Origin of the sequence: Bacillus sp. es.036 (assembly GCF_002563635.1) — a bacterium.
Classification (GTDB): domain Bacteria; phylum Bacillota; class Bacilli; order Bacillales; family Guptibacillaceae; genus Guptibacillus.
Window position 1 is genome coordinate 746,759 of sequence record NZ_PDIZ01000001.1, and the last position, 55,596, is coordinate 802,354.

The 55,596-nt window shown below is 40.9% G+C and carries 60 protein-coding genes, 1 riboswitch and 1 other annotated feature (1 of these 62 running past the window's edge); of the genes, 35 read left to right on the plus strand and 25 right to left on the minus strand.

Annotated features, from left to right (window positions below; genetic code table 11):
* On the plus strand, positions 1–749 hold the 3' portion of the coding sequence (locus ATG70_RS03950; protein ID WP_098443069.1) for a fumarylacetoacetate hydrolase family protein. The gene continues 127 nt to the left of window position 1, outside the view; only the last 749 of its 876 coding nucleotides appear in the window; its start codon lies beyond the left edge, outside the window; its stop codon occupies positions 747–749.
* Between the two features lie 69 nt (positions 750–818).
* Positions 819–2,243: an NAD-dependent succinate-semialdehyde dehydrogenase gene (locus tag ATG70_RS03955; protein ID WP_098443070.1), complete on the plus strand. Its 1,425-nt coding sequence runs from the start codon at positions 819–821 to the stop codon at positions 2,241–2,243.
* Positions 2,244–2,288: 45 nt separating this feature from the next.
* Here the strand turns inward: ATG70_RS03955 and ATG70_RS03960 are convergent, their stop codons facing one another.
* On the minus strand, positions 2,289–3,485 hold the full coding sequence (locus ATG70_RS03960) for an ornithine--oxo-acid transaminase (RefSeq protein WP_098445708.1): 1,197 nt from the start codon (positions 3,483–3,485) through the stop codon (positions 2,289–2,291).
* Positions 3,486–3,654: 169 nt separating this feature from the next.
* On the opposite strand from ATG70_RS03960, the gene ATG70_RS03965 reads away from it, so the two are divergent.
* From ATG70_RS03965 to asnB, 5 genes are all read left to right on the plus strand, one after another.
* Positions 3,655–4,005 carry a DUF1516 family protein gene (locus ATG70_RS03965; RefSeq protein WP_098443071.1) on the plus strand — a complete coding sequence of 117 codons (351 nt, stop codon included), beginning with the start codon at positions 3,655–3,657 and terminating at the stop codon, positions 4,003–4,005.
* A gap of 187 nt (positions 4,006–4,192) precedes the next feature.
* Entirely contained in the window at positions 4,193–7,051 is a 2,859-nt protein-coding gene (locus ATG70_RS03970) for an EAL domain-containing protein (protein WP_098443072.1), read from the plus strand.
* A 185-nt stretch (positions 7,052–7,236) separates the two neighbouring features.
* On the plus strand, positions 7,237–8,568 hold the full coding sequence (locus tag ATG70_RS03975) for an FAD-dependent oxidoreductase (RefSeq protein ID WP_098443073.1): 1,332 nt from the start codon (positions 7,237–7,239) through the stop codon (positions 8,566–8,568).
* Positions 8,569–8,584: 16 nt separating this feature from the next.
* The gene (locus ATG70_RS03980) at positions 8,585–9,580 is read left to right on the plus strand and encodes a class I SAM-dependent methyltransferase (protein ID WP_098443074.1); all 996 of its coding nucleotides are present in this window, start codon (positions 8,585–8,587) and stop codon (positions 9,578–9,580) included.
* Between the two features lie 105 nt (positions 9,581–9,685).
* Entirely contained in the window at positions 9,686–11,527 is a 1,842-nt protein-coding gene (gene asnB / locus ATG70_RS03985; RefSeq protein ID WP_098443075.1) for an asparagine synthase (glutamine-hydrolyzing), read from the plus strand.
* 583 nt (positions 11,528–12,110) lie between these two features.
* On the opposite strand, the gene ATG70_RS03990 is transcribed toward asnB, so the two are convergent.
* From ATG70_RS03990 to ATG70_RS04000, 3 genes are all read right to left on the minus strand, one after another.
* The gene (locus ATG70_RS03990; RefSeq protein WP_098443076.1) at positions 12,111–13,514 is read right to left on the minus strand and encodes an ammonium transporter; all 1,404 of its coding nucleotides are present in this window, start codon (positions 13,512–13,514) and stop codon (positions 12,111–12,113) included.
* A 22-nt stretch (positions 13,515–13,536) separates the two neighbouring features.
* Positions 13,537–13,878 carry a P-II family nitrogen regulator gene (locus ATG70_RS03995; RefSeq protein ID WP_098443077.1) on the minus strand — a complete coding sequence of 114 codons (342 nt, stop codon included), beginning with the start codon at positions 13,876–13,878 and terminating at the stop codon, positions 13,537–13,539.
* Between the two features lie 243 nt (positions 13,879–14,121).
* Positions 14,122–15,858, minus strand: a complete 1,737-nt coding sequence (locus ATG70_RS04000; RefSeq protein WP_098443078.1) for a glycoside hydrolase family 13 protein — start codon at positions 15,856–15,858, stop codon at positions 14,122–14,124.
* Positions 15,859–16,176: 318 nt separating this feature from the next.
* Here ATG70_RS04000 and ATG70_RS04005 point away from each other — a divergent pair, with 318 nt between their 5' ends.
* The 4 genes from ATG70_RS04005 (at position 16,177) to ATG70_RS04020 (ending at position 20,978) form a co-directional block, all read left to right on the plus strand.
* Entirely contained in the window at positions 16,177–17,460 is a 1,284-nt protein-coding gene (locus ATG70_RS04005) for an extracellular solute-binding protein (protein WP_098443079.1), read from the plus strand.
* A 95-nt stretch (positions 17,461–17,555) separates the two neighbouring features.
* Positions 17,556–18,839: a carbohydrate ABC transporter permease gene (locus ATG70_RS04010; protein ID WP_098443080.1), complete on the plus strand. Its 1,284-nt coding sequence runs from the start codon at positions 17,556–17,558 to the stop codon at positions 18,837–18,839.
* Between the two features lies 1 nt (position 18,840).
* Positions 18,841–19,683 carry a sugar ABC transporter permease gene (locus tag ATG70_RS04015; protein ID WP_098443081.1) on the plus strand — a complete coding sequence of 281 codons (843 nt, stop codon included), beginning with the start codon at positions 18,841–18,843 and terminating at the stop codon, positions 19,681–19,683.
* Positions 19,684–19,937: 254 nt separating this feature from the next.
* A complete protein-coding gene (locus tag ATG70_RS04020) occupies positions 19,938–20,978 on the plus strand; it encodes a LacI family DNA-binding transcriptional regulator (protein ID WP_098443082.1) in 1,041 nt (346 codons plus the stop codon).
* Between the two features lie 5 nt (positions 20,979–20,983).
* Here ATG70_RS04020 and ligD (ATG70_RS04025) read toward each other — a convergent pair whose 3' ends face one another.
* The 4 genes from ligD (ATG70_RS04025) to ATG70_RS04040 form a co-directional block, all read right to left on the minus strand.
* Positions 20,984–21,883, minus strand: coding sequence for a non-homologous end-joining DNA ligase (gene ligD / locus ATG70_RS04025; protein ID WP_179886179.1), 900 nt, complete (start codon positions 21,881–21,883; stop codon positions 20,984–20,986).
* Positions 21,850–22,752: a non-homologous end-joining DNA ligase gene (ligD, locus tag ATG70_RS04030; RefSeq protein WP_098443084.1), complete on the minus strand. Its 903-nt coding sequence runs from the start codon at positions 22,750–22,752 to the stop codon at positions 21,850–21,852. Before ligD (ATG70_RS04030) ends, ligD (ATG70_RS04025) begins: the two co-directional genes overlap by 34 nt.
* The gene (gene ku / locus ATG70_RS04035) at positions 22,749–23,561 is read right to left on the minus strand and encodes a non-homologous end joining protein Ku (protein WP_257147761.1); all 813 of its coding nucleotides are present in this window, start codon (positions 23,559–23,561) and stop codon (positions 22,749–22,751) included. The genes ligD (ATG70_RS04030) and ku overlap by 4 nt, the downstream gene beginning before the upstream one ends.
* 129 nt (positions 23,562–23,690) lie before the next feature.
* Entirely contained in the window at positions 23,691–24,560 is an 870-nt protein-coding gene (locus tag ATG70_RS04040; protein ID WP_098443086.1) for an SDR family oxidoreductase, read from the minus strand.
* 143 nt (positions 24,561–24,703) lie between these two features.
* Between ATG70_RS04040 and ATG70_RS04045 the strand changes: the two genes are divergently transcribed.
* The 5 genes from ATG70_RS04045 (at position 24,704) to ATG70_RS04065 (ending at position 29,646) form a co-directional block, all read left to right on the plus strand.
* Positions 24,704–25,867 carry a histidine kinase N-terminal domain-containing protein gene (locus ATG70_RS04045; RefSeq protein ID WP_098443087.1) on the plus strand — a complete coding sequence of 388 codons (1,164 nt, stop codon included), beginning with the start codon at positions 24,704–24,706 and terminating at the stop codon, positions 25,865–25,867.
* 36 nt (positions 25,868–25,903) lie between these two features.
* A riboswitch (TPP riboswitch) is annotated at positions 25,904–26,006 on the plus strand.
* Positions 26,007–26,146: 140 nt separating this feature from the next.
* Positions 26,147–26,839 (plus strand): thiaminase II, encoded by a 693-nt coding sequence (tenA, locus tag ATG70_RS04050; protein ID WP_098443088.1) that lies wholly within the window; start codon positions 26,147–26,149, stop codon positions 26,837–26,839.
* Positions 26,836–27,414: an ECF transporter S component gene (locus tag ATG70_RS04055; RefSeq protein ID WP_098443089.1), complete on the plus strand. Its 579-nt coding sequence runs from the start codon at positions 26,836–26,838 to the stop codon at positions 27,412–27,414. The genes tenA and ATG70_RS04055 overlap by 4 nt, the downstream gene beginning before the upstream one ends.
* 11 nt (positions 27,415–27,425) lie before the next feature.
* Entirely contained in the window at positions 27,426–28,874 is a 1,449-nt protein-coding gene (locus ATG70_RS04060) for an ABC transporter ATP-binding protein (RefSeq protein ID WP_098443090.1), read from the plus strand.
* Entirely contained in the window at positions 28,852–29,646 is a 795-nt protein-coding gene (locus ATG70_RS04065) for an energy-coupling factor transporter transmembrane component T family protein (RefSeq protein WP_098443091.1), read from the plus strand. The genes ATG70_RS04060 and ATG70_RS04065 overlap by 23 nt, the downstream gene beginning before the upstream one ends.
* A 45-nt stretch (positions 29,647–29,691) precedes the next feature.
* Here the strand turns inward: ATG70_RS04065 and ATG70_RS04070 are convergent, their stop codons facing one another.
* Together ATG70_RS04070 and ATG70_RS04075 are read right to left on the minus strand one after the other, a co-directional pair.
* On the minus strand, positions 29,692–29,823 hold the full coding sequence (locus ATG70_RS04070; RefSeq protein WP_098443092.1) for a DUF3941 domain-containing protein: 132 nt from the start codon (positions 29,821–29,823) through the stop codon (positions 29,692–29,694).
* Between the two features lie 80 nt (positions 29,824–29,903).
* A complete protein-coding gene (locus ATG70_RS04075; RefSeq protein ID WP_098443093.1) occupies positions 29,904–30,758 on the minus strand; it encodes a DegV family protein in 855 nt (284 codons plus the stop codon).
* Positions 30,759–31,039: 281 nt separating this feature from the next.
* On the opposite strand from ATG70_RS04075, the gene ATG70_RS04080 reads away from it, so the two are divergent.
* Positions 31,040–31,888 carry a YitT family protein gene (locus ATG70_RS04080; protein WP_098443094.1) on the plus strand — a complete coding sequence of 283 codons (849 nt, stop codon included), beginning with the start codon at positions 31,040–31,042 and terminating at the stop codon, positions 31,886–31,888.
* Positions 31,889–32,266: 378 nt separating this feature from the next.
* On the opposite strand, the gene ATG70_RS04085 is transcribed toward ATG70_RS04080, so the two are convergent.
* Together ATG70_RS04085 and ATG70_RS04090 are read right to left on the minus strand one after the other, a co-directional pair.
* Positions 32,267–32,527 (minus strand): NifU N-terminal domain-containing protein, encoded by a 261-nt coding sequence (locus ATG70_RS04085; RefSeq protein WP_098443095.1) that lies wholly within the window; start codon positions 32,525–32,527, stop codon positions 32,267–32,269.
* A 71-nt stretch (positions 32,528–32,598) separates the two neighbouring features.
* Positions 32,599–33,093: a GNAT family N-acetyltransferase gene (locus tag ATG70_RS04090; RefSeq protein WP_257147611.1), complete on the minus strand. Its 495-nt coding sequence runs from the start codon at positions 33,091–33,093 to the stop codon at positions 32,599–32,601.
* Between the two features lie 111 nt (positions 33,094–33,204).
* Here ATG70_RS04090 and ATG70_RS04095 point away from each other — a divergent pair, with 111 nt between their 5' ends.
* Both ATG70_RS04095 and ATG70_RS04100 read left to right on the plus strand, forming a co-directional pair.
* Positions 33,205–33,873, plus strand: coding sequence for a diphthine--ammonia ligase (locus ATG70_RS04095; protein ID WP_098443097.1), 669 nt, complete (start codon positions 33,205–33,207; stop codon positions 33,871–33,873).
* Positions 33,874–33,895: 22 nt separating this feature from the next.
* Positions 33,896–34,477 (plus strand): SGNH/GDSL hydrolase family protein, encoded by a 582-nt coding sequence (locus tag ATG70_RS04100; RefSeq protein ID WP_098443098.1) that lies wholly within the window; start codon positions 33,896–33,898, stop codon positions 34,475–34,477.
* Between the two features lie 88 nt (positions 34,478–34,565).
* Here ATG70_RS04100 and ATG70_RS04105 read toward each other — a convergent pair whose 3' ends face one another.
* From ATG70_RS04105 to ATG70_RS04110, 3 genes are all read right to left on the minus strand, one after another.
* Positions 34,566–34,784 carry a DUF3813 domain-containing protein gene (locus tag ATG70_RS04105; protein WP_098443099.1) on the minus strand — a complete coding sequence of 73 codons (219 nt, stop codon included), beginning with the start codon at positions 34,782–34,784 and terminating at the stop codon, positions 34,566–34,568.
* Between the two features lie 2 nt (positions 34,785–34,786).
* Positions 34,787–34,930: a hypothetical protein gene (locus ATG70_RS22325; RefSeq protein ID WP_159782149.1), complete on the minus strand. Its 144-nt coding sequence runs from the start codon at positions 34,928–34,930 to the stop codon at positions 34,787–34,789.
* 93 nt (positions 34,931–35,023) lie between these two features.
* A complete protein-coding gene (locus ATG70_RS04110; protein WP_098443100.1) occupies positions 35,024–35,863 on the minus strand; it encodes a Cof-type HAD-IIB family hydrolase in 840 nt (279 codons plus the stop codon).
* A 188-nt stretch (positions 35,864–36,051) separates the two neighbouring features.
* On the opposite strand from ATG70_RS04110, the gene ATG70_RS04115 reads away from it, so the two are divergent.
* The 3 genes from ATG70_RS04115 (at position 36,052) to ATG70_RS04125 (ending at position 37,661) form a co-directional block, all read left to right on the plus strand.
* A complete protein-coding gene (locus ATG70_RS04115) occupies positions 36,052–36,369 on the plus strand; it encodes a hypothetical protein (protein ID WP_098443101.1) in 318 nt (105 codons plus the stop codon).
* Between the two features lie 121 nt (positions 36,370–36,490).
* The gene (locus ATG70_RS04120) at positions 36,491–37,258 is read left to right on the plus strand and encodes a prolyl oligopeptidase family serine peptidase (RefSeq protein ID WP_098443102.1); all 768 of its coding nucleotides are present in this window, start codon (positions 36,491–36,493) and stop codon (positions 37,256–37,258) included.
* Between the two features lie 82 nt (positions 37,259–37,340).
* On the plus strand, positions 37,341–37,661 hold the full coding sequence (locus ATG70_RS04125; RefSeq protein ID WP_098443103.1) for a metal-sulfur cluster assembly factor: 321 nt from the start codon (positions 37,341–37,343) through the stop codon (positions 37,659–37,661).
* 80 nt (positions 37,662–37,741) lie between these two features.
* On the opposite strand, the gene ATG70_RS04130 is transcribed toward ATG70_RS04125, so the two are convergent.
* Positions 37,742–39,421 (minus strand): LysM peptidoglycan-binding domain-containing protein, encoded by a 1,680-nt coding sequence (locus ATG70_RS04130; RefSeq protein ID WP_179886180.1) that lies wholly within the window; start codon positions 39,419–39,421, stop codon positions 37,742–37,744.
* Between the two features lie 142 nt (positions 39,422–39,563).
* On the opposite strand from ATG70_RS04130, the gene ATG70_RS04135 reads away from it, so the two are divergent.
* The 4 genes from ATG70_RS04135 to moaD are packed head-to-tail and all read left to right on the plus strand — an operon-like array spanning position 39,564 to position 42,014.
* Positions 39,564–40,823 (plus strand): molybdopterin molybdotransferase MoeA, encoded by a 1,260-nt coding sequence (locus ATG70_RS04135; protein WP_098443104.1) that lies wholly within the window; start codon positions 39,564–39,566, stop codon positions 40,821–40,823.
* Positions 40,817–41,320 (plus strand): molybdopterin-guanine dinucleotide biosynthesis protein B, encoded by a 504-nt coding sequence (gene mobB / locus ATG70_RS04140; protein ID WP_179886181.1) that lies wholly within the window; start codon positions 40,817–40,819, stop codon positions 41,318–41,320. Before ATG70_RS04135 ends, mobB begins: the two co-directional genes overlap by 7 nt.
* A 2-nt stretch (positions 41,321–41,322) precedes the next feature.
* Entirely contained in the window at positions 41,323–41,784 is a 462-nt protein-coding gene (locus ATG70_RS04145; protein WP_098443106.1) for a molybdenum cofactor biosynthesis protein MoaE, read from the plus strand.
* A complete protein-coding gene (moaD, locus tag ATG70_RS04150) occupies positions 41,781–42,014 on the plus strand; it encodes a molybdopterin converting factor subunit 1 (RefSeq protein ID WP_098443107.1) in 234 nt (77 codons plus the stop codon). Before ATG70_RS04145 ends, moaD begins: the two co-directional genes overlap by 4 nt.
* Before the next feature lie 663 nt (positions 42,015–42,677).
* On the opposite strand, the gene ATG70_RS04155 is transcribed toward moaD, so the two are convergent.
* Complete coding sequence (locus tag ATG70_RS04155) at positions 42,678–43,367, minus strand: Crp/Fnr family transcriptional regulator (protein WP_098443108.1); 690 nt, start codon at positions 43,365–43,367, stop codon at positions 42,678–42,680.
* Between the two features lie 125 nt (positions 43,368–43,492).
* A complete protein-coding gene (locus tag ATG70_RS04160) occupies positions 43,493–44,287 on the minus strand; it encodes an undecaprenyl-diphosphate phosphatase (protein ID WP_098443109.1) in 795 nt (264 codons plus the stop codon).
* Between the two features lie 171 nt (positions 44,288–44,458).
* On the opposite strand from ATG70_RS04160, the gene ATG70_RS04165 reads away from it, so the two are divergent.
* On the plus strand, positions 44,459–44,647 hold the full coding sequence (locus ATG70_RS04165) for a YjzC family protein (RefSeq protein ID WP_098443110.1): 189 nt from the start codon (positions 44,459–44,461) through the stop codon (positions 44,645–44,647).
* A 51-nt stretch (positions 44,648–44,698) separates the two neighbouring features.
* Here the strand turns inward: ATG70_RS04165 and ATG70_RS04170 are convergent, their stop codons facing one another.
* Positions 44,699–44,878, minus strand: coding sequence for a YjzD family protein (locus tag ATG70_RS04170; RefSeq protein ID WP_098443111.1), 180 nt, complete (start codon positions 44,876–44,878; stop codon positions 44,699–44,701).
* 72 nt (positions 44,879–44,950) lie between these two features.
* Positions 44,951–45,412 carry a TspO/MBR family protein gene (locus ATG70_RS04175; protein WP_098443112.1) on the minus strand — a complete coding sequence of 154 codons (462 nt, stop codon included), beginning with the start codon at positions 45,410–45,412 and terminating at the stop codon, positions 44,951–44,953.
* A gap of 213 nt (positions 45,413–45,625) precedes the next feature.
* Here ATG70_RS04175 and ATG70_RS04180 point away from each other — a divergent pair, with 213 nt between their 5' ends.
* Positions 45,626–46,348 carry an alpha/beta hydrolase gene (locus tag ATG70_RS04180; protein ID WP_098443113.1) on the plus strand — a complete coding sequence of 241 codons (723 nt, stop codon included), beginning with the start codon at positions 45,626–45,628 and terminating at the stop codon, positions 46,346–46,348.
* 4 nt (positions 46,349–46,352) lie between these two features.
* On the opposite strand, the gene ATG70_RS04185 is transcribed toward ATG70_RS04180, so the two are convergent.
* A complete protein-coding gene (locus tag ATG70_RS04185; RefSeq protein ID WP_098443114.1) occupies positions 46,353–47,540 on the minus strand; it encodes an NAD(P)/FAD-dependent oxidoreductase in 1,188 nt (395 codons plus the stop codon).
* A 96-nt stretch (positions 47,541–47,636) separates the two neighbouring features.
* On the opposite strand from ATG70_RS04185, the gene ATG70_RS04190 reads away from it, so the two are divergent.
* From ATG70_RS04190 to ATG70_RS22330, 4 genes are read left to right on the plus strand one after another with little or no spacing between them, the layout of a single operon-like run.
* Positions 47,637–48,548 (plus strand): NAD-dependent epimerase/dehydratase family protein, encoded by a 912-nt coding sequence (locus ATG70_RS04190; protein WP_098443115.1) that lies wholly within the window; start codon positions 47,637–47,639, stop codon positions 48,546–48,548.
* 29 nt (positions 48,549–48,577) lie between these two features.
* Entirely contained in the window at positions 48,578–49,132 is a 555-nt protein-coding gene (locus ATG70_RS04195) for a DinB family protein (RefSeq protein ID WP_098443116.1), read from the plus strand.
* A gap of 45 nt (positions 49,133–49,177) precedes the next feature.
* Complete coding sequence (locus ATG70_RS04200; protein WP_098443117.1) at positions 49,178–49,354, plus strand: ComZ family protein; 177 nt, start codon at positions 49,178–49,180, stop codon at positions 49,352–49,354.
* A gap of 12 nt (positions 49,355–49,366) precedes the next feature.
* Positions 49,367–49,510, plus strand: a complete 144-nt coding sequence (locus ATG70_RS22330) for a hypothetical protein (protein ID WP_159782169.1) — start codon at positions 49,367–49,369, stop codon at positions 49,508–49,510.
* Between the two features lie 31 nt (positions 49,511–49,541).
* Here ATG70_RS22330 and ATG70_RS04205 read toward each other — a convergent pair whose 3' ends face one another.
* Complete coding sequence (locus ATG70_RS04205; protein WP_098443118.1) at positions 49,542–49,868, minus strand: YppG family protein; 327 nt, start codon at positions 49,866–49,868, stop codon at positions 49,542–49,544.
* Positions 49,869–50,041: 173 nt separating this feature from the next.
* Here ATG70_RS04205 and ATG70_RS04210 point away from each other — a divergent pair, with 173 nt between their 5' ends.
* Positions 50,042–50,980, plus strand: coding sequence for a beta-ketoacyl-ACP synthase III (locus ATG70_RS04210; protein WP_098443119.1), 939 nt, complete (start codon positions 50,042–50,044; stop codon positions 50,978–50,980).
* Positions 50,981–51,014: 34 nt separating this feature from the next.
* Complete coding sequence (gene fabF / locus ATG70_RS04215) at positions 51,015–52,253, plus strand: beta-ketoacyl-ACP synthase II (RefSeq protein WP_098443120.1); 1,239 nt, start codon at positions 51,015–51,017, stop codon at positions 52,251–52,253.
* 360 nt (positions 52,254–52,613) lie between these two features.
* Here fabF and ATG70_RS22335 read toward each other — a convergent pair whose 3' ends face one another.
* Positions 52,614–52,772, minus strand: coding sequence for a hypothetical protein (locus ATG70_RS22335; protein WP_179886182.1), 159 nt, complete (start codon positions 52,770–52,772; stop codon positions 52,614–52,616).
* 152 nt (positions 52,773–52,924) lie between these two features.
* Here ATG70_RS22335 and ATG70_RS04220 point away from each other — a divergent pair, with 152 nt between their 5' ends.
* The gene (locus ATG70_RS04220; RefSeq protein ID WP_098443121.1) at positions 52,925–53,671 is read left to right on the plus strand and encodes a YjbA family protein; all 747 of its coding nucleotides are present in this window, start codon (positions 52,925–52,927) and stop codon (positions 53,669–53,671) included.
* A 49-nt stretch (positions 53,672–53,720) separates the two neighbouring features.
* On the opposite strand, the gene trpS is transcribed toward ATG70_RS04220, so the two are convergent.
* Positions 53,721–54,710, minus strand: a complete 990-nt coding sequence (gene trpS, locus ATG70_RS04225; protein ID WP_098443122.1) for a tryptophan--tRNA ligase — start codon at positions 54,708–54,710, stop codon at positions 53,721–53,723.
* A gap of 63 nt (positions 54,711–54,773) precedes the next feature.
* Positions 54,774–54,999 (minus strand) — a binding site (T-box leader).
* Positions 55,000–55,055: 56 nt separating this feature from the next.
* Positions 55,056–55,424 (minus strand): DUF3899 domain-containing protein, encoded by a 369-nt coding sequence (locus tag ATG70_RS04230; protein WP_098443123.1) that lies wholly within the window; start codon positions 55,422–55,424, stop codon positions 55,056–55,058.
* Positions 55,425–55,596: the final 172 nt, after the last annotated feature.

Here is a 55,596-nt window from a genome sequence, read left to right on the forward strand (position 1 = left end):
TGTTTATCCACTATGGGGAACTTCATTTGGATGACATTACCGAATTTTCAGCTCAGTATAACGTTTTAGTCGAAGATGTGGAGATCATAGCTCCTATCATGAAACCCGCCAAAAATATCGTTTGTGTCGGAAAAAATTATCGCGACCATGCTATTGAAATGGGGAGTGAGAAAGACATTCCAAAGCATCCAATGATTTTTACGAAAGCGCCGACAACCGTTAGCAACCCGGACCAAGTATTAACATTTGAACGTGAGCTAGCTGAAGCGCTTGACTATGAGGGAGAACTTGCGATTGTGATCGGTAAGGAGGGAAAAGGAATTAACATGAATGAAGCCATGGAATACGTTTTCGGCTATACGATTATCAATGATCTTACAGCGAGGGACCTACAAAAAAAGCATGGTCAATTTTTTGTAGGGAAAAGTCTTGATCAGTCCTGCCCAATGGGTCCTGCTATTGTACATAAATCTTCCTTAGTCGATCCTCATCAATTAACGATTGTCACGAAAGTAAATGGAGATGTGAGACAAAATGGCAGCACGTCTGATTTCATTTTCAATATTCCTGAGCTGATCCACGTTCTCTCGAAGGGCATGACGTTAGAGCCTGGTGATATCATCGCAACCGGAACACCGGCTGGGGTAGGCAAGGGATTCAATCCGCCTAAATATTTAGGAGATGGAGACGTCATCGAAATAGACATAGAAGGAATCGGCACTTTACGTAATGAAATAAGTATAAGATAACGTTCTCGTGTTTAATTTATTCTCAAAAAAGGAATTGTTATCCAGAGAACCGACTAGGAGGGCTAGCAAATGGAAAAGTTTCATTACATTAATGGTGAGTGGACAGGTCAGGATCTAGAAAAGCTTGAAGTGAACAACCCTGCAACTGGAGAACTCGTTGGTACTGTTCCGGTAGGTGGTAAATCGGAAACGAAGAAGGCAATTGACGCTGCACACCAGGCATTTCCAGCATGGTCAAGCCTCACTGCTTATGAGCGGTCATCCTACTTAAAGAAACTCCATAGTCTTATGATGGATCATGAAGCTGAACTAGCTGAGCTGATGACGCTTGAGATGGGGAAGCCGCTTCATGAATCAAAAGGGGAAGTAGCGTATTCCGCTTCTTTCGTTGAATGGTTTGCAGAAGAAGGGAAGCGTGTATATGGGCGAACAATTCCTCCACACAAAGAAGGGCGCATGATGGAAGTCCGCAAACAGCCGGTAGGTGTTGTCGGTGCGATAACACCATGGAACTTTCCGGCAGCAATGATTGCGCGGAAACTTGCGCCAGCTTTAGCTGCTGGGTGTACGTTTGTCGTTAAGCCACCTTCTGCAACGCCACTAACGGCCGTAAGACTTGTAGAACTTTGTGAAGAAGCAGGAATACCAAAAGGGGTTGTTAACCTCGTTACGGGAAAATCTTCTGAAGTTGCAGGCGAGCTCATGAGTAACCCCCACGTTCGTAAAATGACGTTTACAGGATCAACTGAGGTCGGTAAGAAATTGATGGAACAGGCTGCAGAAACGGTGAAAAATATTTCACTTGAACTTGGTGGCCATGCCCCAATTATTGTTCTGGATGATGCGGATATTGATAAAGCGGTAGAAGGCGTGATTGCGTCGAAATTTCGAAATGGCGGTCAAACGTGCATTTGCGGTAATCGCGTTTACGTACAAGAAAGAATTTACGATGAGTTTATTTCAAAGTTCGCTGATAAAACGAAAGATCTTAAGGTAGGAAACGGATTGGAAAAAGGTACAGACATTGGTCCAATGATTGATAAAGATGGTTACGAAAAAGTTGAAAAGCACGTCCAAAATGCGCTTAGTCAAGGTGCTGAATGCGTCGTTGGTGGAGAAGGATATGAAGAGAACGGCTCCTATTTCTACCGTCCAACAATATTGAAAGATGTAACGCCTGGCATGCTCATTATGAATGAAGAAACGTTTGGACCGGTTGCACCGATTCAAAAGGTGAACACGGATGATGAAGCGATTAAATATGCGAACCAAACACCATTTGGTTTAGCGGCATACGTCTTTAGTGAAAGCGTTCGAAGAGGAAATCATGTGGTTAATGCGCTTGATTATGGAATTGTTGGCTGGAATGACGGCGTGCCGTCAGCTGCACAGGCTCCGTTTGGTGGCATGAAGCAAAGTGGCATTGGTCGTGAAGGCGGTCATGAAGGGATAGAGGCGTATCTTGAAACAAAATACGTTTCGATCGGATTATAGAATAGTAGAAAGCCTCGCTAAATTTAGCGAGGCTTTTCTTTATTGCTATTGTACAGATAATACTTCAGTAATTTGTTCGATTGCCCAGTTTAGGTCATCTTCACTAATGATTAGCGGAGGAGCAAATCGAATGACGGTTTCGTGCGTTTCTTTACACAGTAAGCCTTTTTCTTTTAGCTTCTCGCAATATGGACGAGCTGCTTCATGAAGTTCAACACCTATGAAAAGACCGCGGCCGCGCACTTCTTTAATGAGAGGATTGTTGATGGCTTTCAATTTATCTTGAAAGTAGTTTCCTAGTTCAAGAGAGCGATCGGCAAGCTTTTCATCTTCGAGAACTTCTAATGACGCAACCGATACGGCACACGCCAGTGGATTTCCTCCAAATGTTGATCCGTGTGAGCCAGGAGTAAATACGCCGAGTACTTCTTCGTTTGCTGCTACACACGAGATTGGAAATACACCGCCTCCAAGTGCCTTACCTAGAATGTACATATCAGGTTCAACGTTATCCCAATCACATGCAAAGCGCTTACCAGATCGACACAGTCCGGCTTGAATTTCGTCCGCAACGAATAGAACGCGCTGCTCTTTACAATAGTCATACGCTTCTTTAAGGAAGCCTTCAGGAGGAATGTTAATACCAGCTTCGCCCTGAATCGGTTCAAATAAGAAGCCCGCTGTATTTGGCGTGATTGCTTTTTTCAATGCCTCAAGATCACCGTATGGAATCAATTTAATTCCTGGAAGCATCGGTCCAAATCCACGCTGGTATTCTTCTTCAGAAGAAAGGGAGACAGCTGTCATTGTACGACCGTGGAAGTTACCTTCACAGGCAATGATTTCTGCTTTATCTTTCTCGACGCCCTTCACTTCGTAAGCCCAACGGCGCATGGCTTTTACAGCCGTCTCCACTGCCTCTGCACCCGTATTCATTGGAAGGATCATCTCTTTGTTCGTAAATTCAGAAACTTTTTGATAAAAAGGAGCCAGTTGATCGTTATGGAAAGCACGAGAAGTTAATGTCACGCGATCAGCCTGATCTTTCAAGGCCTGAATAATCTTTGGATGTCTGTGTCCCTGGTTAACTGCAGAATAAGCACTAAGCATATCCATATAACGATTACCTTCAGGATCTTTAACCCAAACACCCTCTGCTTCTGCAATAACAATTGGCAGTGGATGATAATTGTGTGCACCGTATTGCTCTGTCATTTGGATAATGTCTTTTGTTTGTACCATATTACCTTTCACTCCCATTCGTTTAATTCTTGCTTCCTTTCTAGTATAACAATGAAATCGTTTTCTTCCTATCATTTGAGGAAAATTAGGAAGGATGTTCCATTCTCTGCTCAGAACGGTTTTTCGTGATATGATGAGTAAGATACTGTGGTAAAAGGAGAGATCATGAATGCTACATGCCCATTATACGGCCTGGGGGTTAACACTTATTCTTTTTCTTGTAAGCTACTTTTTAATGAGAGCTGGAAAAGGAAAAGCGCAAAATAAAATCCATCTGGTTCTTCGGATATTTTATATTCTTACAGTCATTACGGGAATGTTCCTTGTAGTAGGTTATCAATTTTGGGGTCCTTCAATTGTAAAAGGTGTGGTTGCGCTTTGGCTCATTTTTACAATGGAAATGATTCTTGTAAGAGGAAAAAAAGAAAAAATCATTTGGCCATTTTGGCTTCAATTTATGTTCGCTTTTCTCCTCGTTGTTTTTTATGGGTATTCTGTACTGCATCTTTATCAGCTATAAGTCCTAAAACCACCTCATTATAGGTGGTTTTTTTCTATTAAACGTTTCATTTATTTGTGCCGATATAGGAAGTAGGGTAGATTGGCATATTTCTGGAATAGATGTATTCGTACATTCTAGTTTTTGATATTATAGACATAATAAAAACTTTCGAATTAAAGGCATTGAAGGATGAGGTGTGAAAAGCTTGAGAACATTTTCAGTTAAGGTCACTCACAAAGAAAACCTGCGCGAATATATGGTGAATCACTCGGAATTGTTTCAGGCGCATGCCGTATTCGTTCAACTATATAGTTTTTCGCATAACAAAGAGCGTGCGGCTGGTGTTGCACAGACGATAACGACTTTTTTACCTCATGCCGTGCTAATTGGGACCACCGCGGAAGGCGCATTTTATGAGAGTAACTCGGTAACAGAAGGCATTCTGGTTTCTTTCACAACGTTTGACAATGCGGAAGTGAAACCATTTGTGATTGAAAGTTCCACTTTGCATAAACCGTTTGAAGGGGATTCAAATGAACTTGTCATTTTATTTAATAGTGGAATCGATGATCACACTGTTTTAACAATGATGGGAAAAACACCCTTCATTGGTGGTAAAGCTTCTGGAATGAACCAGACTTCCTTCATAGTAGCAGGTCAGCAAATTCTATCAAAAGGAATCGTAGGGGCCCGCATAAGTGGACAGAACTTGCATACAAAAGTTTATGAGGAAACCTTTTGGAAACCAGCAGGACGATCGTTCGAGGTTACAAAAGCGCTTGGATCCCGTCTTTTTGAAATAGAAGGTCTTTCTTCACTAGCGTTCTATGAGAAGTATGTAGGATACGATATGGCGAAACGGCTACCTGAATCGTCCGCTCATGTGCCTTTGCTTCACTTACTAAATGGAAAAGAAACGCCAATTTCCGTTTTAAAGAAACATCGAGATGGTTCTGTGACGATAAACGCGTTTCTTGCTAAAGGATCGAAACTACAGTTTTCTTATGGAGACGCCACGCAAATGGCCCACTCTTATGAGCGAATTCAAAAACACGCTGAAATGGATGGCTTAGAAAGTCTCTTTTCTTTCTCATCTGCTTCGCTTCCGAAGCTTTTTGCAAACGGATTTGTTCGTTATTTTGATAGTCTAGAGGAACTTTGCACACTTACATCTGTTTTGCTTGAATCTGAATATTACTCAGATGGCACTGATTTTCACTACGAAGAGAACAGGATGGTCTTTGCGCACTTCAACGAAAAAGATGTCAAACAAAAAGCTGTAAGGCATCTACCATTACACAATCAGGAGATGAATGACTTGGATGGTTTAATGGCACTATCACATTTAATTAAAGCTTCCACAGAAGAGTTAGAGACGTTAAACACCAATCTTCAGCAGTCAGAGCAGCGCTTTAAATCTCTGTTTGAACAAAACCCGAATCTTGTTTATTCTGTTGATGTATACGGTAAAATTACGAGTGTCAACCCGGCACTAAAATCGTTACTTGGATATACTTCTGAAGAAGTGATGAGTAAGCATTCCCTTCAGTTTGTCTCTTCTGAAGATGTCCAAATGACAAGAGAAAAATTTTATCAAACGTTCCAGGGGATGGCTCAAACGTATGATGCTCATCTTGTTCATAAATCCGGAGTCAGTGTGTTATTTACCATTACAAATATCCCGATCATTGTAAATGGAGAAATTACAGGTGCGTACGGAATTGCCAAAAATATTATGAATCAGCGAAAGGCTGAAGAGAAAATTGCTCATCTTGCGTATTACGATGTTCTTACAGAGCTACCTAATCGCCTATTGTTTGAGAAATTATTAAATGAATCATTAAAGAATGAAGAAGAAAAACTAGCTGTGATGTTCATCGATCTTGATCGGTTTAAGTTAATCAATGATAGCCTTGGTCATCAGCGCGGAGACCAAATTCTAAAACAAGTAACCTTACGTATAAAGGAAGCTATTAAAGATGACGCCGTTCTTGCTAGGTTTGGTGGGGACGAATTTACCGTTCTCCTTCCAGGACTTACGTGTGAAAAGGATGCGTTAATGCTCGCAAAACGTGTTGTTGATCATCTAAAACAGCCAATTCTCTTTGATGATGTGGAGTACTTCATGACAGTTGGCATCGGGATTAGTCTGTTTCCACTTGATGGACAGGATTTGGATACGCTCATGAAAAATGCTTATATCGCCTTGGATCGAGCCAAACAACAGGGTGCTAACTATATTGAGTTTTATACAGATGAAATGACAGATGAAGCTTTTGAGCGTTTAGAACTAGAAAGTTACTTACGAAGAGCGCTTGAGAAAGAAGAGCTAACATTATTCTACCAACCTCAAGTGAACCTTGATGAAAAGAAAATTTATGCTTGTGAAGCTTTGATTCGCTGGAATCATCCGAAGCTAGGTCTCGTTTCGCCAGCTCAATTTATACCGCTCGCAGAAGAAACTGGTTTGATTGAAGAAATTGGCATTTGGGTGTTAAATGAAGCGTGCATGCAAACGAGCCGGTGGCAGGCGCTTGGATACGACGATTTATCTATTAGTGTTAACGTGTCTGGTCGACAGTTCCAGAGTGAGCGATTCGTTGAATCCGTTAGAGAAGCTTTAAGAGCTTCAGGACTCTTGCCTCATTCGTTACATCTAGAAGTAACGGAGAGCACAACGCTTGTGAATACCGATTACAGTATTTCGATGTTGAACGAATTACGAGGAATGGGTATTAAAGTTTCGATTGATGATTTTGGTACTGGTTACTCTTCTCTTAGTTACTTAAAGGATTTTCCGCTTGATATCCTAAAAATAGATCAATCCTTTATTCGAAACCTTCAAGAAAATAATGCAGATGCTGCCATCGTAAAAGCTGTGATCACAATGTGCGAAGGGTTGAATTTGTCAATCGTGGCAGAAGGAATTGAAACGAAAGAGCAGGGAGACATTATTCGAAGTTTTGGCTGTAATTTTGCTCAAGGATTTTTCTATAGTAAACCTTTAAATAAGGACCGTTTTGAAAAGCTTCTTCTATCAAAACGCTTCCCGCTAGCAACGTAAGAAAGATCGACCCACTGTGGTCGGTCTTTTTTTTGAGTAATCGAACTGGAAATATCGGTGTAGGATGCTCAACATTCAAACAGTCGTTTTATTCGCCGGCAGAGGCTATTTTCGAATGTGCTTTGACTGTTTCAAGCATTAATTGGAAGGGAATAGAAAAAGTAGCGAAGAAGAGGTGATGGTACATGGATTATGATGTGATGATCATTGGCGGAGGCATATCAGGCCTTACACTCGCTGTTAAATTAGGGCAGTGTAATGTGAAAACGCTATTAATTGAAAAAGATAAAAAGAGCGGGTTGATTTATAAAGGAGAACTGCTTCAGCCAAAGAGCCTTGAAGTTCTTGATCGGATTAATGTGCTAGAAGTTGTGAAAGAGAACGGGTTTCTTTTACCTTCGATTGAATTTTACGAGTATAACCAAACAGATGACGGATCAATGGAACAGCTGAGTGCGAATGAGTTCCGTTACGATGTGATTCCGTCTCCATACAACACGTCACTTATGATTCCACATGAGCGGCTAAAAGAGCTTTTGTTTCAAGAGGCTTCGAAATATGATTCGGTTGATTATATACAGCCGGCGAAATTAACGGGTTTTACTGAAGAAGAGCCTGAGAACAGGAAAGCCATTATTCAAACGAAAGAAGGAGAGCGTGAAATTCACGCAAACTTTTATATTGGCGCCGAGGGAAGGGCATCTCCGACAAGAACGGCAATGGAAGTTGAGATGAAGAATACGAAATACAATCATCATTTCTTAACAGTTTCGTTTCCGAGACCAGAAACGCTCGATCAGTCAACGATCATTACGACTCAAAATAAATTTGTGGGTCTTTTTCCGCTCCCAAACAACGAAGTGAGAAGCGTTCTCTTAATTAAACCAGGTGAATTTAAGACGATGCGAGAAGAGGGACTAGAATCGTTCTACCGTGCTTATTGTGAACTGATGCCTGAACTTGAAGGTTACGTGCATCAGATTGATACGTGGAAAAAGATTCAGCTCATGATTCCGGTTAGACACAATGTTTCAAATTACGTGAAGAATAATTTCATTTTAACTGGAGATGCAGCTCATAGTGTTCACCCTATGGCAGGTGAAGGCATGAACCTGGCGATTCAGGATTCAGACGTATTAGGAGAACTTCTCTGCTGGATGTTTCAAACAAATCAAACGGATTGGAAGCACCTAAAGTGGTATGAAAAAGTAAGAAAGCCGCGAGCAGAATATGTTTCAACATTAAGCCACCAGGCTGCATTGCTTTACTCATTTCCTTATCGTTCTTGGCAGAAGCTTCGTATAAAGGGAGTGAACCAAACGGAGCATTCCCCGCTCCTTCATTTTAAACAGATGCTGAATACGTCAGGGCTGGGAATATGGAAATTCACCTTATTGGATCGTATGAAACAAGCAGGATTCATTCCAGCTTCAATAGGGAATGGGAAATTAAGTAAATACCCTGAGGAGAAAATGATGTTTTCGAAAGAAGATGACTATCCGTGGTATCGCAAATGAGACGGGAGGAAGTAAAATGAAAGAAATAAAAAAGATCTGGCGTGCTCGAAAATGGATGAAAAGTAATGAGCCCTTTTTATATGCCTGGCACGCTCACGTAGGATATGTGCATGATTTATTTGATGAATTCGAATCCGGCTCAACCGTCTCAAGCGTTGCGACCAAACGAGACATGAATGAACTGCTTCTAACAAGATGGGCCGATGTTGGTGTGGCAATCGGTCATTTAACACATGAAAAGAATGGAAACATTCGTTCAAAGAAACATATGGTGGAGTCTATCTCCAAAAACAGTGACCAGTCTGTTGGCATTTTATTAAAAGAAATGATGGAATTACATATTCCGATTCTGCTTTCTTATCCGGACTTACTAAACAAAGATCAGCATGCCTTATATCAGGATGAAGATTATGGTGGAACTGTTGCAGCGACATCAAGCTTTATTGAACGTTTTGCTTTTCCAAAAATTTATCAAGCCATTAAATCAACAAATGCAAATTCTGTCATTGATTTTGGTGCAGGATATGCGGGTTATTTATCGCGTATTGGGGCGAAGCTTGAACATATGAAACTTGTTGGAATTGAGAAAAATCGATCGGTTTGTTTGGATGCAGAGGAGAACATCCATTTTCCGTTAAAATCACCGATTAACCTGTATCCTGATGATATGATGACGTGGAAGTGGGACGGGGAGCCATTTGATGTAGCCATGATGAACAATTTACTTTACTATTTTGCCCCTGAGGATCGAGTGAAGCTGTTTGAGAAAGCCTATGAAGTAACAGGGGAAAATGGTCAGCTTCTTATCATCACCCCAATGCATGAATCCAAACATGGCCTTGCCTTTTCAGCAGCGTTTAATAGCTTTATGAGTGCACACGATAATCTTTTTCCGCTGCCAAGTCGCAAGGAAATGGAAGAGCTCGCTGCTGAAACTGGATTTCAATTAAAGCAGGTAAAACCCGTTGTCAAAGAAGGCGCATGGTACTTCTTGCGTTTTCAAAAAGTGTGAGGCCTTTTAAAAGGTCTCTTTTTTTCGTTGTAACTGAGACATTTTGCACGAAACTTAGGCGTATGCATAATGTGAAAAGAGAGCAACGAGGGGAGGAAGATCTTTTTGTGTGGGATAACGGGATGGGTGGATTGGAAGAAAAGTCTAACAGGCGAAGAGAAAGTCCTCCAGCATATGGCGCAAACTTTATCAAAAAGAGGACCTGATGCATCAAACCATTGGGTTGATGGTCATTGTGGATTTGGTCATACGCGTTTAGTCGTTGTCGATCCGGCTGGTGGAAGTCAGCCGATGACAAGAAAACATGGTGAAATCAACTATACAATTTGTTATAACGGTGAGTTATACAATACAGAGGATTTACGCAAAGTTCTCCTCGGTAAGGGGTATACTTTCCAATCTCATTCAGATACGGAAGTTCTTTTAACATGCTATGTTGAGTGGGGAGAGCAGTGCGTGGATCATTTGAATGGCATATTTGCCTTTGGGATTTGGGATGGAGAACGTCTCTTTCTTGCAAGAGACCGACTTGGAGTTAAACCATTATTTTATCGTCAAAGTGGAAGTTCGCTTCAATTCGGATCTGAACTTAAAGCGATCCTTGCGCATCCAGACGTCAAGAAAGAGATCGACCGAAGTGGTTTACAAGAAATCTTTGGCCTAGGTCCATCTCGTACGCCAGGTCACGGTGTTTTTCGTGGAATCAGTGAGCTCCGGCCGGGGTTTGCTATGAAATTTGAACGGAGCGGAATTCGAATTTGGCGTTATTGGAATGTTGTCAGTACCGAGCACACGGATGACCTTGATACTACGGTGGAAAAGGTTGGCGATCTTTTAAAAGATTCGATTAAAAGGCAGCTTGTAGCGGATGTTCCCGTTTGCACGTTTTTATCCGGTGGGGTTGATTCTAGCGCGATTACTTCTGTTGCTAGAAGTGCATTTCAGGATGATGGGAAAGGTACGCTTCGTTCTTTTTCCGTAGATTATGTGGATAATGATAAATACTTTAAGAGTAGTGAATTTCAGCCTAATTCAGATGCGCCTTGGATTAAAAAGGTTTCAGCAGAACTTGCAACAGATCATACGAACTGTGTGATTGACACAGCTCAGCTTGTTCATCATCTAAAAGAAGCGATTGAATGTCGTGATCTTCCAGGCATGGCTGACGTCGATTCATCCTTGCTATGGTTCTCAAAAGAAATCAAAAAACACGCAACTGTAGCGCTATCTGGTGAATGTGCAGATGAGATCTTTGGTGGTTATCCTTGGTTTCATAAACCTGAACTATTAGATCAAGAACAGTTCCCATGGATGCGGTCCACTCTTGAAAGACAGGCGATGTTAAAAGAAGACGTTCGGAATAAGTTGAAATTAGAAGACTACGTGATTGAAAGGTATCGTGAATCGATTAAAGAAACCCCAGCGCTTGATGGCGAAAGTGAAATCGAAGCAAAAAGAAGAGCCCTCTTTTATTTAAATCTAAATTGGTTTATGACAACGTTACTTGAACGCAAAGATCGTATGAGCATGGGGGCTAGTTTAGAAGTTAGGGTGCCGTTTTCCGATCATCGAATCATTGAATACGTTTGGAATGTACCGTGGGAGATGAAGATGCTTGATGGAAGAGAAAAAGGGCTATTGCGTAAAGCGATGACTGGAACACTCTCGCATGATGTGCTCTACCGTAAAAAAAGCCCTTATCCTAAAACATATAACCCGGCTTATACGAAAGCTGTCTCTTCATGGCTTCAAGATACGCTCAATAATAAGCAGGCGCCACTCCTCGAATTAATCGATCAAAAAGTTGTTCAAGAAATTATCGATTCAGAAGGGAAAGCATTTAAAGTGCCTTGGTTCGGTCAACTAATGGCTGGTCCACAATTAATTGCTCACCTTGCTCAAATCAATTACTGGATGCAACATCATAACGTGAATATAGTAGATTAAGAAAAGGACCGGAGCGAGGTGCTCCGGTCCTTTTCTATTGGTGTTTATAGTTTAGGGCTTGAAGTGCCTGCCGTGTCTAAACGGGCGCTTCCGCTTTAAATGTCTAGCTGCGCGGGCCAAATCCTCCGGCTGTTTCGCTCTTTCGATTGAGACAAAAAGCGTCTCATTCGAAAGAGCTCCAACATCCTGCGGATTTAAACGGGCCCGCTCCGCTTTTCATGAGATCCAGCTGCGACTCGCAGAAACTGCGATATTTCACTCTTTCACCAGAACACAAAGGGCGTGTTCTAGTTCAAGAGTTCCAATATCTCCGTTTCTAAACGCTCGTCTTCGCCTTTCGTAGATCCAGCTGCAGTGGGCAGACACTCTGTCACTTCACCCTATAACTCGAACACAAAGACCGTGTTCAATTTATAGGGTTCCAGTGCCTGCCGTGTCTAGACGCCCACTTCCGCCTTTCGTGTCTAGCTGCAGCCTCCAGACCCTCGGTCACTTCACCTTTTCATCCGAACACAAAGACCGTGTTCAAATGAAAAGGCTCCAGTGTCTGCCGGGTCTAAACGGAGGCTTCCGCTTTTCGGTTTTACCCGCTGGTTTTTGCTTCGGCTTGTGGCTCTTTAACGCCTGGTTCGAGTCCGTTGAGTCTCTCGACTAGGCCGTGGCCGAATGGAGAAGGCGATGATGGGCTTTCGTTGTTGTTTAGAATGCCGCCTCTAAGCTCGTATGCTGTTGAGCCGTGCTCTGCGAAGTCAAGTCCTTGAATTTCTTCTTCACGAGAAACGCGGATTGATGAGAAACGTGTATAGATGAATAAAAAGGTACCAACAGTTCCCATTGTCCAGGCCATAACAGCTAGAATTCCGATTGCTTGAACGAGGATGAGTGATGCGCCGCCTCCGTAAAATAAGCCGCCATCGATAGCAAATAATCCGACTGCTAAAGTTCCCCATACCCCGCATACACCGTGAACCGCAATTGCTCCAACTGGATCATCTAATTTCACGCGGCGATCGATCAATTGAACGGCTTCGATTAGAATAACTCCAGAAATCAGACCGATAAACATAGCACCAATTGGGGATACGCTTGCTGTACCTGCTGTAATACCGACTAAACCAGCTAATGCGCCGTTTAGTGTTAAGGAAGCGTCAATTTGCTTATAGCGAATATAAGAATAAAGGGCACTGCCGATGACGCCACTTGAAGCTGAGAGAAGAGTGGTTGCTACGATAGTAGGAATAAGTGCGTCGCTTGCTGAAAGGGTACTACCTGCATTAAAACCAAACCAACCGAACCAGAGAATGAATACGCCAAGAGCGCCGAGTGGAATATTATGTCCTTGAATAACATTTACCTTGCCGTTCGAATATTTCCCAATACGTCCTCCGAGAAACGCTACGACAACAACTGCTCCAAGCGCACCAGTCATGTGAACGACCGTTGATCCTGCAAAGTCCGTGAATCCTAATTCTGCTAGCCATCCGCCACCCCAGATCCAGTGGCCTACGACAGGGTAGACAAATCCAATCATGATTACTGTAACAGCGATATAGCTAATCAGTTTCATTCGTTCAGCTACTGCGCCAGAAATAATCGTTGCACAAGTTGCTGCAAAGACGGCCTGGAATACAAAGAATCCAAGATTTTCAGATTGTCCAAAAAGAAAGAAGCCATCACTCCCAATAAACCCGCCCGCTGAAGAACCAAACATTAATCCATAGCCAACAATGAAGTAAAGAACTGCACCGATCGACATCGTTAGTAAGTTTTTCATTAAAATGTTTAATGCGTTTTTCGAGCGAGTAAACCCAGTTTCAACCATTGCGAATCCTGCGTGCATAAAGAATACGAGAAATGCAGCAATCATAATCCAGACGGTATCCATTGAAGCACTTAAGGCACTGACTTCTGTAGCATCACCTGCTGCGAAGACATGCCCACCTGAAAGAAGGAAGAGAAGAGCGAACAAACCAGTCATTTTTTTCATCGAATTTATCATCCTTTTCTTATTATTTAAATGCCGTTAGTCCATGTTCACCAGATCGTATGCGAATAACATCCTCAACTGGATAGACAAATATTTTCCCGTCCCCAACTTCTCCAGTTGCACATATATCTCGAATATTCTTCACCACATGATCAAGGAGATGGTCGTCGAAAATGAGCTCTACTTTAATTTTTGCTTGAAGTGAGACTTCGAAGTGACTTCCTCTAAACACACCTGTTTGCTTTTTTTGTAATCCGCATCCGGCTACCTCGGAAACGGTCATCCCGGTGATTCCCTCATCTCGCAATCGATCTCTCAGATCCTGGAATGCTTCAGGACGAATAATAGCTTCTACTTTTTTCATGTAAGACCCTCCATGTCAGTTTTTCTAACATTGCCTTTTTTCTATATCCTAATGTTATGCTCAGAAAACGTGAAATTCAAGTTTATTTTTAGAAAATTTAAAATACTTTGTTAGAAAATCTTACTATGGCAAAAAGTAATTATCAGAATATTTAAGGCGTGGTAAGGGTGGTTGCGCTTACAGGGTAGGTAGAACGTAGGAAGCAAAAAAATCTCCCGGATTCAATATCCGAGAGATTCCTCCTTAACTTAAAAGCAATACCGCATAGCCAAATGATTTGAGATGAAGTGGAGAACCGTGCTCATAGTGACTGCCCAGTATACTTTTAGATTTTTCTTTCAAGTTAGAAAGATCAACATCTACTTCATTTGATGAATTGTTTAACAGAAAGAGAAGTGTTTCATCGTTCCCTTGCTTCTTGTATTGAATTAGCGTTTCATTTGAATCGATAATTTTAAAATTTCCGCCATTGCCAAATGCGGAGTGCTGTTTTCGAAGAGAGAGAATTTCTTTTAAGAATTCAAAAAGCTCGGTATCCTGTTCGTTCTCGTACCAGATCATGCATTCGCGACATCCAGGATCTGCGCCACCTTTCATGCCAATTTCATCACCATAATAGATGCATGGCGTTCCCGGAAAGGAGAATTGAAGGAGGTACATGAGTTTGACAACTTCTTTTTTTTCTTTCGCTAACGTTAAAAGTCTTGGTGTATCATGACTTCCTAATAAATTAAACGCAACCTCATTGACATTAGCGGGGTAAGAGTGAAGCAGTGAAGAGAGACGGTCTCCCATCGTTTCGGCAGTGATCGTGTTAGAGGCGTAATGGTCAAGAAGGGCAGACGTTAGAGGATAGTTCATCACAGCATCAAACTGATCCCCCTGTAGCCAAGGCATCGAATCGTGCCAAATCTCCCCAAGAATATAAAGCTCTGGTTTAACTTTCTTTACTTCTTTCCTAAATTCGCGCCAGAAACGATGATCAATCTCATTGGCGACATCTAAACGCCAACCGTCAATATCGAACTCTTCAATCCAATAGCGACCAACTTGAAGTAAGTACTCTCTTACTTCTGGATTTTCTGTGTTTAATTTAGGCATTTTTGCTTCGAAAGCAAATGTATCATAGGAAGGCAGAGGCTTTGTTTCAATTGGATAAGATCGGACGTGAAACCAGTCTTTATAACGAGACTGTGCACCGTTTTTTAGTAAATCTTGAAACGGTTCGAAGTAATAGCCGCTATGATTGAAAACAGCGTCTAGCATCACTTTGATTCCCCGCTCATGACAGGCATCTACGAGTTTTTTAAACGTTTCTTTATTTCCAAATTGAGGATCAATCTCCATATAATCAATCGTATCGTATTTATGGTTTGATTCAGCTTTGAAAATAGGGGTGAAATAAATCCCGTTTATTCCAAGCTCGATCAAATGGTCAAGGTGGTCTAAAACTCCTTGAAAGTCGCCACCAAAAAAGTTATTTTGCTGAGGAGGATATTCACCCCATGGCAGTGTTCCTTTCGGGTTTAGCGAAGCATCACCGTTTGCAAATCGCTCAGGAAAGATTTGATACCACACTGTATCCTTCACCCAATAAGGCGCAGTGAAAACATCAGCAGGATTGAGAAAAGGAAAACTAAAATAGTCATTTGTGTCTTCAGGTTGTTTTTCATAGAAGCCTTTTTCTGTATAGAAATAAGTTTCATCCTTATCTTCAAGATAGAATCCGTATCGTAAACGGCGATAAGGCGGTTTGATCGTTATGGTCCAATAATCAAAGAGTGAATCTGAACCGCTGACAACTAGCTGCTGAGACGTAAATTGCCATTTGTTATTTTGCCAGTCGTAGGGGTCGCCATAATTGAGTGAGACTGAAGTAAGATCGTCTTTTTTTGTCCGAATCATAACATGTAGTGTTTCTTGATCATAAGCATAAGCATAGTTGTTCTTTGGACGGTGATAGATGGCTTCTTTAAGCATAAAAGATATACCTCCTCGTGCAATCGTTTGCATTTAGTTTTAAAAAAATCACCCTAGCTTTTTGTGATAGAAGAAAGGCGTGTAATGTTTCTTCCCTATCAAATGTAGAAGATCAATCGCTTCTAGTCAAATGTAAAAAATAAGGAGGGTATGGTATTTCGAAAAAATTTCGAAAAAATTTTGAAAAAACTTTGTGCAAACGGTTGCGAAAAAATAATAGGCATGTATAATAGGTTATAGATAGTCAGTGCAATCGTTTTCACGTAAATCAATGTAAGCGGTTGTATGATGATCGAAAATTTAAGAGGGGGTTAACACATGAAACGCTTTTTCGCTTTGTTTCTTACTCTAGTTCTTGCAATCGGCGTTCTTGCAGCATGCGGACCGCAAAACAATGAAAACGCTTCAAGTAACGGTGGAGGCAGTGATTCTGAAGGGGATGACGCTAACAAACCTGAGAAGCTCGTTGTTTGGGAAGATACAGATAAAGGGATTGCGCTTGAACCGGCAATTGCTAGTTTTGAAGAAGAGTATGGTATTAAAGTTGAATTTAAAGAACTAGGTATGGCGGATGAAATTAGAGAACAAATTCGTCTTGACGGCCCAGCAGGTACTGGACCTGATGTTATTACACTACCACACGATCAAATTGGACAAGCTGCGGTTGAGGGACTTATTTCTCCAATCGAAGTTGAGCAGTCCGTTGTTGATACATTTACAGAATCTTCTATTCAAGCAGAAAATTTTGATGGAAAGCTATACGGACTACCAAAAGCAACAGAAACACCTGTTTTTATTTACAACAAAGAACTTATGGACAAAGCACCAGAATCCATGGATGAAGTCTATGATTTCGCAAAAGATTTTACAAAAGACAAGCAGTATGGCTTCTTAGCACTTTGGGATAATTTCTATTTTGCAAACGCTGTCTTGGCTGGTTATGGTGGCTATGTCTTTGATCGCACAGATGATGGCCTGAATCCGGAAGATATCGGTCTGAACAATGAAGGTGCAGTAGAAGGTACTGAGTACATTCAGAAATGGTATGAAGAAGGGCTATTCCCTAAAGGTCTTATTGGTGAAAACGGTGGATCAACGATGGACGGTCTCTTTAATGAAGGAAAAGCCGCTTCTGTTATGAACGGACCATGGTCTTTCCAGGGTTATAAAGATGCTGGAATTGATATTGGTGTAGCACCAATGCCTAAACTTCCAAATGGCGAAAACTTTAAAACATTTATCGGTGTTAAAGGTTGGCACGTAAGTAATTTCTCTGAGAACAAAGAGTGGGCTACAAAGCTAGTAGAATGGTTAACAAACGAGGAGAATGCGAAGATTCGTTATGAAGAAACAGCTGAAATTCCTCCAGTTAAATCACTGATTGAAGATCCAGTTATTGCTGATAATGAAGGTGCTTCTGCAGTTGCAGTTCAATCTCAATATGGTGTTCCTATGCCTAACATTCCAGAAATGGCAGAAGTATGGGAGCCGGCAGCATCAGCCCTTCAACTAGTTGCTACGAAAAAGCAAGAGCCAAAAGCTGCACTAGATGAAGCAACAAAAACAATTAAGTCTCAAATCGAACAAAATCACAGCAACTAATGAGTTGAAAATTCAAAGCGGTACTCCGGAAACGGGGTACTGCTTCTCACTTTAAAGCTAGAAAAGTGGGGAGAAGAAAGGGGATTGCCATCACGATGGAGGCAACTGAACGTCAAACCAAGCATCGCAAAACAGCATTAGCACTTTCAATCATACCTGGATTTGGTCAGTTTTATAACAAGCAAATCCTCAAAGGACTAATGTTCTTTATTCTAACTGTTTCCTTTGCAGTTGCTTTTGCTGACTTAATCAACATTGGATTATGGGGGATCGTTACGTTAGGAGAACAGCTACCGCGAGATCATTCCATCTTCTTGTTAACACAGGGAATTATCGCTGTCCTTGTTATCCTAATCGGATTGGTTATTTACTTCTTAAACCTGAGGGATGCGTACTTGAACGGAAGAAATCGTGATCTTGGCATTCCTCTAAATTCTGTGAGAGAGCAATATCGAAATGTTGCAGATCAAGGATTTCCTTATTTAATGTTAACACCAGGCTTTTTCTTGTTAATCTTTGTTGTTATTTTTCCGATATTGTTTGTTATTTTGCTTTCATTTACAAACTACGATCTCTATCATTCTCCACCAGCTAATTTAGTAGACTGGATCGGGATTCAAAACTATATTGATATATTTAAATTAGATATATGGCGCGATACATTTTTGGATGTATTTTCGTGGACGATCGTTTGGACATTTGTTGCAACGACTGGACAAATTGCGATTGGCATTTTTCTCGCTGTCTTAATGAATCAGAAAGACCTTAAATTTAAAGGCATTTTCAGAACAATCTTTATCTTGCCATGGGCCGTACCAGCATTCGTATCTATTCTTGTGTTTGCAGGGATGTTTAATGAAACGTTTGGTGCGATAAACAATGACATTTTAGCAGCGTTCGGTATCGATGCGATACCATGGCTTACAGAGCCATTCTGGACGAAAATTGCTTTAATTTTGATACAGTTCTGGCTTGGATTTCCGTTTATTTTTGCAATGGTGACAGGTGTACTGCAATCGATTCCAGATGAGTTATATGAGGCTGCAACAGTTGACGGAGCGAACATGTGGCAGAAGTTCAGAGGAATTACGCTTCCAATGGTGCTGTTTGCCATCGCTCCAATCTTAATCACGCAATACACGTTTAACTTCAATAACTTTAATGTTATTTACCTGTTTAACGGCGGTGGGCCTGCAGTATCAGGTCAAACAGCTGGTTCCACTGACATTTTGATCTCGTGGATTTACAAGCTAACATTTACTTCCGCACAATATGGTAAAGCTGCCGCAATTACTATGATACTATCAGCGATCGTGATCGGTGTTGCACTGTGGCAGTTTAGAAGAACGAAATCATTCCAAGAAGAGGATATGATGTAATATGAGTCCAAAAATGCAGAATACCTTACGCTTAACCTTGTCCTATATTGCCATCGCGATTGCATGCGTCATTATTTTATATCCAGTTCTCTGGATCGTTGGATCATCGTTTAATCCTGGAGATAGCTTATCTGGCTCATCGATTATTCCAAAAGATGCAACGCTTGATCACTACAAATCGTTATTTAATACAGAAGAAAGTGACTATCTACTCTGGTACTGGAACACACTTAAGATTTGTATCATTACTATGATTCTAGCTGTATCTATGATTTCTTGTATGGCCTATGCTTTCTCACGTTATCGCTTTGTTGGTCGTAAAAATGGATTGATGACTTTCTTAATCCTTCAAATGATCCCGAACTTTGCGGCACTCATTGCGATTTACGTTCTAGCTTATATTACCGGATTATTAGATACACACTTTGCATTAATCCTTGTTTATGCAGGTGGGTTACTTCCGATGAATACGTGGTTAGCGAAAGGTTATTTTGATACGATTCCTAAAGAACTTGACGAGTCAGCACGTATTGATGGAGCAGGGCACTTTCGGATCTTCTGGCAAATCATTTTGCCGCTTGCGAAACCGATTCTTGCTGTAGTAGCGCTTTTCAGCTTCATTACGCCGTTTACGGACTTTATCCTTGCTCAAGTTATCCTTAGAAGTGAAGAGAAATTCACGCTTGCTGTTGGATTGTATAAAATGATTTCTGATCAGTTCGGGAATGAGTTTACAACATTTGCTGCTGGATCTGTTTTGATCGCTATTCCAATTTCCATCCTATTCCTATCGCTTCAACGCTACTTTATTTCTGGCCTAACTGCCGGAGGAACAAAAGGATAGATATCAGACTGGAGAAAGAAGATGAAGAGGAAAGCTTCTCTTATTCCTTCTTTCTCTTTTTTATCTTAACCTTACGGGTGAAAAACCTACCTAATAAATACCGATTGAGCCATTTAGGTGTGGGTATATGATTCTGTAGGTTAGGCAGAGATGTTTTTTTAGTAAGAAATCGTTTACAATAAGTGATTAGGTCATGATTAATGAAATCGTGCTAGGCGCTAAAGTGCTACTAGCTTTGTATAGGAGGAATTCCAATGGCTGTAACGATAAAAGATGTAGCAAAACTTGCGAATGTCGCACCTTCTACAGTGTCGCGCGTTATCGCAAACAATCCCAGAATTAGTGAACAAACGAAACGCCGTGTAAGAGAAGCAATGGAAGAGCTTGGCTATCATCCTAACTACAATGCAAGAAGTCTTGCCAATCGGAGTACCCAAACAATTGGTCTTGTGATGCCAAGTTCTGCCGATAAAGCTTTACAAAATCCATTCTTTCCTGAAGTTCTTCGTGGGATTAGCACGAAGGCGCACGAAAAAGAATATACTCTTTACCTTTCAACAGGCGCAACTGAAGAAGAAATGCTGCAAGGGGTTATGGGGATGGTCCACGGTCGGAGAGTGGATGGAATCGTCATGCTGTACTCAAGAATCGATGATAAAATCATGGCGTTTCTTGAGGAACAGAACTTTCCATTTACAGTGATTGGCAAGCCATTAGTGAATCCTGATTCCATTACTCACGTCGATAATGACAATTTTCGAGCCGCGAAAGATGTGACCGATCACTTTATAGGAAAAGGTCACAAGCGGATTGCGTTTGTCGGAGGGAATTTAGATCTTGTTGTAACAGTGGATCGATTAAGCGGGTATGAAAAGGCACTACGAGAAGCTGATATTCCTTACAGTGATGATTATGTCGTACACGTAGAGTTTCTTAAAGAGGGTGGACATGAAGCCGTAATGGAGCTGTTTTCATTAGAAAAACCACCAACCGCGCTCGTTGTAGCCGACGATCTAATGGCCTTAGGAATCATGAGTAAATTAGATGAAATGGGACTATCAGTGCCTCATGATGTTTCCATCATTAGCTTTAACAATGTTATGCTAGCCGAATATGCTAGCCCCCCATTAACGTCTGTGGATATTAATATTTTTCAACTAGGCTATCAGGCCGTTAATTGCTTACTTGAAAAAATCGATGACAATGAGATGGCGAGTAAGCGAGTCTGCATACCGCATCAAGTCGTAGATCGGTGGTCAGTCAGAACGCTCAACGAAAGCGAAAAAGTAAACTAACCGTCTTATAGATGGTTAGTTTTTTTGGTGAGTAGCCAGTCTAATATTTCTTTTAAGGGTTGCTGATCTCTTGCCTTTTCATAATCGCGGAATGGTGTCAATTTACGCTTTAACACGCGTTCCATTGAAAAATCAGTAGGCGTTAATCCATCTTTTAATTCATTCCATTCAATTGGTGCGGCAACTAACCCTTCAGCATTTCCACGAGGGGAATACGGTGCAATGATTGTTTTACCTGAAGCATGTTGGACATAGTCAATATAAAGTCGCTCATTTCGGTTCTTTTTAAGACGCTCAATTGTGAATAAGTTAGGGTTCGTTTCAACTAAGAATTTTGCCATAAATGCAGTAAATACCTTTGTTTGTTCATAAGTGAACGTATCGATTGGAAGCGGAATATGAATTTGAAGTCCTTTGTTTCCTGATAGTTTCAAAAAACCTGTTAAATGAAGGCGATCAAGGTTGTCTTTTATTTGTTTTGCGGCGAGCACCGCTAGATGAAACGCCTCATTAGAAGGAGGATCAAGGTCAAAAACAATTTCGGAGGGCTTTTCGGTTTGATAGGTAGAGAAAGGAATATGAAATTCAATTGCAGCCTGGTTACCAAGCCATAGCAAGGAAGGTAGATCCGAGCAAATAATGTAATTGTTATCTTGGTGCTCAACTGTTTTAATAAAGTCTGGAGCGTATTCAGGACAGTTTCTCTGATAAAAGGCTTCTCCGTTAATACCATCAGGATACCGAATGACCGTTAACGGTTTGTTATGTAAAAATGGAAGCATTAGGGGAGAGATTCTAGCTAAATAATTCAAATAGTCAGCTTTGGTAACGCCTTTCCATAGAAGCTTCTCCGCATTCGTAATCGTAAGCTCTACATCTCCCACAGTGATTGAATGTTGTCCCATGTACAATCCTCCCATGATCGATCAAAACAAAACTGATGAAACCGCGGGTGTCTCAACTTTTCTTTATATAGATCAAGGTATTTAAGCTGAATGACTATGCCTGGATCTACATACGTTAAACCAGCTTTTTCGTATACTTTATTACGTTTCATCACTTCAAATAAAGCTGTTCTTTCTTCTGAACGGAGCCCGTGTGTAAAATTCGCCACTTGATAAATATCACCCGATCGCTTAACAGCTGTATGAAAATACCCGTTTGTTTGATCGTATGCATGCAAGAAAACAGTAGCAAGTTTCCAATTTTTCACCTTTAACCAGTTTTTCGTTCGTTTTCCAGGAGAATAGATGCTGTCAGCTTTTTTGCAAACCATTCCTTCCCCGTTGTGAGAGGTAATCAAATTCCATAGGGGATCGGCATGAGTGTATGAAACAACATAATAAATACTGTTGTTCGAAGGGATTTTTTTCATGATTTTTTGAAGATATGTCTTTCTATTGATTAGTGGAGTTGATAAAAAGACATCATTGTTTAATTCTATAAGATCAAACGCCATAAACGAAAGGTTATCTTCTTGACCGGTATGAAGGGCTTCAAAATTTGCGAAATATTTATTTTTTAACACACACACTTCACCATCTAAAACGCAAAATGAAATGTTAGTCTCTTTAAACAATTTGATAAGCGAGTGATGCAACAATTGAAATTTCTTATTAAAATTGTGACCATTTCGACTCGTTAACGTTATCGTATTCCCATCCCAGTATAAGAATGTACGATAGCCATCATATTTCACCTCATACAACCAGTTTGCTGTATCGGGAATTGAGGCGGTAAGTGTAGGGAGCATAGGAAGATAAGTTGAAGTCATTTAGCGACCTTCTTTTTCCTTGGTGCAGCTTTTTTCTTTTTTGGGGGCGCCTTAGGACTTGTATCTAAGCTTGCTTGTAGGGCATCCATGAGATCGGCAACATTTCTTTTCGGTTTTTCTTCCACAACTTTTATTTCATTCCCAGAAATCTTGCTCTCAATAAGGGCTAATATCGCTTCACGTCGCTCATCTTTGTATTGAGAAGGATCAAATTTTGTCGTTAGTTGCTCGATTAACTGTTTTGCCAACTTCTTTTCTTTATCGCTAACTTCGAGTTCTTCGGGTATATCTGGAACATTATCGATTTCCCTTACTTCATCAGGGAAGTACATCGTTTCAAGCATCAAACCTTTGTCATATACTCGCACCGCTGCAAGGTGTTCTTTAGAGCGTATCGTTATTTTAGCGAGCCCAATTCTCCCAGACTCTTCCATTGCTTGTTTTAACAGCATATACGGTTTACTTCCGTGATCATTTGGACCGATAAAATAGGAGCGATTGAAATAGATTGGATCAATGTCATTTAATTCAACGAAATCTACAATTTCAACTGATTTGTTTTTTTCATGAGCCAGTGCTTCAATCTCATCCTTTTCCATGATGACGAACTTACCATCTTCGTATTCATAACCACGCACAATATCTTCTGATTCTAACGGTCGATCACAATTTGGGCATCGCTTTTCATATTGGATCGGAGTATGACATTCCTTATGAAGGTAGCGCATCTTAATATCCTTATCCTCTGTCGCAGCATAAAGCTTAACAGGTATATTAACCAATCCAAAGCTAATAGCCCCCTTCCACATCGTATGCAACACACTCACCCTTTCCAATTCTTTTCACTTAGTTTCTCACAAGAATCAAAAATCATAATAGAAAAAAATGGTGGGAAGTATTGCAGTCGGTTAGCAAAAAAACCTCCAGTGGAGGTTTTTTTAAGAAGTAACGTATTGTCCGCCATTAATGTGGATGGTTTGACCAGTCATATAGGAAGAATCATCCGAGCCAAGAAGGACGTAAGCCGCAGCTAATTCCTCGGGCTGACCCGGTCTTCCCATTGGTGTATTCGTTCCAAAGTTCTTTACTTTTTCAGCAGAAAACGTTGAAGGGATTAGCGGTGTCCAAATGGGGCCAGGTGCAACGCTGTTCACCCTGATTCCTTTACCTACAAGTGATTTCGCGAGACTTCTCGTGAATGTTGTAATCGCTCCTTTTGTACTAGAATAGTCAATGAGCTGTTCATTTCCCTCATAAGCCGTAACGGAAGATGTGTTAATAATCGCACTACCTTTCTTAAGGTGAGGAAGCGCTGCTTTCGTTAAATAAAACATCGAAAAGACGTTCGTTCGAAAAGTCTTTTCAAGTTGCTCGGCTGTAATTTCTTCAATGCTCTGCTTAGGGTGCTGTTCAGCTGCATTGTTAATTAGAATATCCAATTGTCCGAAGTGTTCAATCACCTGATTGATCACGCTTGTCGCAAAGCGTTCATCTCCAATATCTCCAGGTAATAATAAGCACTGAGCACCTTCATCTTCTATTTGTTTCTTCGTATTCTGTGCATCTTCATGTTCGTCCAAGTAGACGATGGCTACATGAGCACCTTCCTTCGCATAAGCGATTGCAACTGCTTCGCCAATTCCGCTATCTCCTCCAGTAATGAGGGCAACTTTACTTGTTAATTTTCCAGAACCCTTGTAGTCTTGGTCCTCTGTAAGGGGGAGGGGGTTCATTTCTTTTTCAGATCCTGGTTGGTGATTTTGATGCTGGGCAGGTTGTCCTTCAGTTTGTCTAAAATCCGGTCGCATGTTAGCACTCCTTTTCCTTTGCCTTTATGTAAGAGTTTACCAATAAAAATCTTTTCTAAACCTAATGTGGGAGAAGTAATGATGACCTTTCCATTACATGATAAAATGAAGCATACTTAAATGTAGTTTGTGAGGCGAAAGGCATGAATGTTGATTTAAAAGAATCGGAATTTAAAGAACAGCTCGCTTCGTTTTTAGAAGAGAGTCAGCCCCAAATTGTTGAAAAATGGTTGGTGGGGGCAAAAATTTCTCCTGATGATCCTTACTATGAAGAAATCATAAAAAATGGAAAGCGCACGGTTGAACTGATTTCTCGCTATATTCGAGTGCAGGATGAAAATTGGATCATCACGCTAACGAAAAAAATTGCTAATGAACGAATTGAGGCAAATGTTAATATAGGCGAATTTATTGCGAATATTAACTTCGGTCGATCCGTTGTGCTCTCAGTTCTACATGAGTCATCTTTTAACAGAAATGAATTGTCGCAAGGACTGCAAATTATAAATAATTACTTTAACGCTTATTCTTATCATTCGGTTACGGAATATACGAAGCTGAAAGATCATATTATTCAGGATAAAAATAAATTTATTCAAGAAATGCACAGCGATCGGTTAACCATTCTTGGCCAACTTGGGGCGAGTTTTGCCCATGAGTTTCGTAATCCCTTAACCTCAATTAAAGGGTTTTTGAAACTAATTGAAGATGAGTGTGAAGCGAATCACCCCTCAGGAAAGCATTATTTTGAAATACTTAACAGTGAAATGAAGAGTCTGGAAGAAAAGGTAAGTCAATTTCTCTTTTTATCGAAAATGCGCGGAATCGATGATCGCCCTCTGTCTTTAAACTTAAGTGGTTTATTACGATACACTATCGACATTCTTTATCCACGTCTTCTTGAATCAAATATAGAAGTCGATACCGACATTGCTGACGATATTCCGTTATTTGGCGTTGAAGAGCAAATGAAACAGGTGGTTCTTAATATCATGATTAACTCCATTGAAGAGTTAAATGAAAACATCATCGAGAAACGAAAAATTCAGGTAAAGGCAAAAGAAAATCACGGAAGAATCACGGTAGAAATTTCGAATAATGGACGTCAAATACCATCGCATCTTGTTGAAAGCATCTTTCAACCGTTTATTAGCACGAAGAGGCTAGGAACAGGACTAGGGCTCTCGGTTTGCAAACAAATTATTGAAAAGCATGAGGGTGTCATCTCCGTTACGTCCAATCCTGAACAAACAACTTTCGTCATCGGGCTTCCAGTGATGGTTGACAAAGGTGTCAAAGAAGAGTAGTTTAATAGTATCAAACGATTACATGTAAAGCTTTTATATATCCACTAGGGGAGTCATTTTAATGACTGAGACAGGTGTACCTGGACCCTTTGAACCTGATCTGGTTAGCGCCAGCGGAGGAAAGTGGAGACGGATGCCACCGCAGCCGCTCCATTTCTGGAGTGGCTTTTTGACGTAGAAAAAACGTTGAAAGCGAGTTGCTTCAGAAATGACGGATCAACGGTATTCAAGCTCCTTTCCTCTTCATCAGGTGGATGAAAAGCGGAGAGGAGTTTTTTTATGTCATTTACGCAACAGTTAAGAGAAGAAGCGGCACCGATTTTTGAGGCGATTTTCAACCATCCATTTGTGAGAGGAATCGCAGAAGGAAAGTTAGAGAAGGAACAATTAGTACACTACGTAAAGCAGGATTTTGAGTATTTGAATACGTTTGTAAGAATCTATGGCATTGCGTTATCAAAGTGTGAAAATCGAGAAGAAATGGCACTTTTCAATGAGCAAATATCTTTTGTCCTTCATAGTGAGATTCATCCACATAACAATTTATGTCGCGCCGCTGGCGTTTCTTATGAAGAGCTACAAGGCTATCCACTTGCGCCGACGTCACACCATTATACGAGACATATGCTTGATGCCGCCCATTCCGGAACGCTAGGTGAAATTATTGCAGCGCTTCTACCATGTCCTTGGACTTACCTTGAGATCGGTCAGCGATTAATGGAAGAGGTAAACCCTAAAGAAGATCATCCTTTTTATGATTGGATCACGTTTTACGGAGAGAAATCAATGGAACCTGTTACCGATCAACTTAGAGGGATACTTGACGGCTGGGCTGAAACGGCACCAGAACGAGAGTTAAAGCGAATCAAAGACTATTTCATGCTTAGCTGTCAGTTGGAATATGGTTTTTGGGAAATGGCTTATCAAGTGGAAGAGTGGCCAGTAGCGATACAAAAAGGTGAGCGCGTATGAAACGATTAAAGCTTTCAGATATTTTAATAACAATTGTGATTGCCCTGGTGTTTGGGATTATTTATAAACTATGGGGACCGGTTTACACCATTTTAAAACCTTTTGGACTACATGTTGGGGACGTCATTTACGGTATGTGGTTCATTGCGGGAACAGTTGCGATTCTTCTTTTACGTAAGCCAGGAGTCGCTTTACTAGCGGAAACCGCTGCTGCATCTGGAGAGTTTCTCGTTGGATCAGAATACGGTTTATCTGTTCTTCTATATGGAATCGTACAAGGACTAGGAACGGAATTAATGTTTGCTTTATTTGGTTACAAACGATACACCGCTTTTGTTGCAGCACTTGGAGGAATTGCTGCAGCGGTAGGCTCATTGGTCATGGATGCTGCCTATGGCTATGTGATGGATCTCGCGCTTTGGAATTTACTTCTTCTTATCGGCGCCCGTTTGTTAGGTGGCTTTTTGATAGCCGGAATTCTTGCCTATTTTCTTGTTGAGGCTTTAGAGAAAACCGGCGTAACCACCTTAATTAGACCTGCAAGCGATGAGGATTACAAGGCGTTGGATCAGTAAGGAGTGGTAACATGAAAGTTGGCGTATCAAATCTTCGTGTAAAGTACGCAGGAGCAAAAACGTTATTGTTTAACAACTTGTCACTTCAAGTTAAAGAGGGAGAAAAAGTCTTATTTCTTGGACCTAGTGGTTGTGGCAAGTCGACACTGTTACAAATTTTATCTGGGTTAATTCCGAATGCCGTTCCAGTTCCGATGAAAGCGGATCAAGTGAAAACCCCTGAGTCTTCGGGCGTCGTCTTTCAAGATCCAGATTCTCAATTTTGCATGCCTTATGTAGATGAAGAGATGGCTTTCGTTCTCGAGAATCGAGCAGTACCTCAACCTGAAATGAAGAAGTTGATTCGTCTCTATCTTCATAAAGTGGGTCTTTACTTTTCTGATCCACATGTTGAAATAAGCTCTCTTTCTCAAGGGATGAAACAGCGTCTCGCCATCGCTTCTATGCTTGCTCTTGAACCAGATGTTATCTTTTTAGATGAACCAACAGCATTGCTCGATCCTGAAGGAACAACGGAAGTGTGGAATACGATAAAGCAAATCAATGAAAAACAAACGATGATCATCGTGGAACATAAAATTGATGAAGTGATTCACTTTGTTGATCGAATTGTGCTATTTGATTCAGAAGGAAAGATGATTGCTGATGCCGATCCTAAAAGTGTGTTTTCATTTTATAAGCCTAAACTAAAGGAATACGGCATCTGGTACCCGGGCGTTTGGGATGAACATAGAGAAGAAAAGAAGCTTCCAGCCCCTTATGTAAAAGGACAGCAGCTGATGGTCATCCATCAGCTTCAAGGCTACCGAGGAAAAACGCCAAAAATTGAAGTATTAGATGCGGTCGCTCATGAGGGCGAATGGATTGTGGTTACAGGTAAAAATGGAGCTGGGAAGAGTTCATTTCTGTTAAGTTTGATGAATGTAATGAAAACAACAGGTACGAAAAGCGTAAGAGGGCAATTAAAAACAATCAAGGCATCGCGAGAGCAGCTTGCTTTTGTTTTTCAAAATCCAGAATTTCAGTTTGTTACAAATTCCGTTTATGATGAGCTTGCTTACTCGCTTGAAATGATGGACGACAAGAAGGTAGCAGAAAAGGTGAAGAACTGGCTAGAGGCTTATGAGTTACATCACGTTCAAACCCTCCATCCTTATCAGCTTTCTACAGGTCAAAAGAGACGGCTAAGCGTGGGGACGGCATTGTTTGGGAATCAACCTGCTTTGTTGTTAGATGAACCAACATTTGGACAGGATGCAAGCAATACATTTAAGCTTCTAGCTTTATTTGAACAATTAAGGTCTAAGGGTATGTTAATAATAATGGTTACGCATGATGAGATGATTGTGCAAAACTATGCTACGAGAGAATGGGTCATACATGAGGGGAAGCTGATAGAAGATAGGGAGTTAGAACGTCGGGAAGAGGAGGAACGTCATGCAGTGGACTCTACAATATGAAGAAACCTGGCTTCATCGCTTAAACCCTGCCTTTAAATTGGTTTTCTTTCTTTCACTATTTCTCACTCTCTTGTTTGTTCATAATCCGAATGTGATGAGCAATTTAACCTTTGTACCATTCATTCTAGTTTTGTTTGCAACAGGACATCGAAGGATCGTCATAGCGCTATTGCTTATCCCGTTTTTATTATTATTTTTCTCAAGTGCATCGAGCATGATGTTTTTTGGGCAGGGGTCCACAACATGGTGGAGATGGGGGATTATTCACATTACGGAAGAAAGCTTTTTTCGAGGGCTGCACATTGGATTTCGAGCTTTAAATTTTGCTCTTTTAGGTTTGTTATTTGCGCTTACGACCCGACCTGTCTTTCTATTTTATTCTCTCATTCAACAGCTTAAAGTGCCGCCGAGGTTTGCCTATAGTTTCATGGCAGCTGTGCGAATTCTTCCCGTAATGGTGGAGGAGTTCCAGCAGCTTAGGGCTGCTTTATTAATTCGAGGAGTGAAAAAGAAAAAAGGGCTGCGACGCGTCACGCAATCCATTATGCTCTACGCTGTTCCGCTACTCTCACAAAGCATTCGTAGAGCTCATCGGATTGCTGTTGCGATGGAAGCGAAGCAGTTTAATAATAAAGAGAGAACGTATTATTACAACCAGACTTTTTCGAAAGTAGACATTTATTTTGTTCTCTATATCATAGCGGGCTTTTGTCTCTCATATTGGATCGGTTATACGTTCCCATACTTTGAGATAACAGATGTTCGAAATTAAGAAACCAGCTAGTTAAACTAGCCGGTTTCTTCGTGTTTTAAAGCCTTATAAATGATCGGTGTCTTTTGAATATTGATGTTTACCGCCTTCACGGTTTTCTTCTTTTAACCTGTTTTTTAACATTCGTTTAGCGTTTTTATCAACAGGTTTTTTGTTGTTATCTTTTGTCGATGACAATTCAAGTCCTCCCTTGCTGTCAGGATGGCCATGCACATTTATAGAGTACACGATAATGCGACATCCTATGTAAAAGGAAGCTACTTATTTAGGAAAAATAAAGCAAGCGTGCCTGGACCCGAGTGAGAACCGATCGTTGCGCCTACTTCATGAATGACGAAGCGTTCACTACCATATGTTTCTTGAATCGCGCTTTTTAACTTTTCGGCGCTTTCAAGATCGTCACCGTGAGAGATACCGATTAATTGAGACTGTAGATTGACACCGCGTTCTTGCATGATCTCGACCATCCGCTTTGTCACTTTGTTTTTACCACGTATCTTTTCAATTGGGATAAGCTTTCCATCATCCACATGAAGCACTGGTTTGATTTTTAACATTCCGCCAAAGAAGGCAGAAGCTTTACTTACTCGACCGCCACGCTGAAGAAATTCGAGGTCATCTACTGTGAAAATGTGTTCCATATGCGTTAAATAATCGCTGTGCAAGCTTTCAGAAATTTGTTCAAAGGATTTCCCGTTCTCAGCAAGCTCTGCAGCATGAATCGCCATAAGTCCATAACCAAGTGACGCTGCCTTTGAGTCAATCACTTCCATTTGAACGTTGGGGAATTCTTCCTGGACTTCATTTTTTATAATAGCAGCAGATTGATACGTTCCAGAGATACCTGATGATAGGGCGATATAAATGAATGGCTGACCTTTTTCGGCATATTTCATAAACGTTTCTTTTATTCTTGCTGGAGGAATTTGCGACGTTTTAGCCATAGTTCCTTCACGTAACAGTTTGTACAATTCTTTCGCCTGAATTTCTTCTCGGTCATAATATTCTTCCTGGCCAATGATGACCATTAAAGGCATGATTTCAATTTGGTGCTTTTTCACAAGATCCTCAGGTAAATCTGAGGCGCTATCCGTAATAATTTGAACGTTCATATTGGACCATCGTCCCTTCATCAATTATTAAATACGTATGTAGATTGAAGCTTGTTTTCTTAAAGTTTATCCCCTAGTCCAATGGAAATCAATCCTATTAAAGAAGTTGAATAGAAAACAGTTGACGTAGTTGAAATTGTTTGTTTAGATAAACATGGCAAAGTCGAAGGGTTTATTTGAAACCTAACGATGAACGACAAAGTGTTTGAGCGAAAAAAATGATTACGTGAGAACTCAACTAAAATTCTGTAAACGAGTTAAAGCTCTGTTTCAAAAAGAAGGTGCTATGTTTGGAAGAAGTAAAAAAAATTATTATTATTCTCTTAGGTGCGGTTCTCGGGGCTGTTTCTCTTAACTTGTTTCTAATTCCTGCAAATGTGTATGCGAGCGGGTTTACAGGGATCGCGCAGCTCATTTCAAGCGTACTAAGTGACTATACACCACTTAACATCTCGACAGGTATTCTGCTCTTGTTACTCAATATTCCTGTTGCCATTCTTGGATGGAAGAAAGTAGGGAAGTCCTTTACATTATATAGTGTGATTAGCGTAGGGGCTACCACTATATTCCTTGAAATCATTCCGGTCCAAGCGCTTTCAGAGGATATTTTGTTAAATGCTGTATTTGGAGGCGTCATTGCAGCGATTGGTATCGGTTTTACGTTAAAATGGGGGGCTTCTACGGGCGGAATGGACATTGTCGCTATGATCCTTTCTAGAATGAAAGATCGTCCGATTGGTACGTATTTCTTTAGCATGAACGCGTTGATTATTCTAACAGCGGGAATGCTGTACGGCTGGGAAAAAGCGCTTTACACGCTCGTTACCTTATATGTATCCTCTCGCGTGATTGATGTCATTCACACTCGTCACGAAAAACTAACGGCCATGATCGTAACAGCGAAAGGTGACGAAATGCAAAAAGCCATTCACGATCGTTTAGTAAGAGGAATCACCAAGCTTCCAGCCAAAGGAGCCTACCGCGGTGAACCAAAAGAAATGCTTATGATCGTCGTCACAAGATATGAACTCTATGACCTTGAACACATCATTCAAGACATCGACCCAACCGCCTTCACCAACATCGTCAACACCACAGGCATATTTGGTTTCTTTAGAACGGATGGTTAGAAAAGCGGAAGTGGGCGTTTAGACACGGCAGGCACTGGAGGCATCCAAATTGAACACGCCCTTTGTGTTCGAGTTGGATGGTGAAGTGACCGAGTGTCTGCCCACTGCAGCTGGATCAAAGAAATGCGGAGACGAGCGTTTAGAAACGGAGATATTGGAACTCTTGAACTAGAACACGCCCTTTGTGTTCTGGTGAAAGAGTGAAATATCGGAGTTTCTGAAAGTCGCAGCTGGATCAAGAAAAGGGGAAGCGTCCGTTTAGCCTCGACAAGAGCTGGAGTCTTATCACCGAAACACTCCCTAAAAGCTCTCATTAAAAAACGAAAAACCCATAATCAACAAAAAAGTTCCTCAGGATTACCCCTGAGGAACTTTTTTCTATGCGTTATTAGAGATGGTTTCCTTTACTTCAGGAAGTAAAGTTTCCCAGTCCGCTTCAGGCATTTTGTTAATCGTAATGAAATCCTGGTAACCAAATACATTATCCACGCCTTCTAATTTTAGAAGGGCAGCTGCCATCGCATGGTCAGGGGTGTCGTTCTTCTTAAAAGAGTGACTTGAAGACCCTTCAAAAAGCTGCTGATCGGCAGTAATTTTAACTGCATTTGGATTTGGTGTTCGGTCTACGCGTAGTTCCATAGTATACGCCTCCTTTCGCTTTCATCTATTAGTGTATCAGAAACGCTCTTTGCAGCAAATAACCATTCTTGTTAAGAAGAGAAAGTAAAGCCGTAGCGTTTTGAGACAATATCGTGAAACCCAAGAGAATTATACAAATGCTTCGTAATCGCATTGTTAATGCCTGTTTCAAGTTCGATGCCTTTAATGCCCTCATTTTCTGCCCAATAGATCACATGAAGAAGTAGTTTTCTACCAATCCCTTGATTTCGAGCATCTGGGTCTACAAACAATTCGTTTAACCAAATATAAGGACCTCCACTAGCGAGACTAACTCCGATATTAAAAAAAGCTACGCCGAGTACATCATCGTCAGATTCTGCAATGACGATCCTTGAAGCTGTTTGTTCTTCAAGGGCAAGCTTTACCCCTTTAACGAGCTTTTCATAGCTTCCATTCTGATCAGAACGGGTAATTTGCTTCATTAATAGACTTGAAACCTTTTCAATCATTTCGTCATTTGTCTGGCTCGATAATTGGTACACATTCATTACCGTTCCACCTCCGTCATACTGTTTCGACCCCATCAACAACAATCCCTTTTTAGTGGTCGAGAATAAAATATTAATTTAATTGCTGGAAATTTGAAACATTCAGCCATTTCCATTCGTCTATAAGATAGGGAAGGAGCTTACAAGATGAATATGGTTTTTTCATGGAGCTCTGGAAAAGATAGCGCCATGGCTTTATATGACTGTCTCTCACACTCTCATTTTCAAGTGAAAACGTTATGGACAACGGTGAATGAAACGAATAGGTCCATTCCATTTCACGGCGTCGATACCGCGTTGTTAAAAAAACAAGCAGATGCAATCGGAATCCCTCTAACGATAACCAATTTACCAGATAATTGTACAAATAAGCAATACGAGAAGCTTGTTCGGAAGCAATATAAATCATTTCGAAAAGAAGGACTGGAAGGTGTCGCTTTTGCAGATTTGTATTTAGAGGACATACGCCACTATCGCAACACTCTTTTACAGGACTATCAATTAAAAGCCATCTATCCCATCTGGAAACAGTCAACTTTACATACAGCGAAACGATTTCTCGCCAATGGATTTAAAGCGATCATCACAACTGTCGATGAAACGAACCTTCAGAGTGATTGGGTAGGGGAACAATTCGATGAAACTTTTTTAAAAGCGATTCCAGAACACGTCGATCCGTGTGGAGAGAATGGTGAATTTCATACATTTGTTTATGATGGACCAATTTTCTCTAAAGCCGTTTCTTTTGATATAAAGGAGATTAGAAAAAAGGGATCCTTCCATACAGTGCGATTAACTACGAAATCGGAAAGGTAAGGAAAGAAGGGGGGAGAAGAAAATGCCGGTACTTGTTTGTTTTGGGGATTGTCTCACCGCTAGAGAAGTGGACGATAAAGGAAATGAGCGACTGACGTCTAGGATTAGAGGAGCTCTTGATGAATGGATTGTGATCAACGCAGGTTCAACGCCAACTTCTCGTGAAGGGGTGTCACGTTTTCAATCAGATGTTTTAAGTTACCAACCGGATTATGTCACCATTTTTTTTGGTACACAGGAAGCTTGCTTGATCGATGGTTCAGATATCAGTGAATTTGAAAGAAATATTGGGTATATGGTTAACAATCTTCCTCCGGAGCGAGTGATTTTGATATCACCTTCACCTGTGATGAATGAGGAAAATGCTTCGGTGACTAATTTGAAAATTGAAGGGTATGCTGATCGAATTCGTTTTTTGGCTAAGAAGTTTGGGACGAGACATATTGATCTCTGGCAACTGATACATGAAAGTCGAAAAAGTAAAACACTTTATGAGAAAGACGGTGTTCAGTTAAGTTCCAGGGGGTATAAACTGATTACGAAAGAAGTTTTAAAATCCCTTGGTAGAAAAACAAGGCTGAAACCGATGATTAAACTATTCTAATGAATCGGACGACAGAATTTTAGGAAGCGGCAAGTCCGAAAATAAAGAAACCCGTCACGAGTTGACGGGTTTCTTTTATGGGGAAAAATTAAAAGGGTTTATTGGATACTTCATGGCTAAGTTCTTGAATGACTTCCTGGTATGAAGTGAGCTGTTCTTTTTCAGCGCTAGTTGATTGATGGAAAGCTGCAGAAAGATTGTTAAGGGCCACGTTAATTTGATTTTGTGTATCTGGATGTCCGCTTGTAGCCATTTGTTCTGCTCTTTCTACCGCTTCACGCGCAAGTTGGAAATAACGATTTCCCATCTTCATTCACCACCAGACAAATTTTCTTGTTGCTGTTTCTTTCTTTGCTGACTGCTTAAACTTGTCAGGTCGTGCTGATCCATGTTTTGAACGGCACGATCTGCGCCTTCTTTTATCATTCGCTTTGTTTTGCTGTTCTTTGCCATGATTGAATCCCTCCCTTTCTCTTATAGGATGAGTTCATCAATCAGTTATTATTCTGCATTGATCTCTCCTTTTGAGAAAATAAAAAAGACAGCTTATGATAGCTGTCTTTTGTCAGAAATCGAGAGTTTCAGTCTTTCCTCAAGAAAAGTTGCAATCCCGTCTTCTTCATTTGTTACGGTCACTTCATTCGCGATATTTTTTAATTCATTAATTGCATTTCCCATCGCAACGCCAGTACCAGCGTATTCAATCATTTCAAGGTCATTGTCTTCATCGCCAAAAGCAATAATTCTCTCTTGAGGAACGTTAAAGTGAGTTGCTAAACGCTGCAAACCGACTGCTTTGTTTAATCCTGCTCGAACGATCTCGATGATATTTAATGGAGCAGCCCAAACCCTGTGCTCAATCATTTCCGCATGATGGTCTCTTAACATTTGGCGAAGATCCGCAAGCTGTTGTTCGTGCGGATGAATGAGAAGAGAGGTTGGATCATCTTTGAGATTTTTATGGATTTCCCCAGTGAAAATGGAAGAGTCATTCATAATCATATTTTGCATAATAAGCTCATCATGCTGATGCAGGTAAACATCATCAAGCACTTCAGCCATAATGTTTTTTACATTGATATCACTACAGGAAGAAACGATGGATTTCGCAGTAGTTAATTCCATTGGAGAATGAAGAGTTCCAAAAGAGCGATCGAGGGGATGGTGAACAAATGCCCCGTTAAAATTAACGATTGGAGAATCAAGTGCTAGTTCGTTATAATAGCGAACGCTTGCCCGATAAGGGCGACCTGTTGCGATTGCGACGTGATGACCTTGCCTTTTCGCTTCAAAGATGACAGATTTCGTGCGTTCTGAAATATTCTTTTCGCTGTTTAACAACGTGCCATCAAGATCAATTGCGATTAGATGCGGTTTAGTTGTCATAAAAGCTCCTTTGAAAAGTGTCTTTTTGGTGTAGCGCCTACAAACTTATTGTACATGGCATAAGATTACGTGTCTATTTTGTAATATTAAAATTTTGACAAAAGTATTAAAAGGAAACGATAGTCGTTTGAGGAATTATTAAGTAGGGTACACTTTAACTAACATTCCATTGGAGGTGGCAGTCGATTATGACTAAGAAACAAACATGGCTAATATCAAGTATTGCGGCAGGGACAATCGGCATTTCATCCTATTTGCTAAAGGATGAAGAAAAGAGAGCGAAACTAAAAACGAAGGCAAATGGTTTGCGTAAGCAAGTCTCAAAGAAATTTAGTGACAGCTTGCCAATCGAAAAAGCAGGCAACCCAACAACACCCGATCAATCAGATGATAGCGGAGATAGCAAGATGGTTTATGAAGGTTCACAGTTTCCAACTCAATATTACAATAAATTAGAAAATATGAAATCAGTTGAAAAAAGTCACGAAGAGCAAGTGAAAAATTAACGAATTTGACATGCAAGCATTGCTTGCATGTTTTTCTTTGCTATCCTTCCTTCAAATTTCTCATGTAACCATATGAATGGTACGATAGATAGGACGGTTACTAGAGGAAAGGGGTAAGCTAATGATTACAATTGTAAATGAATACATAGAGAATATACCCGTTCTACACGTTGTAGATGGTGAACTTGCTGATGAGAAACTGCCGCTCGTTATGTTTCAACATGGTTTTACTAGCGCAAAAGAACATAATCTACATATTGCCTACCTTCTAGCTGAAGAAGGGTATCGCGTACTTCTTCCTGATGCTGTTCATCACGGAGAACGCGAAAATGATTTATCAGGGAAAAAGCGTCAGTATGTGTTTTGGGAAATTGTGATTCAAAGTTTAACGGAGCTTGACCAACTGAGACAGCATCTTGTTGATCGAAATCTTGTTCAAGAAGATCGGATTGGGATGTCAGGCACTTCAATGGGAGGCATACTAACATTTGGGGCGCTTACGCAATATCCATGGATTAAAGCAGCTGTTTCCTTAATGGGGTCGCCGTCTTATTTTAAACTGGCGAACGCTCAAATTCGCTATTTGAAAGAAGAAGGATTCAGTCTTCCGATTTCTGAAGAAGAAATGAAAAAACAAATTGAAGGTTTACAGTCTTATGACCTTTCTTTACAAGAAGACAAACTTGATGGTCGTCCACTCATGATGTGGCATAGTACAGTAGATAAGGTCGTTCCGTATACACTTACGGATGATTTCTATCACCAGATTAAACCGCTCTATGAAGGGAAGGAAGAGCATCTTAAATTTATTAAAGATGAGACTTCCGGCCATAAAGTTTCACGAGAAGCTGTTCTTGCTTTAGTGGACTGGTTTAAAACTCATTTATAGAATTAAGCCTTTTCGGTTTAAGTTAAATCTGAATTTGTTATAATGAAAGTTGGAAGCACTTGTTATGAAAGGAGAGATTTCAATGTCTGATCAAACAGATCAAGAAATGAGAGATAAATTATTTGAAGCTCTGGAGAATGTAATTGACCCTGAGCTTGGGATAGACATCGTAAACCTTGGCCTCGTCTACGAAGCCGATCTTAACGATGAAGGTGTCGCTCAAGTCGTTATGACATTAACTGCAATGGGTTGCCCATTAGCAGGTACAATCGTTAATGACGTAAAACGCGCACTATCCGATGTGGAGGAAGTAAACGATGCTGATGTTAACATCGTTTGGAATCCACCATGGTCGAAAGACAACATGTCACGTTATGCAAAGATTGCACTTGGCATTACATGATTAGAAAAGGAAGAGGGGCTCCCTCTTCCTTTTTTTATGTTTTGTGAGCAATTATAGTAAAATGACGTTTCTATTCTATTCTATTCTGTGCGTTCAACGACGATTTTTTCGTTAATCATCTTCCAAATCGCAGGGTCTTCCATACCGAGTCGCCATAAGGCAACACCCTGGACACCAAGTTCATCGGCTAACCGAATTTTTGCTTCAATGCTTTGTTCGTTTTCAAACCAGACTTCGTGCTTATTTTCTTCCTCATCTGTATAGCGAAAGAAAGGTGTTTTCCGTTCTTCATCAAATTCGACTTCGGCGTTGTACTTCTTTTTTAATTTCATCGCCATATCATACGTGACGTAGGTGCTTTTTTCTTTATCAAGATTAAAATCAAAACCAAACACAGAAATAGCGGATACTAACTTTTCAGGAGGAATTCTCGTTTTGGCATATGTCATGACTTTCTCCATCCACCCGGCCGTCACGGCAGGACCTGGAGGGCTACCTGGCCAGCCAAATTCGTTATAAAGCATCACGATAAATTGATCAACAGCTTTGCCGATCTCAGCATAATTAAATGGATCTGAGAATGGATTAACGAGTTCATCTGAAGCTCTTGAAGGAACACTTGCTGAGAAGAAATACCCTTTCTTACGAAGCTCTTCTCCGATTGTCTGGTAAAGAAGCGTTAGTTTATCCGCATCTTCAATATAGACGTCTTCAATGTCAATATCGACCCCATCAAAATTATATTTTTCGATTAATTTAACGAGATTTTTTGCAAATGCTCTTCGGTTTTCCTCGCTTGAAACGAGTGTCTGAACTACCTTCTTACTTGGTTCGGTGTCGCCCCTTTTATACAGTAAGTTATGCACAACAGGCATGATTTTAATGTTTTGATCATGGGCAAGCTGGACGAGTTTCTCAATTTCTCTATCGCTAAACTTGCCGAACTTCTCAATTGTTGTTGGATTCTCTTGGCTGATCCGAAAAAGAAACAGAGCTAGCTGCGAAAGGGCGGATCGATTTGAAACAAATGATTTATAAGAAGAAGGGAGCGACGGGCCTTCTTCAAGCGTATAGTAACCGATAATCCGCGATACCGGCTTTTCATCTCCATACGCTTTAAATGTAACGAGGCTATCTGCTATCCACCCAGTCGTACCATCATATAACTGCACTTTGTACCAATTTCCACGAATACCTTCAACCGCAAGCTTTGCTCCAGTTCTCATTTGAGCAATGATATTATACCCTTTGCCTGGGCCAGTTCTTACATTCGCTCGGTCAGCTTTCACAACGACTTCTGTATATACTGGAATTTTCAATGTTTGACCTATTGAGAGCGCATCTGATGTTAAATCATTCATCACCTGAATACTTTGAGCTGTCGTACCATAATTTTGGGCAATGGTGTATAGACTGTCTCCTGCTTTTACTGTATAGTCAATGCGCATTGATCGAGAACGGTTTAGTGGGAGTTCAAGGTGCTGACCAACATAAATAAGGTTAGATGGCAGTTGATTTAGCTCTCTAACTTCTTCAACTGGAACACGGTAATCTTCTGAAATACTTAATAATGTATCACCCTGTTTTACGGTATACGTATGGTTAGTAGAAGAAGAGGGGATTCGTAGCATTTGTCCAACGTAAATGATGTTTGAATTAAGCTGGTTCATTTGCTTGATTTCATTCACGGATTGATCGTGCGATTCTGCAATTTTAAGCAGCGTATCGCCAGGCTTAACCCAATATTCTTTTTGAGGCATGATCATCACTCCTTTCCATATAAGATGCATCACTAACAATCTATTCACGGCCTTCTTTATTCATTCGAGTTTTCCATTTAAACGAAATGAGCGAATTTTTGTTACAATGAAGAGGAAAATGTGAACAGATGGAGATGAGATGATGGTCGAGAGAAGAAAACCAATCACAGTGGAAGAAGCTGTTCAAAAGGTAATGAACCTCTCTTATGAAGGAACGCTTGAAACAGTGCTATTAGAAGAAAGCGATGGGCGCCATCTCGGAGTCGCCGTTAAAGCCGATCATGATGTTCCACCATTTGATCGTTCACCTTATGATGGCTTTGCGATCCGAGCGGAAGATACATATGAAGCTTCGAAAGATACGCCAGTTAAATTGAAAGTTATTGAAGAAATTGGAGCAGGCACTGTGGCCTCCAAAGTCCCTGAGAAAAACGAGGCGATTCGTATTATGACGGGGGCCGCTATACCTGAAGGGACGAATGCAGTGTTCATGCTTGAACTTGTTCAAGAAATCGAGGAAGAAGATCAGCCATTCATTCAGGTGAAGCGGAAAGTAGTTAAGGGAGACAATCTTTCTTTACGTGGAGAAGATACACAGGAAGGAACCGTACTTATTGAAAAAGGGACTCTCATTACGCCTGGCGTGAAGGCGCTTCTTGCAACGTTTGGATATGCAAACGTTCCAGTTGCTCGTAAACCGGAAGTAGGCATATACGCTACTGGTACAGAACTATTGGATCCTGATCAAGCGCTTCAACCAGGAAAGATACGGAATAGTAATTCACCTATGATCGAAGGACAGGTAAAGGAGGCGGGAGCCACACCGCTTTATTTTGGAAAATTAGAGGATAACTTTGAAACGAGTTTTTCTTCAATCAAAGCTGCGTTAACAAAAGTAGATTTTCTCATTACAACGGGAGGCGTATCGGTAGGCGATTATGATTACCTTCCTGCGATCTATGAGAAATTAGGGGCAACGGTGTTATTTAATAAAGTAGGAATGAGACCGGGTAGTGTGACGACGGTTGCTGAATGGAATGGGAAATTACTATTTGGTCTATCTGGAAATCCTTCTGCCTGTTTTGTAGGCTTTGAGTTATTCGCAAGACCCATCATTAAGCGTGCGCTCTTTTCGAAGTATCCTTATCGCATGAAAAGCCAGGGAGAACTGTTAACGAACTTTCCAAAACCTAACCCGTTCACAAGGTTTGTACGAAGTAGAGTAGAGGAGAAAAACGGTCGACTTTATGTGAAACCAACGGGACTTGATAAATCAGGAAGCGTGACCTCTCTCGCCGAAGCAAATGCTTTTGTCGTATTACCTGGAGGAACACGTGGATTCGAGGCTGGAGATACAGTTGAACTACTCCATCTTCGTGAGGATGGATCAGCTACGTGGTAAAAACGCCGGTGATTCAGGTCGTAGGGTACCAAAATAGTGGGAAGACGCTTTTTGCTGAAAAAATGATTGAACAAGCGTCATCACACGGCATAAAGGTTGGCGTGATTAAGCATCATGGACACGGAAGACCTGACGTATATGATGAGAAAAAAGATACAGGACGCCATCGGAATGCCGGAGCCGTTGTTACGGGGGTTAGCGGTGGCGGAATGGTTTCTATTCATGCAACGCAGGGAAGCGAATGGGAACTTGAACAGTTAGTTCGTTTATACGATTCATTTGATCTTGATCTTATTTTAGTGGAAGGGTTCAAAGATGAGAACTATCCAAAGATTGTGCTTTTAAGAAATAAAGATGATCTTCACTTGTTAAACAAAACTCACATCATTGGAACGATTGTGAAAGAAGCTCACGATGTTTCGGTTGATAATAGCTACTTTTATGATCAAATGTACGACTGTATAGAAGATGTGTTGAAGCATGTTAGGAGAGGGTAACAATGGAATATTATAAGATAACTTCTGAAGAGATTGATATTAATCAAGTAATAACTAGCGTGATCCGTCCTGAAGCTGGGGCAATCAACTCGTTTATTGGCACGGTAAGAGAATTTACTGGTGAAAAGCAGACCGTTTCGCTACAGTATGAAGCCTATCCTTCTATGGCTGAAAAACAGCTGAAAAGAATCGGAATAGAAATTCGCGAGCAGTGGCCTAATGTCCAAACATCGATTGTTCATCGAATCGGAAAATTAGCTATTAGTGATATTGCTGTTGTGATTGCTGTCGCATCCCCTCATCGAGCAGAAAGTTATGAAGCAAGTCGCTATGCGATTGAGCGAATCAAGGAAATAGTCCCAATTTGGAAAAAGGAATACTGGACTGATGGACAAGAATGGATAGGAGATCAGCTTGAAAACACGGCATACAAAAATGGAGCACCGAAGGAGGAGAAAGAATGATTACTGTTCTTTTCTTTGCAAAACAGCAGGAACAACTTGGCTTGGAAAAGGTAGAGCGCTCTGAATCAAAGCTCCCTGTTTCTGAGCTGAAACAAAAACTGATAGAGGATTATCCTGAGCTTTCTCTTGCTCATACGATGACAGCGATTAATGAAGAGTATGCGGAAGAAGATCAAGTCATAAACGATCGCGATGTTGTCGCGTTTATTCCACCGGTTAGTGGAGGCTAAGTATTAAAACACCCAAATGGGTGTTTTTTGTTTGAGAAGGTGCTTGAGCAGTTTCGCGGATATATTCGTGTTTTCGCGGAATTATTAACCGATTTCGCGGAATAAATCAGATTATCGCGGAATTGATGGTCGAAAGGGGGCGATATCCTGCGGATTTATGCGGGATGGTTCGGCTTTTCGATGATCCAGCTGCGCGGGCCAAATCCTCCGGCTGTTTCGCCCTTTCGATTGAGACAAAAATCGTCTCATTCGAAAGAGCTCCAACATCCTGCGGATCTAAACGGGCCCGCTCCGCTTTTCGATGATCCAGCTGCGACTTTCAGAAACTGCGATATTTCACTCTTTCACCAGAACACAAAGGGCGTGTTCTAGTTCAAGAGTTCCAATATCTCCGTTTCTAAACGCTCGTCTTCGCTTTTCTTTGATCCAGCTGCAGTGGGCAGACACTCGGTCACTTCACCATCCAACTCGAACACAAAGAGCGTGTTCAATTTGGATGGCTCCAGTGCCTGTCGTGTCTAAACGGGCGCTTCCGCTTTTCATAAGATCCAGCTGCGCGGGCCAAATCCTCCGGCTGTTTCGCCCTTTCGATTGAGACAAAAAGCGTCTCATTCGAAAGGGCTCCAACATCCTGCGGATTTAAGCAGGCCCGCTCCGCTTTTCCTATAACCTACAAATCGTTATTGGGCAGTCTTCGCAGTGGATGGCGCAGCGGAGGAATTCGAGGTTGTGAATGGTGATGATTCCTTGTTTGACTGAGACAATGTTGGCTTTTTTTAGTTCGCTTAGGATGCGGTTGACGCTTTCTCTTGTAAGACCGCAGAAGTTGCCTAATTCTTGATTGGTCAGGGGAATGTCGATTAGGATGTCATCGTTTTTTTTGACGCCATATGTATTGGATAGACGAATTAAAGTAGAGTAGAGAGCTCCTTTTTTTCCGTGTAACAATAGATCTCGAAACTTAGATTGGTTTTTTCTAAAATTCTCGCCCATGAATTTCATGAACTGAGTGGCGAGGATGGCATCGCTCGTTAATGTTTCTTCAAGGTGGGCCTGTTTAACGAAGGTAGCTTTTACTTTATCAACCGCCCAGGCATTTGCAGAAAAGTTAAGCTGCCCTGTATAAAGCGCAAGTTCTCCGATAAGATCACCAGGCTGACAAATTTGAAGCGTTAGTTCTCTGCCTTCGGAGGTCAGTTTGTTTAATCGCACGTTTCCAGACTGTATAAGAAAAAGGCGATCCGCTTTCATCCCATCCATATAAAGTGGTTCGTCTTTTTGAAATGAAATTGATTCGCCTTCTTCAGCAATCCACTTTTTTAGTGCATCAGAGTTGATCGTATCTTTTTTCATTTTCAGCCTCCCTGGATCAATTTACGTACTATTATCCCACGTTACCTTTCTCCACTACAACCATCATTTCCTTGTATTTGTCATATTCTATGTTATAAAGCATATAAAAAACCGGCATTAGCCGGTTAGAAAATAAGGACAAGTGCTCCTACGATAAAGCAATAAATGGAGAAATAAATCAAATTACCTCGAGCCATAATATTCATAAACCACTTTAATGAATAGTACGAAGCTGTAAGGGATAATAAAAAGGCTATAATATAAGGGATAAGCATATCGCCAAATTGAAGGTCGCCAATGCTGAGGATCATTGACCCTACGCTAACTGGGATAAACAATAAGAAAGAAAAGCGTAGCGCAGTTTCTTGCTTCATTCCAAGTCCCATGGCAGCTACAATCGTTGCACCAGAACGACTAATCCCAGGAATTAAGGCCACCGCCTGAGCTAGCCCTACAATTAGCGCATCTTTAAAGTTAAGAGCGGATTCGCCTTTTGATCCGCGCAAGTTACGAATAAGCCATAGCGCGAGACCCGTAATGATCAAGGTAGCTCCTACTACTTTAAGACCTTTTAATTGTTCACCAATGAAATCTTCAAATAGTAAGCCGAGAACCGCTGCAGGAATCGTTGCAACGACAAGGTAAACGATGAACATAAATTCGCTTTTGGACTCTTTATCTCGAGAGACAACGTATCGTACCCCGTGAGAAGTGAGGCGAATTAGGTCATTGCGGTAAATAAGAAGAACCGCAAGTAATGAGGCAAAGTTCATTAAAATTTCAAAACTAAGTCCTTTAATTTCTACCCCAAATACTTTTTGTGCTATGACAAGGTGTCCACTTGATGAGATTGGAATTGGTTCAGTGAAGCCTTGTAGTAAACCAAGAAAAGCGTATTTAAGTAATTCCAACAGTTCCATGAGTAATGCTCCTCCAGTAATTGTTACAAGATAAATTGACACATGTAACCATTAAACACCAGTCCTTCCATTTTTGTAAAGGGAAATTTTTAGTCAAGTTACATAAAAGAGTATTCGCTGATGAATGCTGATAGAGGGGGCAAATTTAGACAAGTGGAAGGAGGGGGATGTATGGGCGGAGAAAATCGTCAGTTTACACCTGGGCAAAAAGCGCCAAACAATGGAGTATACATTGAAATCGGAGAGACAGGTGGAATGGTGAAAGATCCGAAACAAATTGAACTACGTGCCGGTGAGGCGTTTCCTGAATGTTCAAATCAAAATCGGAAGTGGTCAAGGGAACCTAAACCGCATCACTAATAGCAAACAAAGATTGCACAAAAAAACAAGCGCCGCAAAAGGCGCTTGTTTTTACTGTTCTGCAGGATCGGAGATGAGACCTTCTCCTATTACCATTGCCGCAACGGCTATAGCTACTCCAAAAAGAGATGCGGCTCCAAATTCATAATGGCCGCCTTGCATGGATGCAAGTACGTAGAAAATCATATTACTCAGTAGAAAACCCCAAATAATTGCCCATAAAAAACGCACGAAATTCACCTCATTTGTAAACGTATTCTATCGAATATCATACCACAAAACGATCCCGTTCATCTATCAATTTTAATTCATCGAATAAATTAGCCACGATAAATAAGTCGCAAAGGATGTCCAAAGGAAATAAGGGACTAATAACCAGCCTGCGACTCGATTTTGTCTGCCTGCAAGAAAGATAAGAATGAGCGTTGTAATCGCGATAAACAGTGCATCCATAAAGGTTGCAAACAGCGCGTGAAGATTAAATTGCAAGTAACTAAACGCTTGATTCAATATGTAGTTAATACCCAGCAGTGAAATGTACTCACTATTATGGCGATCAAAGCCGCGTTTTTGGTAGACAATCGCTGTCGACAATGCGATGAAACCAAAAAGAATTGCCCAAATCATGCCGATAACGGAGCCGTCTGGTGTCCAGTCTGGCTTTGATAACGAGGTATACCAATCGGCGTCAAAAGGAAAGAGGAAACCAGAAATACTAAAAAGAAGGTACACAGCTACAAAAACGAGAATAGTTGATTTTTTCATTCTTTATCACCACCTTCTTTTCAATACCCAAAAATATCCTAACTCATGCAAAGGTATAGTTGGAAAAAGGGAACATATAATGGCGGAAGGGGTTTTTATCATTTTTTTAGTAAGTGAAAAGGGGAAATTCCCGATAAATAGGCACTTCACCCTTTCTTCCAAATGCCACTTGCATACGTTATACAGAAAGTGATAAAAGGGCGAGGGGAGAGTATGTGTATTCGTAAACGAGCCTATCAATTAGACGGGGAGTGGACGATCGTTCTCGTCCCTGAACGGCCTAACGGGTTTGGCATTTTCATAATAGGTGGTTTAGCTCATTTTGTAGACGATAATACGAGTTTTTGGTTGCAAAATCACACCCGTCAAGGAATGGTTGCTGATTTTCTTGATGCGGGCTATACCGTATACACAAGCAACTTGTATGGTCGGCACTGGGGTTCACCAAAAGCTGTGAAATTAACGGAAAGAATCTATAATCTAGTGCATAAACAAGAAATTCTTAATCCAAGGATCCATGTCGTCGCAGAGGGAATGGGGGTTCTTGCTGCAAATGCTTTCTTAAACAATCGTCAACCCCTCATTCGTTCAGCCGCACTATTCAATCCTTGTTTTGATGTGAAAAGTCTTGTTCACCAAGAACAGCTGAATCGGCTCTTTTATAAAAGGTTAGTCAAGGAAATGGCTCGAGCCTATGAAATTCAAAGTGAAGAGGTTATTTCTAAAATAGAAGAAAAAGAAATGATAACGTCTACTTGTCCGATTAAAGTATGGCATCATTCGCTTAAAAGTCCATACTCGCTTGAACAAATTCGAGTGTATGAACGTGTTCAGAGGGAGATTGGCTATCCCATTGAACTTGCACTATTAAGCGATAGCTATCAATCCCTAGGTAAAAAAATGGTTCGCTTTTTTCAAGAACATGAAAAGCTCTAAGTAACTAACGCTTCAGTCTTGTAATGTCCATTGCTGGATGATGCCCGTATAAAATAAGATCTTTAAGGATTTCAGCACCAAGCATACTGTAAACTGTACCGTTTCCACCATAACCAAGCATAAAATAGACGCCGTCATATTTGGGGTGCTTCCCAATGTAAGGAAGACCGTCTTTCGTTGAGCCGAAGATGGCACTCCATTCAAAAGCAATTGACGTTTCGATGGAAGGAAACAGTTCATGCAGTTTATTCAACAATTGCTGACCTTCCTGTTCTAGCTTTTCTTCTTTATTTAAATTGGCATCCAATCCACCAATGAGGATACGGCGATCTGGAGTTGTCCTTAAATAGTAGTATGGGCGATCCGTTTCCCAAATGAGTGATTGGTTGTGCCAACCAGGAAATTGGTCAATGGGTTCTGTTGCGATTGTATAGGTGCGCTCTAGTAGGGCGCCTTTTGTTTTGGCAAACTCTTGTGTTCCATAGCCAGTTGCATAGATAACGTGTTTCGTACGAATTTCTCCCTTTTCAGTTTGGAAAATTAGTTCTTTATTATGAAATTGGTGAGAAAGCACTTCAGTATGTTCAAATATGTTCACACCTAGATCGGCTGCATGACTTGCAAGAGCTAGGGCGAATTTATAGGGATTTACTTCTGCCTCGGCTTTCGTGTAGATTCCCGCAGGTGCCTTGAAGGAGTAGAGGTTTTCAATGGCAGTGGAATCTAAATAATCAGCGTTAAAACCATGTTCTATTAAAGCATCGTACTCCTTTTTCAGTTTTTTAGCATGGTGTTCATTACTTGCGAAATAAAGGCTCTCCGCCCGCTTGAAATCGGTTTTTTCTTTTAAAGTGGCGTTATACTTATCGAGTTCATCAATTGCCTTTAAACAAAGCTTATAGAAATAGACAGCTTTTTCTTTCCCGAACTGGTCGATAAGGTCTATTAACATGGCGTCATTAGAAAATTGGAGAAGACCAGTATTCGCAGAAGTACTTCCAGAGGCAATTGTATCTTTTTCAATTAAAACGGTATCGATATGGTAGTCTGCAAGCATTCTGGCCATAACTGATCCTGACATTCCTCCACCAATGATTAACACATCACATGTAACGGTGGTTGTAAGTTCTGGAAATGATCGTGCCTTTTCTACAGTTGTTGGCCAAAATAGATTTCCATGATGTAGCTCCATGATAAAAATCCTCCCTTTTCAATCAGCGACAATGATAACGCTATTAGAATGATCGTACTGAAAGAAAAGTATTCTTAAAGAAGTTGAGGTGGGAATATGAAGAAAGTGTTTATAACGGGTGGGTTAGGGTTTATTGGTTATCATTTAACCGATTTTCTTTTAAATAAAGGAATTGAAGTCGTAGGAATCGATGGGAAAGTAGAGGAAAGAAGAAAAGCTGAATATGAGATGAAAGAAATGATGCTTCTGAGAAACGCGAATTACAAACAAATAAACAGTCGGATTGAGGAAGCTTCCTTAGATCATCTATCGAAAGACTGTGATACGATTTTTCACCTTAGTTCTCCAAAAGTTATAAATATGAAACAAGGTTCAAAAATGATTGAAAATAGTCTGGATTGTACTCGAAACGTAGTGGAAGCTTCCAAAGGAAAAGTGCTCGTTCATTTATCGAGCACAGAGGTATTTGGTACACGGTATGGAAGTATTACGGAAAGAACGCCTCATCATCCTCATTCGAATGTTGGAAAGCTAAAATCAGCAGAGGAACACATTCTTCTGAATCGAAAAAGTGATATCGTAAAAATTTTACGTCTGCCGCTTGTATATGGTCCGTGGCAACCGTCCCATCATGTTTTTCAACACTATTTCTTACATCATAAGCTTCCACTTAAATATGAGGAAGAAGGGTTAAACGCTCATTTCGATGCTGTATATGTAAAAGACGTTTGTGAGTCCATTTATCAAGCCGCAATACGGCGTGAACAGTCAGAAACGTTCAATCTAACGAGTGGAAGAGAAGGAGAATGGCAAAGAGGAGTCGAATGGTGTATAGGAGATTCAATAGACTTACATGGTGAAAAGAAACTAAGGTGTGGGATTTCAAACAAACAATGTGCAAGTAAGCTTGGTTTTACAAACATCACGTCTATTGAAGAAGGACTGCACCAACAGCGTCTGCACACTGAAAAAATGATCGCATTTGATCCTTCAATCTACTTAACGTAATTTCACTGACTGAGAAGGGAAGATTCTGGATGATTGAAAAAACACTTGGTAATTATGATGTACATGATTCCTCTCATGGCCTTCAAGCTTTAAAGGAAACGAGGGGAAAACTTCTTTCAATGGTAAGTGACATTGAATTTCAGGAACTTCACTATGGATACTCAAGTTTTCCTACAGTAGGAGCTTACTTACTTCATATTGCACAAATCGAGCTTTGGTGGGTGAAAAATGCGCTTATGGGTGAAAGTGTAACAGAGGAAGAGAAAGAGCGGTACTATTTTCAGGAAGCACAAGTTATCGCTGCACCTGATGACAAAGAACTTTCCTGGTTCTTAGCTCGTCTTGCCGAAGCTCGTGATTATATTCGAGCGTATTTTAATCAGTTATCAGACGTGGAATACCGGAAGCCTGGACCAGAAATTACGATTAATGGGGAAACGCTTCGCTATTCTCCTGAATGGATTATTAGCCATTTAATTGATCATGAAGCATACCATAGAGGACAGGCTGCAATGGTATTGAAAATGGTTTCCGGACAGCGAGAAGCATGGGAGCATTTCAATACGCCGTATTTGTCGTTATAATAGAGGGTGAGCCTTTTAGGCGAAAGTGAAATAGGAGTGAATGAAATGGATCAAAACATGAGATTTATGCAAATTGCAATGAAGTATTTACCTGAAGCGAAACAATCGCTCGGTGAACAGGACATTGAACTTGATCTTGAAAAAATGCAGCCGCTACTTCAGCTCTTTCTTAAAGCGATGGATGATGCTTATGAGCTTGGAAAGCAGGATGCACAGGAGTAAGGAGAGTATAAAATGGGCCGTAAAGCTTTCTGGATCTGGTTTGTCCCACTTGGTGGCTTATTGATAGGCATCTTGATTGGCAGTTTTAGTTTAATGGTCATCTCTGGTATCTTATTATTTATTAGTGCAGGAAGCATGCTGTTTCTTTCCAAATGAATTGAAAAGACGTGAAGCCACGTCTTTTCAATTATTTTACGAATAAGTTAAGCAATGATCCCATTTGTTTTACCATAGGTGTGATTTGTTGAACTGTATTCATCATTTTAGGAAAGTCATATTGGCCGTTTTGCTTTTTGAACTGGTTCATAAATGGCTGCCCACCGGGATATCCCTGATAAGGACCGTATGGTTGTTGGTAATAAGGATGGGGGTAGTAGGGCTGCCCACCGGGATGATAATTTTGCCCCTGATAGGGTGGTGGATAAGGCGGATAAGGTGTGAACGGCTGTTGCTGATACGGTTGATAGCCAGAGGGTTGATGATAATATGACTGTTGCTGATAATACGGATACATCCATCTATCCTCCTTCAATAAAGTTTACTTATAGCTTAGCTTATGAAGCGCGCGCGCAAAAGGTGTGTGCTAGGCAGTCAGGTAGACAAATCATTCAATATGGCTTAAAATTAGTACCAGCTACTAAAGATTGGTTTTAAGTACGAAAATATCCTATAAAGGGGAAATTCAAGATGAACGCTGGTTTACTAGGTGTAGGACATTATGTACCAGAACGTGTATTAACCAACCACGACTTAGAGAAAATGGTTGATACATCTGACGAATGGATCCGCACTCGAACAGGTATCGAGGAAAGAAGAATCGCAGATGATGATATGAATACATCGGATATGGCTTATTTAGCTTCAAAAAAAGCCCTTGAAGATGCTAATATAAAAGCGGAAGATCTGGACCTTATTTTAGTTGCGACCGTAACTCCAGACTATCCATTTCCATCAGTTGGCTGTTTGCTTCAAGAGAAACTAGGAGCAACTAATGCTGCTGCAATGGATTTAAGTGCAGCTTGTGCAGGTTTCATGTATGGCATGATTACAGCTGGACAGTTCATTAACAACGATACTTACAAAAACATCCTAGTTGTAGGGGTTGAAAAACTTTCGAAAATTACGGACTGGGAAGATCGAAACACCGCGGTTCTCTTTGGTGATGGTGCTGGAGCTGCAGTCATTGGCCCAGTAACAGAAGGAAGAGGGATCCTTTCATTTGAACTTGGTTCAGATGGGGCAGGTGCCAAGCATCTCTACCAGGAGCCAAATGGCTTTATGGCAATGAACGGCAGAGAAGTGTTTAAGTTTGCCGTAAGACAAATGGGTCAGTCAGCTATTAATGTGATTGATAAGGCCGGTTTAACAAAGGAAGATGTTGATTTCTTAATTCCTCATCAGGCAAATATCAGAATTATGGAAGCATCCAGACAACGACTGGAACTCCCGGTTGAAAAGATGGCAACAACGGTGAAGAAGTATGGAAATACATCATCATCGACCATTCCAATTGCGCTTTCAGAAGCAATGGAAGAAGGCAGAGTGAAGGATGACGATGTTGTGATTCTTGTTGGTTTCGGAGGCGGTTTAACTTGGGGAGCCGTTGCCCTCAAATTAGGACGCTAAAACGGTAGTAGTGAAAAAAGGAGCGCTGGTATAAATGAAGAGAAGAGTTGTTATTACCGGGTTGGGGACAGTTTCCCCACTTGGAAATTCATTAGAGGAAACGTGGACAAATGTATTGAATGGTGTTTCTGGGATCAACCCATTAACTCGTTTAGATAAAGATCAGTTCGCAGCAAAAGTTTCAGGAGAAGCGCTTGAATTTGATCCAGAAAAATTCATGGACCGTAAAGAAGCTCGTAAAATGGACAGGTTTACACAGTTTGCTGTAGCCGCTTCTCAAATGGCTGTTGAAGATGCTGGTTTAAAGATTAATGAAGAAAATGCTGAGAGAGTTGGCGTTTGGATCGGATCAGGTATAGGCGGTATGGAAACGTATGAATCACAATTCCGTACGTTCATGGATAAAGGCGCTCGTCGCGTTAGTCCATTCTTCGTTCCGATGATGATTCCAGATATGGCGTCAGGTCAAGTTTCCATTATGCTTGGAGCAAAAGGAATTAACTCATGTACCGTAACTGCCTGTGCTTCAGGAACGAACTCAATCGGTGATTCGTTTAAAGTGATTCAGCGAGGTGATGCGGATGTGATGATCACCGGTGGATCTGAAGCGCCGATTACAAGCATGAGCGTAGCTGGATTTGGTTCAATGAAAGCACTATCTACTAATGCTGACCCAGCATCTGCAAGTCGCCCATTTGATGCAAACCGTGATGGGTTTGTCATTGGAGAAGGTGCTGGAATTCTTGTCATTGAAAGCCTTGAGTCTGCTGAAAAACGCGGTGCAAAAATTTATGCAGAAATCGTAGGTTACGGTTCTACTGGTGATGCGTATCACGTTACGCAACCTGCACCTGAAGGAGAAGGTGGTGCAAGAGCCATGCAACAAGCAATTGATGATGCTGGTCTTTCTCCAACCGATATTGGCTATATTAACGCACACGGAACAAGTACAGATTATAACGACAAGTTTGAAACTGCCGCGATTAAGTCTGTGTTTGGAGAGCATGCTTATAAGCTTGCTGTTAGTTCGACAAAGTCGATGACTGGTCATTTACTTGGAGCAGCTGGCGCAGTTGAAGGTGTATTCTGTGCAAAGGTGTTAGAAGAAGGAATTCTTCCACCTACGATTAACTACGAAACGCCAGATCCAAACTGTGATCTTGACTATGTGCCAAATAAAGCCCGCAAAGCTGAAGTGAAAGCTGTTATGAATAATTCACTTGGTTTTGGTGGTCACAATGCAACGTTGGTGTTTAAGAAATTCGTGAAGTAAAGAACGTAACCTCTGGGGGAAATCCCGGGGGTTATTTTTTTATCTGAAATATCTTTATTTCTAAACGCTCGTCTCCGCTTTTCATGATCCAGCTACGCGGGCCAAATCCTTCGGCTGTTTCACCTTTTTGATTGAGACAAAAAGAGTCTCATTCAAAAAGGCTCCAACATCCTGCGGATTTAAGCGGGCCCGCTCCGCTTTTCATGATCCAGCTGCAGTGGGCAGGGTCTCGATCGCTTCACCATTTCAAATGAACACAAAGACCGTGTTCTTTTGAAATGCCTCCAGCGCTTGTCGACCCTAAACGCCCACTTCCGCTTTTCGTGAGATCCAGCTGCAGTGGGCAGACACTCGGTCACTTCACCATCCAACTCGAACACAAAGGGCGTGTTCAATTTGGATGCCTCCAGTGCCTGCCGTGTCTAACCGCCCACTTTCGCTTTTCGGTGTTCTAGCTGCGCGGGCCAAATCCTCCGGCTGTTTCGCCTTTTTGATTGAGACAAAAAGCGTCTCATTCAAAAAGGCTCCAACATCCTGCGGATTTAAACGGGCCCGCTCCGCTTTTCAGTGTTCTATTAATCTTTTCTTAATAATATATTGATTATGGAATAATTTAACTTGGTCCTGACTATACTGTTTTTACAAACAGTAGCGAAGTGAGGGGTAGCCAGATGTTGTATTTGCGAGATGTTTGGGTGAATTGGTTTGAGGGCGAAGAGAATGGATACAACGTATGTAATTTCCATGAGTGGCGAAAAGATGATTTTATTGAACTATTGGATCAAGTGCCTGTCATTAAGGTAGAATCGGTCTTGTATCATTATATCGAGAATGATCTTACTGAGCTTCCGGAGAGTTTGCTTAATGATGTTTTTCAACAGAGCTATATTCGAAAGAACAATGAACGATCACCTTTAGAATATTGCTTCCTGGCTACGGATGGCAGAGGTGTTATCGTGATTGATACATTAGGATATAAGATTCCGATTCGCAAAAGTCGAGTGATTCCAAGACAGGAAAAAGCGGTTTATGAAATGGTGGCAGATATTGAAGCAACACGTTACCCATTTGAAACGGATCAACCTGTGAAGGAGCATCATATTCTTTCACCAGGACCAGATATTATGATGGGGCTAACACGAAAGGAAAGACAGTTAAAACAGCTTTTGTTTATGGCACTAGATCAGCTCTACTCAAGTGGGAACTCAGCTGAAATTCGGTATTGGTTCACAGAATGCCAACCAAAAAAATATGTGCAGATTCAAAACATGGAAATGGACGAGGCATGGGAAGGGCTATATCGAGAAGTGAAAGCAGGTTGGTCAGCAAAACATGAGCAAATTTGTGAGCGGATTATTAAAGGGCAACCGTATTTTGAAAAAATATGGGAACTTGAAAAGGGAACGCATGTAAACTAAAAGAAGAAGGCTGCTGACGGCAGCCTTCTTCTTTGTTAATTGGATCAAATTATCTTCTTTTTCTCTCAAGACCCATCGCACGCTCTGCTTTTGCTAGCATTTTAGAAGCTTTACGATTTGCTTTTTCAGCACCATGATCAAGAATGTCATCTAACTCAGCTGATGCAATGAGTTCGTTGTATCGTTCTTGGATCGGTCTTAATGTTTCAGCAATCACTTCTCCGAGCTCTGCTTTAAAGTCACCATAGCCTTTGCCATCATAAAGCGATTCAATTTCTTCCACACTTTTTCCAGAACAAAGAGAGTAGATCGTTAACAGGTTTGAAATAGCTGGTTTCTCTTCTTTGTCATATCGGACAATGCCATCAGAATCCGTTACAGCACGTTTTACTTTTTTTATAATCGTTGCAGGCTCATCAAGCATCGAAATATAGGCATTTTGATTGGAGTCAGATTTACTCATTTTTTTCGATGGGTCCTGAAGTGACATAATACGCGCTCCAACTTTAGGAATGCGAGCATCAGGCATAACGAAGATGTCGTTATATTTACGATTAAAACGCTCGGCAAGATTTCGCGTCAGTTCAATGTGCTGTTTTTGGTCATCGCCTACAGGAACAATTTCTGTACCATATAAAAGGATATCTGCAGCCATTAATGGTGGATACGTTAGAAGACCTGCGCTTACAGCATCTTTCCCAGTAGATTTATCTTTAAATTGCGTCATACGCTCAAGTTCGCCGATATAAGATACGCATTGTAGCATCCATGCAAGCTGCGCATGAGCGGGTACTTCAGACTGAATAAATAACGTCGATTTTTCGGGATCAATCCCTGATGCCAGGTAGAGTGCGGCAAGACTTCTTGAGTTTTGTTTTAACGCCTGTTTTTCTTGAGGGACTGTGATGGCATGTTGGTTAACGACACAAAAGTAACATTCATTATCGCCCTGCATGTCAGTAAAATGTTTCATTGCTCCTAAGTAGTTACCAATTGTTAATGTACCACTAGGTTGAATTCCGGAAAAAATTACGCTCATTGTGTAGTGCTCCTCTCAATATCAATAAAATTGAATACAAAAAGGTCCATTCCTCCCTTTATTGCTAGGGACGAATGGACCGTGGTGCCACCCTGCTTATCCAGTAAGACTGGATCACTTATGGTAATGAATACCGCTAGTGGTAACGTGAATGCTCACGCCAATGCCTACTTACTCGTTCAGCAAAGGGGCTCAGAAGTCCATTCCAAAACGTGTGTTACCTGTTTTCACCAACCACAGGCTCTCTATAAACACAGCAATTTGTACTACTCTTCCTCAAAGCCGTTCTGTATCCTTCTACGTTACTAGTATAGCGCAATGATTTCATTCGATGCAACAAGTTAGCTACTGAATGAGAGCAATGGAAATTATAATCGTAATGATCGTACAAAAAGCACCAGCAAGTAGAAGAGGATAAGTAATGGGGTTATCATAATCCAGCTGATATTTAATTTCAGAATGATCTTCTTCAATCATTTGGCGTTTGGCTGTATTTCGAAAATAGCGTTTGAAGGAATACACGATGCCGTCGAAGAAGCCAGTCTGAACCACATGAAGAGCTGCACCGATTAGTAACATTCCGAGAGCAATCATAAAGAGAATATCGGACACTGGCTGTAAGCCAAACCCTACATCAGATGTAATCGATATGATCATTGAAGCAACAATAGCCAGGAAAACCAGTATACCTGACTTAAATGTAAGTGATTTCATAGTAACCCCCAATTTTCTTTCTATTATTAAGTATAAAAAAAGAATGGTTCAAGAACAATAAACAAACGAAAAAAAGCGTAGAATATGTAAGGACTTTACACACCGTTCATATTTCAGAATATTTCGCGACATGCATACAGTATACACGAACGTATACTGTATACTTTCAGGT

What these genes read in the sequence shown, in the direction of transcription:
- ATG70_RS03955 (WP_098443070.1), top strand. Translation starts at nt 819, where the DNA reads ATGGAAAAGTTTCATTACATTAATGGTGAGTGGACAGGTCAGGATCTA.
- ATG70_RS03960 (WP_098445708.1), bottom strand. Translation starts at nt 3,485, where the DNA reads ATGGTACAAACAAAAGACATTATCCAAATGACAGAGCAATACGGTGCA.
- ATG70_RS03965 (WP_098443071.1), top strand. Translation starts at nt 3,655, where the DNA reads ATGCTACATGCCCATTATACGGCCTGGGGGTTAACACTTATTCTTTTT.
- ATG70_RS03975 (WP_098443073.1), top strand. Translation starts at nt 7,237, where the DNA reads ATGGATTATGATGTGATGATCATTGGCGGAGGCATATCAGGCCTTACA.
- ATG70_RS03980 (WP_098443074.1), top strand. Translation starts at nt 8,585, where the DNA reads ATGAAAGAAATAAAAAAGATCTGGCGTGCTCGAAAATGGATGAAAAGT.
- ATG70_RS03990 (WP_098443076.1), bottom strand. Translation starts at nt 13,514, where the DNA reads ATGAAAAAAATGACTGGTTTGTTCGCTCTTCTCTTCCTTCTTTCAGGT.
- ATG70_RS03995 (WP_098443077.1), bottom strand. Translation starts at nt 13,878, where the DNA reads ATGAAAAAAGTAGAAGCTATTATTCGTCCTGAAGCATTCCAGGATCTG.
- ATG70_RS04000 (WP_098443078.1), bottom strand. Translation starts at nt 15,858, where the DNA reads ATGCTTAAAGAAGCCATCTATCACCGTCCAAAGAACAACTATGCTTAT.
- ATG70_RS04005 (WP_098443079.1), top strand. Translation starts at nt 16,177, where the DNA reads ATGAAACGCTTTTTCGCTTTGTTTCTTACTCTAGTTCTTGCAATCGGC.
- ATG70_RS04010 (WP_098443080.1), top strand. Translation starts at nt 17,556, where the DNA reads ATGGAGGCAACTGAACGTCAAACCAAGCATCGCAAAACAGCATTAGCA.
- ATG70_RS04015 (WP_098443081.1), top strand. Translation starts at nt 18,841, where the DNA reads ATGAGTCCAAAAATGCAGAATACCTTACGCTTAACCTTGTCCTATATT.
- ATG70_RS04020 (WP_098443082.1), top strand. Translation starts at nt 19,938, where the DNA reads ATGGCTGTAACGATAAAAGATGTAGCAAAACTTGCGAATGTCGCACCT.
- ligD (WP_179886179.1), bottom strand. Translation starts at nt 21,883, where the DNA reads ATGGGACAACATTCAATCACTGTGGGAGATGTAGAGCTTACGATTACG.
- ligD (WP_098443084.1), bottom strand. Translation starts at nt 22,752, where the DNA reads ATGACTTCAACTTATCTTCCTATGCTCCCTACACTTACCGCCTCAATT.
- ku (WP_257147761.1), bottom strand. Translation starts at nt 23,561, where the DNA reads ATGTGGAAGGGGGCTATTAGCTTTGGATTGGTTAATATACCTGTTAAG.
- ATG70_RS04040 (WP_098443086.1), bottom strand. Translation starts at nt 24,560, where the DNA reads ATGCGACCGGATTTTAGACAAACTGAAGGACAACCTGCCCAGCATCAA.
- ATG70_RS04045 (WP_098443087.1), top strand. Translation starts at nt 24,704, where the DNA reads ATGAATGTTGATTTAAAAGAATCGGAATTTAAAGAACAGCTCGCTTCG.
- tenA (WP_098443088.1), top strand. Translation starts at nt 26,147, where the DNA reads ATGTCATTTACGCAACAGTTAAGAGAAGAAGCGGCACCGATTTTTGAG.
- ATG70_RS04055 (WP_098443089.1), top strand. Translation starts at nt 26,836, where the DNA reads ATGAAACGATTAAAGCTTTCAGATATTTTAATAACAATTGTGATTGCC.
- ATG70_RS04060 (WP_098443090.1), top strand. Translation starts at nt 27,426, where the DNA reads ATGAAAGTTGGCGTATCAAATCTTCGTGTAAAGTACGCAGGAGCAAAA.
- ATG70_RS04065 (WP_098443091.1), top strand. Translation starts at nt 28,852, where the DNA reads ATGCAGTGGACTCTACAATATGAAGAAACCTGGCTTCATCGCTTAAAC.
- ATG70_RS04075 (WP_098443093.1), bottom strand. Translation starts at nt 30,758, where the DNA reads ATGAACGTTCAAATTATTACGGATAGCGCCTCAGATTTACCTGAGGAT.
- ATG70_RS04085 (WP_098443095.1), bottom strand. Translation starts at nt 32,527, where the DNA reads ATGGAACTACGCGTAGACCGAACACCAAATCCAAATGCAGTTAAAATT.
- ATG70_RS04090 (WP_257147611.1), bottom strand. Translation starts at nt 33,093, where the DNA reads ATGGGGTCGAAACAGTATGACGGAGGTGGAACGGTAATGAATGTGTAC.
- ATG70_RS04095 (WP_098443097.1), top strand. Translation starts at nt 33,205, where the DNA reads ATGAATATGGTTTTTTCATGGAGCTCTGGAAAAGATAGCGCCATGGCT.
- ATG70_RS04100 (WP_098443098.1), top strand. Translation starts at nt 33,896, where the DNA reads ATGCCGGTACTTGTTTGTTTTGGGGATTGTCTCACCGCTAGAGAAGTG.
- ATG70_RS04105 (WP_098443099.1), bottom strand. Translation starts at nt 34,784, where the DNA reads ATGGGAAATCGTTATTTCCAACTTGCGCGTGAAGCGGTAGAAAGAGCA.
- ATG70_RS22325 (WP_159782149.1), bottom strand. Translation starts at nt 34,930, where the DNA reads ATGGCAAAGAACAGCAAAACAAAGCGAATGATAAAAGAAGGCGCAGAT.
- ATG70_RS04110 (WP_098443100.1), bottom strand. Translation starts at nt 35,863, where the DNA reads ATGACAACTAAACCGCATCTAATCGCAATTGATCTTGATGGCACGTTG.
- ATG70_RS04115 (WP_098443101.1), top strand. Translation starts at nt 36,052, where the DNA reads ATGACTAAGAAACAAACATGGCTAATATCAAGTATTGCGGCAGGGACA.
- ATG70_RS04120 (WP_098443102.1), top strand. Translation starts at nt 36,491, where the DNA reads ATGATTACAATTGTAAATGAATACATAGAGAATATACCCGTTCTACAC.
- ATG70_RS04125 (WP_098443103.1), top strand. Translation starts at nt 37,341, where the DNA reads ATGTCTGATCAAACAGATCAAGAAATGAGAGATAAATTATTTGAAGCT.
- ATG70_RS04130 (WP_179886180.1), bottom strand. Translation starts at nt 39,421, where the DNA reads ATGCCTCAAAAAGAATATTGGGTTAAGCCTGGCGATACGCTGCTTAAA.
- ATG70_RS04135 (WP_098443104.1), top strand. Translation starts at nt 39,564, where the DNA reads ATGGTCGAGAGAAGAAAACCAATCACAGTGGAAGAAGCTGTTCAAAAG.
- ATG70_RS04145 (WP_098443106.1), top strand. Translation starts at nt 41,323, where the DNA reads ATGGAATATTATAAGATAACTTCTGAAGAGATTGATATTAATCAAGTA.
- moaD (WP_098443107.1), top strand. Translation starts at nt 41,781, where the DNA reads ATGATTACTGTTCTTTTCTTTGCAAAACAGCAGGAACAACTTGGCTTG.
- ATG70_RS04155 (WP_098443108.1), bottom strand. Translation starts at nt 43,367, where the DNA reads ATGAAAAAAGATACGATCAACTCTGATGCACTAAAAAAGTGGATTGCT.
- ATG70_RS04160 (WP_098443109.1), bottom strand. Translation starts at nt 44,287, where the DNA reads ATGGAACTGTTGGAATTACTTAAATACGCTTTTCTTGGTTTACTACAA.
- ATG70_RS04165 (WP_098443110.1), top strand. Translation starts at nt 44,459, where the DNA reads ATGGGCGGAGAAAATCGTCAGTTTACACCTGGGCAAAAAGCGCCAAAC.
- ATG70_RS04175 (WP_098443112.1), bottom strand. Translation starts at nt 45,412, where the DNA reads ATGAAAAAATCAACTATTCTCGTTTTTGTAGCTGTGTACCTTCTTTTT.
- ATG70_RS04180 (WP_098443113.1), top strand. Translation starts at nt 45,626, where the DNA reads ATGTGTATTCGTAAACGAGCCTATCAATTAGACGGGGAGTGGACGATC.
- ATG70_RS04185 (WP_098443114.1), bottom strand. Translation starts at nt 47,540, where the DNA reads ATGGAGCTACATCATGGAAATCTATTTTGGCCAACAACTGTAGAAAAG.
- ATG70_RS04190 (WP_098443115.1), top strand. Translation starts at nt 47,637, where the DNA reads ATGAAGAAAGTGTTTATAACGGGTGGGTTAGGGTTTATTGGTTATCAT.
- ATG70_RS04195 (WP_098443116.1), top strand. Translation starts at nt 48,578, where the DNA reads ATGATTGAAAAAACACTTGGTAATTATGATGTACATGATTCCTCTCAT.
- ATG70_RS04200 (WP_098443117.1), top strand. Translation starts at nt 49,178, where the DNA reads ATGGATCAAAACATGAGATTTATGCAAATTGCAATGAAGTATTTACCT.
- ATG70_RS22330 (WP_159782169.1), top strand. Translation starts at nt 49,367, where the DNA reads ATGGGCCGTAAAGCTTTCTGGATCTGGTTTGTCCCACTTGGTGGCTTA.
- ATG70_RS04205 (WP_098443118.1), bottom strand. Translation starts at nt 49,868, where the DNA reads ATGTATCCGTATTATCAGCAACAGTCATATTATCATCAACCCTCTGGC.
- ATG70_RS04210 (WP_098443119.1), top strand. Translation starts at nt 50,042, where the DNA reads ATGAACGCTGGTTTACTAGGTGTAGGACATTATGTACCAGAACGTGTA.
- fabF (WP_098443120.1), top strand. Translation starts at nt 51,015, where the DNA reads ATGAAGAGAAGAGTTGTTATTACCGGGTTGGGGACAGTTTCCCCACTT.
- ATG70_RS04220 (WP_098443121.1), top strand. Translation starts at nt 52,925, where the DNA reads ATGTTGTATTTGCGAGATGTTTGGGTGAATTGGTTTGAGGGCGAAGAG.
- trpS (WP_098443122.1), bottom strand. Translation starts at nt 54,710, where the DNA reads ATGAGCGTAATTTTTTCCGGAATTCAACCTAGTGGTACATTAACAATT.
- ATG70_RS04230 (WP_098443123.1), bottom strand. Translation starts at nt 55,424, where the DNA reads ATGAAATCACTTACATTTAAGTCAGGTATACTGGTTTTCCTGGCTATT.